General features: G+C 66.8%; 60 protein-coding genes (2 of these 60 only partly in view). 38 read left to right on the top strand and 22 right to left on the bottom strand.

Annotated features, from left to right (window positions below):
• The 5 genes from rpsM to JHL17_RS11025 form a co-directional block, all read left to right on the top strand.
• Position 1: a 1-nt sliver of a 30S ribosomal protein S13 gene (gene rpsM / locus JHL17_RS11005; RefSeq protein WP_200192960.1), read on the top strand. Its footprint begins 368 nt before the window's first position; just 1 of its 369 coding nucleotides falls inside the window; its start codon lies beyond the left edge, outside the window; only part of the stop codon is in view: it crosses the left edge, with 1 base visible at position 1.
• A 15-nt stretch (positions 2-16) separates the two neighbouring features.
• A complete protein-coding gene (gene rpsK / locus JHL17_RS11010) occupies positions 17-415 on the top strand; it encodes a 30S ribosomal protein S11 (protein WP_012974490.1) in 399 nt (132 codons plus the stop codon).
• A gap of 136 nt (positions 416-551) precedes the next feature.
• Complete coding sequence (locus JHL17_RS11015; protein WP_098739536.1) at positions 552-1,568, top strand: DNA-directed RNA polymerase subunit alpha; 1,017 nt, start codon at positions 552-554, stop codon at positions 1,566-1,568.
• A 159-nt stretch (positions 1,569-1,727) separates the two neighbouring features.
• Positions 1,728-2,156 carry a 50S ribosomal protein L17 gene (gene rplQ / locus JHL17_RS11020; protein WP_200192962.1) on the top strand — a complete coding sequence of 143 codons (429 nt, stop codon included), beginning with the start codon at positions 1,728-1,730 and terminating at the stop codon, positions 2,154-2,156.
• Between the two features lie 157 nt (positions 2,157-2,313).
• Positions 2,314-2,892: a YqaA family protein gene (locus JHL17_RS11025; protein ID WP_200192964.1), complete on the top strand. Its 579-nt coding sequence runs from the start codon at positions 2,314-2,316 to the stop codon at positions 2,890-2,892.
• Between the two features lie 29 nt (positions 2,893-2,921).
• Here JHL17_RS11025 and JHL17_RS11030 read toward each other — a convergent pair whose 3' ends face one another.
• Positions 2,922-3,194, bottom strand: coding sequence for a hypothetical protein (locus JHL17_RS11030; RefSeq protein ID WP_200192966.1), 273 nt, complete (start codon positions 3,192-3,194; stop codon positions 2,922-2,924).
• 124 nt (positions 3,195-3,318) lie between these two features.
• Here JHL17_RS11030 and JHL17_RS11035 point away from each other — a divergent pair, with 124 nt between their 5' ends.
• Together JHL17_RS11035 and JHL17_RS11040 are read left to right on the top strand one after the other, a co-directional pair.
• Positions 3,319-3,687 carry a hypothetical protein gene (locus JHL17_RS11035; RefSeq protein WP_200192968.1) on the top strand — a complete coding sequence of 123 codons (369 nt, stop codon included), beginning with the start codon at positions 3,319-3,321 and terminating at the stop codon, positions 3,685-3,687.
• Positions 3,688-3,697: 10 nt separating this feature from the next.
• Entirely contained in the window at positions 3,698-5,017 is a 1,320-nt protein-coding gene (locus tag JHL17_RS11040; protein WP_200192970.1) for a replication-associated recombination protein A, read from the top strand.
• Positions 5,018-5,110: 93 nt separating this feature from the next.
• Here the strand turns inward: JHL17_RS11040 and JHL17_RS11045 are convergent, their stop codons facing one another.
• Positions 5,111-5,338 carry a hypothetical protein gene (locus JHL17_RS11045; protein WP_200192972.1) on the bottom strand — a complete coding sequence of 76 codons (228 nt, stop codon included), beginning with the start codon at positions 5,336-5,338 and terminating at the stop codon, positions 5,111-5,113.
• A 182-nt stretch (positions 5,339-5,520) separates the two neighbouring features.
• A complete protein-coding gene (locus JHL17_RS11050) occupies positions 5,521-6,378 on the bottom strand; it encodes a cell envelope integrity EipB family protein (protein ID WP_211113382.1) in 858 nt (285 codons plus the stop codon).
• A gap of 108 nt (positions 6,379-6,486) precedes the next feature.
• Here JHL17_RS11050 and JHL17_RS11055 point away from each other — a divergent pair, with 108 nt between their 5' ends.
• The 13 genes from JHL17_RS11055 (at position 6,487) to JHL17_RS11115 (ending at position 21,511) form a co-directional block, all read left to right on the top strand.
• Positions 6,487-7,491 (top strand): 2-hydroxyacid dehydrogenase, encoded by a 1,005-nt coding sequence (locus tag JHL17_RS11055; RefSeq protein ID WP_200192976.1) that lies wholly within the window; start codon positions 6,487-6,489, stop codon positions 7,489-7,491.
• 230 nt (positions 7,492-7,721) lie between these two features.
• On the top strand, positions 7,722-8,438 hold the full coding sequence (locus tag JHL17_RS11060) for a GGDEF domain-containing protein (protein ID WP_200192978.1): 717 nt from the start codon (positions 7,722-7,724) through the stop codon (positions 8,436-8,438).
• Positions 8,439-8,767: 329 nt separating this feature from the next.
• Positions 8,768-9,175, top strand: coding sequence for a response regulator (locus tag JHL17_RS11065; protein ID WP_200192980.1), 408 nt, complete (start codon positions 8,768-8,770; stop codon positions 9,173-9,175).
• Positions 9,176-9,216: 41 nt separating this feature from the next.
• Entirely contained in the window at positions 9,217-10,611 is a 1,395-nt protein-coding gene (locus JHL17_RS11070) for a PleD family two-component system response regulator (protein ID WP_200192982.1), read from the top strand.
• Positions 10,612-10,711: 100 nt separating this feature from the next.
• Entirely contained in the window at positions 10,712-11,377 is a 666-nt protein-coding gene (locus JHL17_RS11075) for a phosphatase PAP2 family protein (protein WP_200192984.1), read from the top strand.
• A gap of 207 nt (positions 11,378-11,584) precedes the next feature.
• Positions 11,585-15,079: a DEAD/DEAH box helicase gene (locus tag JHL17_RS11080; protein WP_200192986.1), complete on the top strand. Its 3,495-nt coding sequence runs from the start codon at positions 11,585-11,587 to the stop codon at positions 15,077-15,079.
• A gap of 99 nt (positions 15,080-15,178) precedes the next feature.
• Positions 15,179-16,729 carry a tetratricopeptide repeat protein gene (locus JHL17_RS11085; protein ID WP_200192987.1) on the top strand — a complete coding sequence of 517 codons (1,551 nt, stop codon included), beginning with the start codon at positions 15,179-15,181 and terminating at the stop codon, positions 16,727-16,729.
• Between the two features lie 50 nt (positions 16,730-16,779).
• The gene (locus JHL17_RS11090) at positions 16,780-17,676 is read left to right on the top strand and encodes an AraC family transcriptional regulator (protein WP_200192989.1); all 897 of its coding nucleotides are present in this window, start codon (positions 16,780-16,782) and stop codon (positions 17,674-17,676) included.
• A 25-nt stretch (positions 17,677-17,701) separates the two neighbouring features.
• Positions 17,702-18,427 carry an AzlC family ABC transporter permease gene (locus JHL17_RS11095; RefSeq protein ID WP_247893451.1) on the top strand — a complete coding sequence of 242 codons (726 nt, stop codon included), beginning with the start codon at positions 17,702-17,704 and terminating at the stop codon, positions 18,425-18,427.
• Positions 18,420-18,728 carry an AzlD family protein gene (locus JHL17_RS11100; protein WP_200192993.1) on the top strand — a complete coding sequence of 103 codons (309 nt, stop codon included), beginning with the start codon at positions 18,420-18,422 and terminating at the stop codon, positions 18,726-18,728. Before JHL17_RS11095 ends, JHL17_RS11100 begins: the two co-directional genes overlap by 8 nt.
• A 74-nt stretch (positions 18,729-18,802) precedes the next feature.
• On the top strand, positions 18,803-19,702 hold the full coding sequence (gene rsmA / locus JHL17_RS11105; protein ID WP_200192995.1) for a 16S rRNA (adenine(1518)-N(6)/adenine(1519)-N(6))-dimethyltransferase RsmA: 900 nt from the start codon (positions 18,803-18,805) through the stop codon (positions 19,700-19,702).
• A complete protein-coding gene (gene arfB, locus JHL17_RS11110) occupies positions 19,699-20,124 on the top strand; it encodes an alternative ribosome rescue aminoacyl-tRNA hydrolase ArfB (protein ID WP_200192997.1) in 426 nt (141 codons plus the stop codon). The genes rsmA and arfB overlap by 4 nt, the downstream gene beginning before the upstream one ends.
• A gap of 145 nt (positions 20,125-20,269) precedes the next feature.
• Entirely contained in the window at positions 20,270-21,511 is a 1,242-nt protein-coding gene (locus JHL17_RS11115; protein ID WP_200192999.1) for an MFS transporter, read from the top strand.
• Positions 21,512-21,517: 6 nt separating this feature from the next.
• Here the strand turns inward: JHL17_RS11115 and JHL17_RS11120 are convergent, their stop codons facing one another.
• The 7 genes from JHL17_RS11120 to dprA all read right to left on the bottom strand — a co-directional run bounded on the left by JHL17_RS11120 (position 21,518) and on the right by dprA (position 29,350).
• On the bottom strand, positions 21,518-22,009 hold the full coding sequence (locus JHL17_RS11120; RefSeq protein WP_200193001.1) for a GNAT family N-acetyltransferase: 492 nt from the start codon (positions 22,007-22,009) through the stop codon (positions 21,518-21,520).
• Positions 22,006-22,302: a type II toxin-antitoxin system TacA family antitoxin gene (locus JHL17_RS11125; RefSeq protein WP_200193002.1), complete on the bottom strand. Its 297-nt coding sequence runs from the start codon at positions 22,300-22,302 to the stop codon at positions 22,006-22,008. The genes JHL17_RS11120 and JHL17_RS11125 overlap by 4 nt, the downstream gene beginning before the upstream one ends.
• 116 nt (positions 22,303-22,418) lie before the next feature.
• Positions 22,419-23,714, bottom strand: coding sequence for an O-acetylhomoserine aminocarboxypropyltransferase (locus tag JHL17_RS11130; RefSeq protein ID WP_200193004.1), 1,296 nt, complete (start codon positions 23,712-23,714; stop codon positions 22,419-22,421).
• Between the two features lie 20 nt (positions 23,715-23,734).
• Positions 23,735-24,301, bottom strand: a complete 567-nt coding sequence (locus tag JHL17_RS11135; protein WP_200193006.1) for a CoA-binding protein — start codon at positions 24,299-24,301, stop codon at positions 23,735-23,737.
• Positions 24,298-25,116, bottom strand: a complete 819-nt coding sequence (locus JHL17_RS11140; RefSeq protein ID WP_200193008.1) for an enoyl-CoA hydratase — start codon at positions 25,114-25,116, stop codon at positions 24,298-24,300. Before JHL17_RS11140 ends, JHL17_RS11135 begins: the two co-directional genes overlap by 4 nt.
• 249 nt (positions 25,117-25,365) lie before the next feature.
• On the bottom strand, positions 25,366-28,167 hold the full coding sequence (gene topA / locus JHL17_RS11145) for a type I DNA topoisomerase (RefSeq protein WP_200193010.1): 2,802 nt from the start codon (positions 28,165-28,167) through the stop codon (positions 25,366-25,368).
• 46 nt (positions 28,168-28,213) lie between these two features.
• Positions 28,214-29,350: a DNA-processing protein DprA gene (gene dprA, locus JHL17_RS11150; RefSeq protein WP_200193012.1), complete on the bottom strand. Its 1,137-nt coding sequence runs from the start codon at positions 29,348-29,350 to the stop codon at positions 28,214-28,216.
• 427 nt (positions 29,351-29,777) lie between these two features.
• Between dprA and JHL17_RS11155 the strand changes: the two genes are divergently transcribed.
• A complete protein-coding gene (locus JHL17_RS11155) occupies positions 29,778-31,214 on the top strand; it encodes a methyl-accepting chemotaxis protein (RefSeq protein ID WP_247893452.1) in 1,437 nt (478 codons plus the stop codon).
• A gap of 83 nt (positions 31,215-31,297) precedes the next feature.
• On the opposite strand, the gene JHL17_RS11160 is transcribed toward JHL17_RS11155, so the two are convergent.
• On the bottom strand, positions 31,298-32,095 hold the full coding sequence (locus JHL17_RS11160) for an oxepin-CoA hydrolase, alternative type (RefSeq protein ID WP_200193016.1): 798 nt from the start codon (positions 32,093-32,095) through the stop codon (positions 31,298-31,300).
• Positions 32,096-32,312: 217 nt separating this feature from the next.
• On the opposite strand from JHL17_RS11160, the gene JHL17_RS11165 reads away from it, so the two are divergent.
• From JHL17_RS11165 to JHL17_RS11175, 3 genes are all read left to right on the top strand, one after another.
• Positions 32,313-33,014, top strand: coding sequence for a rhomboid family intramembrane serine protease (locus JHL17_RS11165; RefSeq protein WP_200193018.1), 702 nt, complete (start codon positions 32,313-32,315; stop codon positions 33,012-33,014).
• A gap of 87 nt (positions 33,015-33,101) precedes the next feature.
• Positions 33,102-33,977 carry an S-methyl-5'-thioadenosine phosphorylase gene (locus JHL17_RS11170; protein WP_425599599.1) on the top strand — a complete coding sequence of 292 codons (876 nt, stop codon included), beginning with the start codon at positions 33,102-33,104 and terminating at the stop codon, positions 33,975-33,977.
• Positions 33,978-34,710: 733 nt separating this feature from the next.
• Entirely contained in the window at positions 34,711-35,799 is a 1,089-nt protein-coding gene (locus tag JHL17_RS11175; protein WP_200193022.1) for a TRAP transporter substrate-binding protein, read from the top strand.
• Between the two features lie 75 nt (positions 35,800-35,874).
• Here the strand turns inward: JHL17_RS11175 and JHL17_RS11180 are convergent, their stop codons facing one another.
• Positions 35,875-36,318: a MaoC family dehydratase gene (locus JHL17_RS11180; protein ID WP_200193024.1), complete on the bottom strand. Its 444-nt coding sequence runs from the start codon at positions 36,316-36,318 to the stop codon at positions 35,875-35,877.
• Positions 36,319-36,465: 147 nt separating this feature from the next.
• Here JHL17_RS11180 and JHL17_RS11185 point away from each other — a divergent pair, with 147 nt between their 5' ends.
• A complete protein-coding gene (locus JHL17_RS11185) occupies positions 36,466-37,122 on the top strand; it encodes a TetR/AcrR family transcriptional regulator (protein WP_200193026.1) in 657 nt (218 codons plus the stop codon).
• A gap of 85 nt (positions 37,123-37,207) precedes the next feature.
• Here JHL17_RS11185 and sciP read toward each other — a convergent pair whose 3' ends face one another.
• The 6 genes from sciP to JHL17_RS11215 all read right to left on the bottom strand — a co-directional run bounded on the left by sciP (position 37,208) and on the right by JHL17_RS11215 (position 42,715).
• A complete protein-coding gene (sciP, locus tag JHL17_RS11190) occupies positions 37,208-37,534 on the bottom strand; it encodes a CtrA inhibitor SciP (RefSeq protein ID WP_200193028.1) in 327 nt (108 codons plus the stop codon).
• A 191-nt stretch (positions 37,535-37,725) separates the two neighbouring features.
• The gene (locus JHL17_RS11195; protein WP_200193030.1) at positions 37,726-38,475 is read right to left on the bottom strand and encodes a flagellar hook assembly protein FlgD; all 750 of its coding nucleotides are present in this window, start codon (positions 38,473-38,475) and stop codon (positions 37,726-37,728) included.
• Positions 38,476-38,553: 78 nt separating this feature from the next.
• Positions 38,554-40,392 (bottom strand): flagellar hook-length control protein FliK, encoded by a 1,839-nt coding sequence (locus JHL17_RS11200; RefSeq protein ID WP_200193032.1) that lies wholly within the window; start codon positions 40,390-40,392, stop codon positions 38,554-38,556.
• 277 nt (positions 40,393-40,669) lie between these two features.
• Positions 40,670-41,179, bottom strand: coding sequence for a flagellar basal-body protein (locus tag JHL17_RS11205; protein WP_200193034.1), 510 nt, complete (start codon positions 41,177-41,179; stop codon positions 40,670-40,672).
• Entirely contained in the window at positions 41,172-41,561 is a 390-nt protein-coding gene (locus JHL17_RS11210; protein WP_200193036.1) for a rod-binding protein, read from the bottom strand. The genes JHL17_RS11205 and JHL17_RS11210 overlap by 8 nt, the downstream gene beginning before the upstream one ends.
• Positions 41,561-42,715 (bottom strand): flagellar basal body P-ring protein FlgI, encoded by a 1,155-nt coding sequence (locus JHL17_RS11215; protein ID WP_200193038.1) that lies wholly within the window; start codon positions 42,713-42,715, stop codon positions 41,561-41,563. Before JHL17_RS11215 ends, JHL17_RS11210 begins: the two co-directional genes overlap by 1 nt.
• 230 nt (positions 42,716-42,945) lie before the next feature.
• Here JHL17_RS11215 and JHL17_RS11220 point away from each other — a divergent pair, with 230 nt between their 5' ends.
• The 3 genes from JHL17_RS11220 to JHL17_RS11230 all read left to right on the top strand — a co-directional run bounded on the left by JHL17_RS11220 (position 42,946) and on the right by JHL17_RS11230 (position 44,545).
• Positions 42,946-43,371, top strand: a complete 426-nt coding sequence (locus JHL17_RS11220; RefSeq protein WP_200193040.1) for a flagellar assembly protein FliX — start codon at positions 42,946-42,948, stop codon at positions 43,369-43,371.
• 251 nt (positions 43,372-43,622) lie between these two features.
• On the top strand, positions 43,623-44,042 hold the full coding sequence (gene dksA / locus JHL17_RS11225) for an RNA polymerase-binding protein DksA (RefSeq protein ID WP_012974451.1): 420 nt from the start codon (positions 43,623-43,625) through the stop codon (positions 44,040-44,042).
• Between the two features lie 284 nt (positions 44,043-44,326).
• Positions 44,327-44,545 carry a DUF6494 family protein gene (locus tag JHL17_RS11230; protein ID WP_200193042.1) on the top strand — a complete coding sequence of 73 codons (219 nt, stop codon included), beginning with the start codon at positions 44,327-44,329 and terminating at the stop codon, positions 44,543-44,545.
• A gap of 4 nt (positions 44,546-44,549) precedes the next feature.
• Here the strand turns inward: JHL17_RS11230 and JHL17_RS11235 are convergent, their stop codons facing one another.
• Complete coding sequence (locus tag JHL17_RS11235; RefSeq protein ID WP_200193043.1) at positions 44,550-45,695, bottom strand: ATP-grasp domain-containing protein; 1,146 nt, start codon at positions 45,693-45,695, stop codon at positions 44,550-44,552.
• Positions 45,696-45,870: 175 nt separating this feature from the next.
• Between JHL17_RS11235 and JHL17_RS11240 the strand changes: the two genes are divergently transcribed.
• Entirely contained in the window at positions 45,871-46,011 is a 141-nt protein-coding gene (locus JHL17_RS11240; RefSeq protein WP_200193045.1) for a DUF1289 domain-containing protein, read from the top strand.
• Between the two features lie 89 nt (positions 46,012-46,100).
• Positions 46,101-46,268 (top strand): hypothetical protein, encoded by a 168-nt coding sequence (locus tag JHL17_RS11245; protein WP_200193047.1) that lies wholly within the window; start codon positions 46,101-46,103, stop codon positions 46,266-46,268.
• Between the two features lie 671 nt (positions 46,269-46,939).
• On the opposite strand, the gene JHL17_RS11250 is transcribed toward JHL17_RS11245, so the two are convergent.
• The 3 genes from JHL17_RS11250 to JHL17_RS11260 form a co-directional block, all read right to left on the bottom strand.
• Positions 46,940-47,410 carry a hypothetical protein gene (locus JHL17_RS11250; protein WP_200193050.1) on the bottom strand — a complete coding sequence of 157 codons (471 nt, stop codon included), beginning with the start codon at positions 47,408-47,410 and terminating at the stop codon, positions 46,940-46,942.
• A 244-nt stretch (positions 47,411-47,654) separates the two neighbouring features.
• On the bottom strand, positions 47,655-48,749 hold the full coding sequence (locus JHL17_RS11255; protein WP_247893453.1) for a tyrosine-type recombinase/integrase: 1,095 nt from the start codon (positions 48,747-48,749) through the stop codon (positions 47,655-47,657).
• A gap of 368 nt (positions 48,750-49,117) precedes the next feature.
• Positions 49,118-49,834, bottom strand: a complete 717-nt coding sequence (locus tag JHL17_RS11260; RefSeq protein ID WP_200193054.1) for a helix-turn-helix domain-containing protein — start codon at positions 49,832-49,834, stop codon at positions 49,118-49,120.
• Positions 49,835-49,908: 74 nt separating this feature from the next.
• Between JHL17_RS11260 and JHL17_RS11265 the strand changes: the two genes are divergently transcribed.
• The 8 genes in view from JHL17_RS11265 to JHL17_RS11300 are tightly spaced (at most 50 nt apart) and all read left to right on the top strand, a layout consistent with a single transcriptional unit that may run on beyond the window.
• Positions 49,909-50,178 carry a carph-isopro domain-containing protein gene (locus JHL17_RS11265; protein WP_200193055.1) on the top strand — a complete coding sequence of 90 codons (270 nt, stop codon included), beginning with the start codon at positions 49,909-49,911 and terminating at the stop codon, positions 50,176-50,178.
• Entirely contained in the window at positions 50,175-50,486 is a 312-nt protein-coding gene (locus tag JHL17_RS11270; protein ID WP_200193056.1) for a helix-turn-helix transcriptional regulator, read from the top strand. Before JHL17_RS11265 ends, JHL17_RS11270 begins: the two co-directional genes overlap by 4 nt.
• Positions 50,483-50,692, top strand: coding sequence for a hypothetical protein (locus JHL17_RS11275; protein WP_200193058.1), 210 nt, complete (start codon positions 50,483-50,485; stop codon positions 50,690-50,692). The genes JHL17_RS11270 and JHL17_RS11275 overlap by 4 nt, the downstream gene beginning before the upstream one ends.
• Positions 50,689-52,122, top strand: a complete 1,434-nt coding sequence (locus tag JHL17_RS11280) for a DnaB-like helicase C-terminal domain-containing protein (protein ID WP_200193060.1) — start codon at positions 50,689-50,691, stop codon at positions 52,120-52,122. The genes JHL17_RS11275 and JHL17_RS11280 overlap by 4 nt, the downstream gene beginning before the upstream one ends.
• Positions 52,122-53,243: a DUF1376 domain-containing protein gene (locus JHL17_RS11285; RefSeq protein WP_200193062.1), complete on the top strand. Its 1,122-nt coding sequence runs from the start codon at positions 52,122-52,124 to the stop codon at positions 53,241-53,243. Before JHL17_RS11280 ends, JHL17_RS11285 begins: the two co-directional genes overlap by 1 nt.
• A gap of 26 nt (positions 53,244-53,269) precedes the next feature.
• Positions 53,270-53,737: a hypothetical protein gene (locus JHL17_RS11290; RefSeq protein ID WP_200193064.1), complete on the top strand. Its 468-nt coding sequence runs from the start codon at positions 53,270-53,272 to the stop codon at positions 53,735-53,737.
• A gap of 50 nt (positions 53,738-53,787) precedes the next feature.
• Positions 53,788-54,000 (top strand): hypothetical protein, encoded by a 213-nt coding sequence (locus tag JHL17_RS11295; protein WP_200193066.1) that lies wholly within the window; start codon positions 53,788-53,790, stop codon positions 53,998-54,000.
• A gap of 34 nt (positions 54,001-54,034) precedes the next feature.
• Positions 54,035-54,635 carry the 5' portion of a hypothetical protein gene (locus JHL17_RS11300; protein ID WP_200193068.1) on the top strand. 5 nt of this gene lie beyond the right edge of the window, so 601 of the gene's 606 nt are visible here — the first part of the coding sequence; the start codon lies at positions 54,035-54,037; its stop codon lies off the right edge, out of view.

The raw sequence follows: 54,635 nt of genomic DNA on the forward strand, positions 1-54,635 counted from the left end.
AGAGGACGAACGCAAAATGGCAAAGCCCTCCGCCGCTTCTCAGCGCCTGCGTCGTCGCGAGCGCAAGAACATCACCGCCGGCGTCGCTCACGTGAACGCCTCGTTCAACAACACGATGATCACCATCACCGACGCGCAGGGCAACACCATTGCCTGGTCGTCGTCGGGCACCATGGGCTTCAAGGGTTCGCGCAAGTCGACGCCCTACGCCGCCCAGGTGGCTGCCGAGGATGCCGGCCGCAAGGCGCAGGAACACGGCATGAAGACGCTGGAAGTCGAAGTCAAGGGTCCGGGTTCGGGGCGTGAGTCCGCCCTGCGCGCCCTGCAGTCGATCGGCTTCCAGATCACCTCGATCCGCGACGTCACGCCGATCCCGCACAACGGCGTTCGCCCGCCGAAGAAGCGTCGCGTCTGAGTTCAGTACCGTTTCCGCACCCGCGGGGACCGACCGTTCCGGGACAGGGGGCCGCAGCCATCGCGGCCCCTTCAGCATGGGAACGGCTTCGGCCCCGCGGGTTCGTGTCCACCCGATGGCATCTTGAGGTCTACCCGTGCTTCAGAAGAACTGGCAGGAACTGATTAAGCCGAGCAAGCTGGACATCCAGCCCGGCGACGATGCCGACCGCTTCGCGACCGTGGTCGCCGAACCGCTGGAACGCGGCTTCGGCCTGACGCTCGGCAACGCGCTGCGCCGCATCCTGCTCTCCTCGCTGCAGGGCGCCGCGGTCACGTCGATCCACATCGACGGCGTGCTGCACGAGTTCTCGTCGATTCCCGGCGTCCGCGAGGACGTGACCGACATCGTCCTGAACATCAAGACGATGGGTCTGCGCATGGGCGGCGACGGCCCGAAGCGCATGCGCCTGCGCGCCGAAGGCCCGGGCGAGGTCAAGGCCGGCATGATCGAGACCGGTCCCGACATCCAGGTCATGGACCCGGAACTGATCATCTGCACGCTGGACAACGGCGCGCGGCTGAACATGGAACTGACGGTCGAGACCGGCAAGGGCTATGTCCCGGCCAGCCAGAACCGTCCGGAAGACGCGCCGATCGGCCTGATTCCGATCGACGCCCTGTTCTCGCCGGTCCGCAAGGTGTCCTACAAGGTCGACAACGCCCGCGTCGGGCAGGTCACCGACTATGACCGCCTGTCGATGACGGTGGAGACCAACGGTTCGGTCAAGCCGGACGACGCGGTGGCGCTCGCCGCCCGCATCCTGCAGGACCAGCTGCAGCTGTTCATCAACTTCGAGGAGCCGACGCACGCCGTCTCCGAGGAGAAGCACGAGGAGGTTCCGTTCAACAAGAACCTGCTCCGCAAGGTGGACGAGCTGGAGCTGTCGGTCCGTTCGGCCAACTGCCTCAAGAACGACAACATCGTCTACATCGGCGACCTGGTGCAGAAGACGGAAGCGGAAATGCTCCGCACCCCGAACTTCGGCCGCAAGTCGCTGAACGAGATCAAGGAAGTGCTGTCCCAGATGGGCCTGCACCTCGGTATGGAAATCCCGAACTGGCCGCCGGAGAACATCGAAGAGCTGGCCAAGCGTCTGGAAGAGCCGTACTAAGCATCTCGCGTTATCCGCGCCCTTGCCGTCTCGGAACGGGAAGGGCGCGTTTCCCAGGGCCGCCACGGCCCGACCCCATCGCCGTACCAGCGTTACGACTGGGCGGCGGGGTTCACGATCGGCTCCCCGAGGGGGGCCATGCCATGAAGGAGGACCGCCATGCGTCACGGCGTTTCGGGACGTAAGTTCAGCAAGACCAGCAGCCACCGCAAGGCCATGTTCTCGAACATGGCGAACGCGGTGATCAAGCACGAGCAGATCTCCACCACCCTGCCGAAGGCGAAGGACCTGCGTCCGATCGTCGACAAGCTGATCACGCTCGGCAAGAAGGGTGGCTTGGCCAACCGTCGTCTGGCTTTCGCCCAGCTGCGCGACAACGATACGGTGACCAAGCTGTTCACCGTCCTGGCCGACCGCTACAAGGACCGCCAGGGTGGCTACAGCCGCGTCCTGAAGGCCGGCTTCCGCTATGGCGACGCCGCCGACATGGCGGTGTTCGAGCTGGTCGACCGCGACGTCGCCGCCAAGGGCCTGGATTCCGGCCCGACGCAGGACGCCGTCGAGGCCGAGGGCGAGACTGCCGAGTAACATGACCGCACATCGTGCCAGTCTTCCGCACGGTGCGGCATCGGGCCTCAGGGCCTCTTGTCGGATTGGATGGGACTGCCGATATCGGTGATGCTTTGGACCCTTCCTTCGGGGCTTACCCCCTGAAGGAGGGGTTTTCTCTTATGTGGCCGGTCGAATGTTGCGTTCTCTTTACACGCGAATCCAGCGCCTCGCCGCCCGCGACGATGCGGTCTGGTGGATGTCGGCGATCTCCTTCGCCGAAAGCTCCTTCTTCCCGTTGCCGCCGGACATCATGCTGGTGCCGATGTGTCTGGGGAAGCCGAAGCGACTCTGGTTCTACACCAACATCTGCGCGCTCGCGTCGCTGATCGGCGGCCTGCTGGGCTATGCGCTGGGCTTCTATCTGTTCGAGAGCGTCGGGCGGATGATCATCGACTTCTACAATGCGCAGGAGTCGTTCCATCATTTCCAGGAGATGTTCGCCGAGTTCGGCCCCTGGTTCCTGATCCTGAAGGGGGTGACGCCGATCCCCTACAAGCTGCTGACGATCACCGCAGGATTCGCCCATCTCGATCTGACGGTCTTCATCCTCTGTTCGATCGTCGCGCGCTTTTCCCGCTTCTACATGATCGCCATCCTGCTACACTTCTACGGCCCGCAGGTCCAGCACATCATCGAGAAGCGCCTGATGCTGGTGGCCACCGTCCTTCTGGTCGTGGTGGTCGGCGGCCTGCTCAGCTTCAAGTTCGTCTGACCGGTCTCGCTTTGCCGGTCAGGTGCCGGTCAATCGGGCGTGCCCTGGTCCGGGCGGTTGCGCCGGGACGGCGGCAGGGCGTCGCGGTCGGCCCGGTCGCGGCGCACGATCAGCACGATGGCGACCGCCACGAACAGCCCGCCCAGCAGCGGAAGGATCATCTCGCCCATGCCGATGTTGGGCAGCGCCAGCGCGCGCGAGGCCAGCATGACGAGGCCGAGGACCAGCAGCCCCAGCAGCAGCCGCAGGGACCGGTTGGGCGACGGGCTGCGCGGTGGTCCGCCGTGCGATTTCGGTGTCATTTCAGTCATTCCCTTCTTGCTTCGGTTATCGGCATAGTGGAGACCGAACGGGGGATGGTCCAGAGGGGTGTGGCATTCCGTCATGCCCATGACCGTCCTCACAACAAGAAGAATAGGAGCCGTCGTGGCTATCTTTCGTCCGGTCCGCCTCATCGCTCCGCTCTTGGCCATCGCGCTGGCCGGTCTGTCGGCCTGCGCCGACCGTCCGGCCTCGCGTCCCGCCTCCGGCCCGGCACCCACCGTCACCGTGGTTCCCGGACCGTCGACTCCGCGCGGCGGCGCCGACGACCAGTCGCTGCGGATCGACGGCGGCACCGACGCCGGTGCCTCCTGCCAGGCCCAGTGCGAGCGCAGCCACAATGTCTGCATGGATTCGGTGGCGGCGCGCAACCAGGGCGGCATCGACCGCACCGACTCGACTCCCTTCAGCCCGACCGACAATTGCAGCTTCCAGCTGAAGCAGTGCTATCAGCGCTGCGGCGCGGCGCGCTGAGGCATCGGCCATGGCGAAGCGAGGCGAGTCGGGTGGGGATGCCGGGCTGTTCGAATCGGCGGCTCCCCGTCCGCTCGCCGACCGGCTGCGCCCGCGCACGCTGGACGAGGTGGTCGGGCAGGACCATCTGCTGAAGCCGGACGGCCCGCTGGGCCGCATGGTCGCGGCCCGGCGGCTGGCCTCCATGATCCTGTGGGGGCCGCCCGGCTGCGGTAAGACCACCATCGCCCGCCTGCTGGCCCACAGCACCGACCTGCATTTCGAACCGTTGTCGGCGGTCTTCTCCGGCGTCGCCGACCTGCGCAAGGTCTTCGACGCCGCCCGCGCCCGGCGGGTGGCGGGGCAGGGCACCCTGCTGTTCATCGACGAGATCCATCGCTTCAACCGCTCGCAGCAGGACGGTTTCCTGCCCTTCGTCGAGGACGGCACCGTCACGTTGGTGGGGGCCACCACCGAGAATCCGTCCTTCGAGCTGAACGCCGCCTTGCTGTCGCGGGCGCAGGTGTTCGTGCTGAGCCGGCTGGACGATGCGGCGCTGGAAAAGCTGCTGTCGCGGGCGGAGGCGGAGATGGGCCGGCCCCTGCCGCTGGACGCCGACGCCCGCGCCGCGGTGAAGGCGATGGCCGACGGCGACGGCCGCTTCTGCCTCAACCTGTGCGAGGAGCTGTTCGCGCTGCCCGGCGATGCGGTGCTGGACACCAAGGCGCTGGCCGCCACCATCCAGCGCCGCGCCCCGCTCTACGACAAGGCGCAGGAGGGGCACTACAACCTGATCAGCGCCCTGCACAAGTCGCTGCGCGGCTCGGACACCGACGCGGCGCTCTACTGGTACAGCCGCATGCTGGATGGCGGCGAGGATCCGCGCTACATCGCGCGGCGGCTGACCCGCTTCGCGGTGGAGGATGTCGGGCTCGCCGATCCCAACGCCCTGACCCAGGCCATCGCCGCGTGGGAGGCCTATGAGCGTCTGGGCAGCCCCGAGGGTGAATTGGCCCTGGCGCAGCTGGTGATCTATCTGGGGACGGCGCCCAAGTCGAATGCCGGCTACACGGCCTACAAGGCGTCCGTACGCGCGGCGAAGGAGACCGGGTCGCTGATGCCGCCCAAGCATATCCTGAACGCGCCGACCAAGCTGATGAAGAGCATCGGCTACGGCAAGGGATACGAGTACGACCACGACACGGCGGATGGCTTTTCCGGCCAGAACTATTTCCCGGAGGGAATGGCGCGGCGCGAGTTCTATCAGCCGGTGGAACGGGGGTTCGAGCGCGACCTGCGCAAGCGGCAGGATTACTGGGCCAAGCTGCGCGAGCGCCGGGGCGAGGAGTAGGCCTTTGCCCGCGATCGTCCCCGTCCGTCTCCGACTCGTGGAGGACGGACGGGACCGGGGGGCTTTTCGAAACCGTGATCTTCGGCGAAACCCTTACGCCGCCATCCCGTCCGCCGGCGCCGAAGCGATCAGGCGGTAGTGGCTGGTGTCGGCGAGAACCGAGCAGCTCAAGGTCTTCGACACGCCCTCGTCTTCGGTGCTGACGACTCGGGCGTGGGGAATGCCCAGCAGGTTGACCGTTGCCGTCACCCGCCAACCGCGGCCGGCAGCGGTGCCGACCGGTTGGAAAACCTGCCCGATCTGGACATGCTTCTTGCTCATGACGGAATTTCCTCGGACGGTCGGCCGTCCCACGGGAAACCGGCCTGTTGCGCAAAACTCAACCGACAGTTAAGCGCAGTGGCGAGTCGCGATCAACAGGGAAACATCGCACAGTCCGCGGGCCGACATATTCCCGGTGAAATGTCACGGGCGCCGGGCGACCCCGGCGGCCGGTCTTCCCGTCAGCACCCCGACTTCGGCAGGGCCTCGATCTTGTCCAGCACCGCATTGACGGTGAAATCGCCATAGTCGATCTGCATGGACTCGGCGATGCCGTTTTCCAGCAGGTGCAGGCTCATCTCATATTCCGGCTGGGCCGAATCGCTCTGGACCGGGAAGAAGGCCATGCGGACCGGCCAAGCCCGTCCCACCTTCAGCAGCGGCTCCTTGCCTGCGTCCTTCGGCTTGCCCGGCTTGCCGACGACGGTCGACACTTCGGTCGGTCCTTCCGCGTCGGACCCGTCGAAGATGGTGCGGGTGAAGAACGCTTCCTTCCGCTCCGCATGGTCCAGGATTGCCAGCGTATGGGCGGTCGGGAACATGGTGCCGGCCGGCAGTTCCATCTCCTGCGGTTCGGGCTTGGTGAACTGGGCGCTCCCGGCGCCGTCGCGGCTCAGGTTGGCCTCGCCCCGCACCTCCTCGTCGACCTCGCCGTTGACCAGCTTGCGGACGTTGAAGCGGTAGCGCAGGCCGTCCTTCGACTCCCACGTCGTGTAGTTCGTGTTCATCGCCATGTCGTCGCCCTCGCTGTAGACGAAGCGCAGCTGGAAGCGCTGCTCCGTCGTCCAGCCGTCGCAGGCGTCGGCCCATTCGAACATCATGCGGCCACGGACGTCGCTGACCTTCGATCCGTTGCGCGCCGACGCCAGCGACATGGTGTAGATCGCCCGGTGCGGCTGGATCTTGGCCGCCACCGCCGCCATCGAGGTTGCGGCCGGCTGAGCCAGGACGGGGGAGGCCGCGAGGAGGGCTCCGGTGGAAACGGCGGCTGCGATGACCGCGCCAACGGTTGCCGGAAGGGCGGAGAGACGGTCGAGCAAGACGGGATCCACAGGTGATTGACGGCTCTCGGTGAAGTATGGGTGTTTTTGCCGCGGTCCGAAAGGCCCGACACCCGAATGTCCTATCAATGGAAGGGAACCGCCGGAATGACAAGCCCTGCCGAGATGCCGCTTGACACTGTCGCCGCCCGCCCGGTGCTGTTGCTGACCCGCCGCCTGCCTGACGCGGTGGAGGCGCGGGCGTCGCGCGACTACCGCGCGGTCCTGAATCCCGACGACCGCGCGTTCAGCGGAACGGAGATCGCCGCGCGCGCCGCCGAGGCCGGGGCCGAGGCCGTGCTGTGCTGTGCCGGCGACCGGTTGGACGACGCCGCCATCGCGGCGCTGCCGGATCGGGTGCGGGTGCTGGCGACCTTCTCCGTCGGCACCGACCATATCGATCTGGAAGCGGCCCGCGCCCGCGGCCTGACCGTCACCAACACGCCCGACGTGCTGACCGACGCCACCGCCGACATCGCCCTGCTTCTCCTGTTGGGGGCTGCACGCCGCGCTTCGGAAGGGGAGCGGTTGATCCGCGCCGGCGCCTGGACCGGCTGGACCCCGACCCAGCTGATGGGCACCCATGTCGGCGGCAAGCGGCTGGGGATCGTCGGCATGGGCCGGATCGGCCAGGCGGTGGCGGCCCGCGCCCGCGCCTTCGGCATGGCCATCCATTACAGCAACCGGCGCCGTCTGGCCCCGGACCTCGAACTGGGCGCCACCTATCACGCCGATCCCGAGGCGATGCTGCCGGTGTGCGACGTGTTGTCGCTTCACTTCCCCGCCACGGCGGAAACCCGGCATTGGTTGAACGCCGAACGGATCGGGCGGCTGCCGCCGGGCGCCATCCTGATCAACACCGCGCGCGGCAGCGTGGTGGACGACGCCGCCGTGATCGACGCGCTGAAGGCCGGACGGCTGGCTGCCGCCGGACTCGACGTGTTCGAGAACGAACCGAACCTGCATCCCGGCTACCGCGACCTGCCCAACGCCTTCCTGCTGCCGCATCTGGGCAGCGCCACGGTCGAGACGCGGAACGCGATGGGGTTCAAGGCGCTGGACAACATCGATGCGGTCATGGCCGGCCGTCCGGCTCCCGACCGAGTGGGGTGAAGGCGGCCGAAGCTTCCGGGTCCCGGCAGGGATTTCCTGCCCCGAACGGATGGGGTGGGCAGAAGCTGCCGGTCCGGTGGGAAAGAGGCTCCACCTCCGTCCGGTGATCCGGCGGCACAATCGGCGGGAAATTGATAAAATGCTTGGTATCTCAGGGGCGCGACGACTTGGCATGTCCGTTGCTTAGGTAGAGGGCGAAGTGTTCCGACCTTCATCTGAGGAGCCGACCCATGAACGCCATCGTCGCCGCACTGGACCTGAAGCACCACGTCTCCGACCGTTTCGACGCGCCGGTCGGCTGGTCGCCGGTTGCGCTGGCTTCGCGTGTCGGGCTGGTGCGGGGCACCGAGCGTCAGGCGCTGGACGAGACGATCGCGCTGCTCGCCGAGGCCAATGAGACGATCGCCGAGTTGCAGGAGCGCATCGCCTATCTGGAAAGCCTGACGATGACGGACGAGCTGACCGGCCTGCTGAACCGGCGCGGCTTCTACAGCCACTTCCGCCGCGAACTGGCGTCGGCCCGCCGCCACGGGTCCGCCGGCGGCCTGCTGGTCATGATCGACCTGGACGGCTTCAAGGCCATCAACGACACCCACGGCCATGTCGCCGGCGACGCCTATCTGCGCCAGGTGGCGCGGATGATCGTCGGCAATGTCCGGCAGGAGGACGTGGTCGCCCGGCTGGGCGGCGACGAGTTCGCCGTTCTGCTGACCAACACCGACACCGCCAACGGCCTCGTCCGCGCCCGGCAGCTGGCCGCCATCGCCGACGCCACCCATGTGGAGTGGGGCGGCAAAGCGCTGCCGGTCCGCTTTTCCGTCGGGACCCAGCCCTATGGCGCCGAAGACAGCGAGGATGAGGTGATGCGCCGTGCCGACGCCATGATGTACGGCGCCAAGGGCGCGCGCCGCCGCGATGCCAAGCGCAAGGCCAAGCGGGCGGCCTGAACCGCCGGCGGCTGCGGTTTCCGGGCAGGCCGCCGGCAACGCGCATCCCGTTCCGCGGCCCGATGCCGCCGCTTCGAACCATCCAGGATCGCCCGCGCCCGCCGCGGGCGGTTTTTCGTTTCCGGACAGGGCGGTCGAGGACCGGTAGGGGTCCGGACCGATGGTCCGGTAACGACTATTTAACCGTCGCGACCTAATCAGAAAGGAGGTATACCGGATTTGCGGTTCCGCGATTGCGCCCTTGACCCACCGGTCGAAGGTGGTGGAACCGAGGCGTCCTATGCGGCATCGAACAGCGTGAACGCGGGGGTCAGACCCAGGGAGGATGCATGTCAGCGGAGCCGTGCGGTCCATTGGCGACCGATGGTAAGCCGACCAAGACCGTCCTCATCGTCGAGGACAACGAGCTGAACATGAAGCTCTTTCATGACCTGCTCGAGGCGCATGGCTATGGCACGCTGCAGACCCGCGAAGGCATGGAGGCGATGCGGCTGGCCCGTCAGCACCGTCCCGACCTGATCCTGATGGACATCCAGCTTCCCGAAGTGTCGGGGCTGGAGGTCACCCGCTGGATCAAGGACGACCCGGAGTTGAGAAGCATCCCGGTCGTCGCCGTGACAGCCTTCGCCATGAAGGGCGACGAGGAGAAAATCCGACAGGGTGGCTGCGAGGATTATGTGTCGAAGCCCATCTCGGTCGTCAGGTTCCTCGAAACGGTCAAGAAGTTTCTAGGTTAAGTCGGCTTTCTCTGTAGCAATTCTGCAGGATTTTCCTTCCGATGTCCGCGCGCGTTCTTGTCGTTGACGACGTTCTGCCCAATGTGAAGCTGCTCGCGGCGAAGCTGACGCGCGAGTACTTCAATGTGTTGACGGCCTTCAATGGACCCGACGCGCTGGAGATGGTGCGGAAGGAAGCGCCGGACATCGTGCTGCTGGACGTGATGATGCCGGGCATGGACGGCTTCGAGGTCTGCGAGAAGATCCGCTCCGATCCCGCCACCATGCACATCCCCGTCGTGATGGTCACGGCGCTGTCGGACATCGCCGACCGCGTCCGCGGGCTGGAGGCCGGGGCCGACGATTTCCTGACCAAGCCGGTGAACGACATCGCGCTGTTCGCGCGCGTGCGCTCGCTGGTGCGACTGAAGATGATGATGGACGAATGGCGGCTGCGCGAAAGCACGTCGGGGCAGTTCGGCGTCATCGAGCGCAGCGGCACCATGCTGAGCGAGTCCTTCGAGCGCGCCAGCGTGCTGGTGCTGGAGGACTCCGCTCTCGACCTCGACAAGGTGACGGAGACGCTCCAGCGCGACCACAACACGGTGATGTCGGCCGACACCTGCGCCAAGGCGCTGGAGCGCGCGCTGGGCGGACCGCTCGATCTGGTGGTGGTCAGCCTGACCCTGCTGAACGAGGATGGGCTGCGGCTCTGCTCGCAGCTCCGCTCCCACGAACGCACGCGGCAGGTGCCGATCCTGCTGATGGCGGACGAGGGCGATCTGGGCCAGGTGGCGAAGGGGCTGGAACTCGGCGCCAACGATTACGTCATCAAGCCGGTCGACCGGAACGAACTGCTGGCCCGGGCCCGCACGCAGATCCGGCGCAAGCGCTATCAGGAACGGCTGCGCTCCAACTACGAGCAGAGCCTGTCGATGGCGCTGACCGACAGCCTGACCGGCGTCTTCAACCGCCGCTACGTCAACGCCCATCTGCCCCGGCTGCTGGAACGCGCGATCGACAGCCACAAGCCGGTGTCGGTGCTGATGTTCGACATCGACCATTTCAAGGTGGTCAACGACAGCTACGGCCACGCCATCGGCGACGAGGTCCTGCGCGAGGTTTCCGCCCGCGCCAGCCGCAACCTGCGCACCTTCGACCTCGTCGCCCGCCTGGGCGGCGAGGAGTTCATCGTCATCCTGCCGGACACCGACGGGGAAGCGGCATTGATCGTCGCCGAACGGCTGCGCTCGCGCATTGCCGACACCCCTTTCGCCGTGTCGGCCGGCTGCGGCGAGATCAACGTGACGGTCTCGATCGGCATCTCGATCGGCGGGCGGCTCGGTGATACCGCCGAGGGGCTGATCCGCCGCGCCGACGAGGCGCTGTACGAGGCCAAGCGGTTGGGACGCAACTGCGTCATGGCCGACGCCCGCGCCGACCAGCTGGAAGGATAGGGGCCGGGCGGCCGACTGCCCATCCCTATCCCCTTGCCGTCCGTGCTGCGCCGCACCATCTGCCAAAACCGTTCCTTCCACCGGCATCCATGGGGACCCGATGCTCGCCACAGCCAGCGGCGCCATCACCCATCTGGGCAGCAGCAGCCTTCTCGTTCCGCTTTCCGCCCTCTATGCGACGGCGCTGTGGCGGCATCACTCGGCGCCGCTGGCGTTGCGCTGGCTGCTGGCCCTGTCGCTCTGTCTCGGTGCCATGGTGGTGCTGAAGCTGGTGGGGCATGGCTGCGGCCTGCCGGATTTTCCGCTGTTCCCGTCGCTGTTCGCCGGCGACCGTTTCATCAGCCCCAGCGGCCATGCCGCTTTTTCCGCCGTCTTCTATGGGTCGGTGTCGGCGCTTGCCGCGCGCGGTGCGGACTCCCGCTGGCTCCGGATCGGGCTGCCGCTGGTGGCGGTGGTGCTGGTCCTGGCCATCGGCGCCTCGCGGGTAGCCGTTTCGGCCCATTCCGGGGCGGAGGTGGTGGCGGGGCTGATGATCGGCGGCCTGTCGGCCCTGCTGTTTGTGTGGAGCAGCCGCAAGGACGGCGCACCGCGCCTGCGGCCGTCGCCCTGGTTGGCGGGAGCGATGGCGCTGGGGCTGGTCCTGCTGGTCCATGCCGGCGATCCGTCCTTCGTCGAGGGAACGATCCGCTGGGCGGCTCATCAGCTCGGCAGCGGGGCGGGCTTGTGCGAACTGGCCGGCCGGATGTTTCCGGGCAACCGAGGATAACTCACCAACTGGGGTGAAGCCGGCGGCATCCTGTGTTATGACGGACGGCCGCGCGCGGTTTCGCCGATCGCGGTTCCGCCGCTGCGGCGCCGTTCGCGCCTGTGCTCAAGCCAAGGCTTGCGTCGCGTCACGCAAGCTTCTATACCGACGCCCCGTTTCCGTTCCGTTCCCTTCCGTCCCGTACTGGCCTGGTCCCTCCCGCACCGCATGTCGCTCTTCGATGCCTTGCCGCGTGGCCCGTCCTCGGGTGGCGCCGCCATCCCCTTCGGTCAGGACGACCTGACGCGCGTCTTCGATGCCAAGACGCTGCAGCGCGGTCGCACGCTGATGATGACGGGTGCCGTCACGCTGGGTCCCCCCGGCGGCGACCGGATCGAGGCGGAGGTCAGCGACCTCGGCCGCCGGCTGTCGGTTACGGTGACACCGGTGCAGGGCAAGCGCAGCATCGTGCTCGACCGCACCTGTTCCTGTGGTCGCAATGCCTGCGCCCATATGGCGGCGGCGGCGATGCTGGCGCTGGAAAGCCGGCCGGAGTGGCGCCGGGCCTCGCTGTTCGACGTGGCCGACGTCAAGGCGCCCCTGGCACCGCCGCCCCCTCCGCCGGCACCGGCCGCGCTTCTTCCACCTCCAGCGCCTCAAGCCCCGAAGCCCGCCGCCAAGCCCCCGTTGGCGCTGGTCCATCCGCCCGTGCCGTCACCGGTCCGCGGCGTATCGCCTCCCCCGTCCCAGCCCTCTGCTGCGGTACCGAAGCCCGAGCCGGTGCGCAGCCTGCGTTGGACGCTGGAACCGGGGCAGGGCGACATCGCCTGCTACATCCTGGCGGAATTCGAGACGGACGGGGCCGCCGACGGCAGTCCCGCCACCCCGCGCGACGTTCTGGCGAAGGCGCCGCGCTCGCTGGACGGCGACGCCGACCGCGCCATCGCCCGGCTGCTCGGCGGCGGCGGCACCGAACGCACCCCGATTGCCAAGAGCCGGGGAGAGGCGGTGGACCGTCTGTTGCACCGCCTGCTCTCCACCGGGCGCCTGCGCTGGCGCGACGGGACGCCGCTGGCCGAGGGGCCGGGCCGCACCGTCCGCACCTTCCGCGATCCCGCCACCCGCAAGCTGCGCCCGACCGGCCTGCCCGAACGCAGCGTGCTGGTGAAGGGCCAGTCCTATTGGTGCGTCGACAGCGCCAGCGGCACCGTCTTCCCGGTCGATCTCCAGGTGGTCGAGGTGCCGAAGGCCAAGCCGGTGCCGCCCGCTCCGCCGCCGGTGCCGTCGAAAGCGACCCCGTCGCGTCTGTTCGGCCCCTCGCGCGGTAGCCCCGTGAAACCAGGGCCGGCGTCCATGCCGCGCATTGCCCCGCCGCCGTCCCTCTCGACGCCCGGCTTCCGCGACACCGGCATTCCCGGTGTGCGCAGCGGGGCGGCCGACGCCGCGGCCATCGTCGAGCGGTCGCCCCGCATCATTGCGCGTCTCGGCCGCGTGGTGACGCCGGCCGACGGGCTGGTCGATGTGCTGCGCCTGTCCTTCGACTATGGCGAACCCGGCAACGCGGTGGAGATCGAGCCCGACGACCAGCGCCAGTTCGCCCGCTACGAGGATGATTTCGGCGACGTCACCTTCGTCCGCCGCGACAAGCCCGACGAGCAGGCGGCGCTGGACCGGCTGTCCGGCCTCGGCTTCGCCCAGGCGCGGATCGAGCCGCCGAAGGGCGCGCTGAACGCCCGCGGCTCGCGCGTCCATTGGCTGACCGGCCGCGACGTCGAGGAGCGCTGGCAGCATTTCCTGACCAACGAGGTCCCCGCCCTGACCAAGGCCGGCTGGATCATGGAGGTCGGCGCCGATTTCGGCACCAAGGTGATCGCGCCGGGCGCCGAGGTCGAGGTGGCGGTCCGCGATGCCGGCGACGGCTGGTTCGACCTGGATGTCGGCGTCGAGATCGACGGCGAGCGCCAACCGCTGCTGCCCATCCTCGCCCGTCTGGTCGAGAAGGGCGGCCTGTCGACCACCCGCATCATCGACGGCCGCGCCCACATCGTCCTCGACGACGGCAACGTGCTGGCCCTGCCGGCCGAGCGCATCGAGCGGCTGCTGAGCGTGCTCGAAGCCATGCTGGACAGCGGGCGCAGCAGCGGCGACCGGCTGAAGGTGCCGCTGGCCGAAGCCGACTCGCTGCTGGACATCGACGACCTGATCGCCCGGCGCGGCGACGAGACGGCGCAGATCGACGGCTATCTCCAGCGCCTGCGCGCCGACGAGATGCCGGGCGACATGACCCCGCCGCCGGGCTTCAGGGGCGAGTTGCGCGACTATCAGCGTGCCGGCCTCGCCTGGATGCAGAGCCTGCGCGCCAACAGCGTCGCCGGCATCCTCGCCGACGACATGGGGCTGGGCAAGACCGCGCAGACGCTGGCCCACATCGCCATGGAGGAGCATGAGGGCCGGCTGACCGAGCCCTGCATGGTGGTGGTGCCGACCAGCCTCGTGCCCAACTGGGTGGCGGAATCGGAACGCTTCACCCCGCATCTGCGGGTGGTGGTTCTGCACGGCGTCGACCGCCACGGCAAGCTGTCGGAGATCGACCGCGCCCACATCGTCGTCACCACCTATGGCGTGGTGGCGCGCGACGTCGACCTGCTGAAACGCCTGACCTGGCACATGATCGTGCTGGACGAGGCGCAGGCGATCAAGAATCCCGACGGCAAGGCGACCCGCGCGGTGGCGGCGTTGCCGGCGCGGCACCGGCTTTGCCTGTCCGGCACGCCGGTGGAGAACAATCTGGGCGAGCTGTGGAGCCAGTTCGCCTTCCTGATGCCGGGCCTGCTGGGCGACCGCAAGGATTTCGGCAAGCGCTACCGCGTGCCGATCGAGAAGCGCGGCGACAACACCCGCGCCAACCTGCTGATGCGCCGCATCCGCCCCTTCCTGCTCCGCCGCACCAAGGAGGCGGTGGCGAAGGAGCTGCCGCCGAAGACCGAGGTGGTGGTGCGCATCGACCTGGAGCGCGACCAGCGCGACCTCTACGAGACCATCCGCCTGTCGGTGAACGAGACGGTGCGCGCGGCGCTGGCCGCCAGCGGCAAGGGGCTGGGCCAGAACACCATCGCGGTGATCGACGCGCTGCTGAAGCTGCGCCAGGTCTGCTGCGATCCGCGCCTGCTGAAATCGATCGCCGCGCTCGGCGGCAAGGCGCGGCCGAGCGCCAAGCTGAACGCCCTGACCGAGATGGTGAAGGAGATGGTGCCGGAAGGCCGGCGCATCCTGATCTTCTCGCAGTTCACCACCATGCTCGACCTGATCAAGCTGGAGCTGGAGAAGGCCGCCATCCCCTATGTCGAGCTGACCGGCCGCACGCTGGACCGTGCCGAGCCGGTCAACCGCTTCCAGAACCGCGAGGTTCCGGTCTTCCTCGTCAGCCTGAAGGCCGGCGGCCGCGGACTGAACCTGACCGCCGCCGACACGGTGATCCACTACGATCCCTGGTGGAACCCGGCCGCCGAGGATCAGGCGACCGACCGCGCCTACCGCATCGGCCAGGACAAGCCGGTCTTCGTCTACAAGCTGATCGCCGCCAACACGGTGGAGGAACGCATCCTCGACCTCCAGCGCCGCAAGGGCAGCCTGTCCGACGCCACCATCGAGGGCAAGGGGCTGGTCAGCGCGCTGGATGGCGGCGACATCGACTATCTGCTCGGCGACGGGGAAGAGGAGTAGGCGGCCGTCCCGCATGGCCGTCTCTCATGGCCGCCTCCGCATGGCGGCGTCGACGCGCTCTTCGCCTCTCCTTGCCCGTGATGTGTTTTGGGGGGTGTCATGGCCTCGATTCAGGAAGCCTTGCGGGTTGCCGCCGGCCATCACGGCGCCGGGCGGCTGCGGGAGGCGGAGATCCTCTATGGCCGCATCCTCGACGCCGCTCCCGGAACCCATGCCGCGGCCCATCTGCTGGGCATGCTGCTGGCCCAGGCCGGCCGCTTGGACGAGGCGGTGCCGCGCATCGTCGCGGCGGTGCATGGCCGGCCCGACATGGCCGAGTACCACCGCGACCTCGGCAAGCTGCATCAGGCGCTCGGGCACCCGGCGGAGGCTGCGGCCTGCCAGCGCCGCGCCATCGTCCTGCGGCCGGACGACCCGGCGGTTCCGGCCCTGCTCGCCGTCGCGACGCAGATGCTGGGCGATACCGATGCCGCCATCGAGGCGCTGGGCCGGGCGCTGACGCTGGACCCACGGGATGGGCAGAGCCGGGGGCGTCTGGCCCTGCTGCTGGAACTGCGTGGTCTGCATCACCTGGAGCAGCGGCGGGCGGAGGCGGCGATCACCGACCTGTCGCGCCTGCCGGTGCTGGAGCCGCCGACGGCGGAACGGCTGTTCCAGCTCGGCAACGCCTGGTCCCGTGCCGGCCGGCCGGGTGATGCGCTTGCCCGCTATCGGCAGGCCTTGGCGCTGCAGCCGGATCATGTGGGCGCGCTCTTCAACCTCGGCATCCTGACCCGGCAGGCGGGCGGTCTCGACCTCGCCGCGCTGGAGCAGGCGGCGGCGCTGCTGGGCCGGGCCGTCGCGCTGGCGCCCGACTTTCTCGACGCGCGCGAGAACCTGGCCATCGTCCTGTTCCAGTCCTACCGGGAAGCGGAGTCGTTGGCGCAGATCGACGGGCTTCTCACGCTCAAGGCGCGGATCGCCGCGCAGGAGGGGGCGGCGCTCGCCCTGCCGCCGCTGCGCGCCCGCCCGGCCGCTCCCGAAGGCCGCATCCATGATGTCGTCGCCTTCAGCCTGTGGGGGACGGCCGAAATCTACCGCCGCGGCGCGGTGGAGAACGCCCGGCTGGTGCCGTCGGTCTATCCCGGCTGGACCTGCCGGATTTACCATGACGACAGCCTGCCGCCGGACCTGCTGGCCGAGCTGGATGCGCTGGGGGTGGAACTGGTCGCCATGCCGTCCGGCAGCGGCCCGGTGACCGGGCTCTACTGGCGTTTCCTGGCCTCCGACGATCCCACCGTCCGCCGCTTCGTCTGCCGCGACTGCGATTCGCGGGTCGGTCCGCGCGAACGGGCGGCGGTGGAGGCGTGGATCGCCTCGGGCACGCCCTTCCACGTCATGCGCGACCACCCATTGCACGGCGAGCTGATGCTGGCCGGCATGTGGGGCGGGACCGCCGGCCTGCTGCCGCCGCTGGAGCCGCTGATCGAACGCTTCGCCGCGGCGGAGGCCGATCGCTGGCAGGACCAGCGCTTTCTCCGCTCGCATCTCTGGCCGCTGATCGCCGGAGCCTGTCTGGTCCATGACAGCCACCAGCCCGGTCACGGCCTTCCGTTCCCCGGCCATCCCGGCGATCCGGCGGAGCATGCCGTCGGCCGGCGCGTGGGATAGGCCGCAATCCTGTCCAAGACGTCCGGCGCGCCGCCCTGTTAGACTGCGGCATGGACCAGCAATCCGCCCTCGATCCCTCATTGTCGCAGACGCCGGCCGGTGGCGGCGACTTCGCGCGGCTGTGGCGCGAAATGCGCTTCGACGGCATGGAATGCCTGAACGCCCGCTTCCAGCGCCACAGCTATGCACCCCACACGCACGAGACCTATGTGGTCGGCGTCATCACCGCCGGGACCGAGCTGTACCGCTGCCGCGGCACCGAGCGGGTGGCGCAGGCGGGGCAGGTGGTGGTGCTCGATCCGGAGGTTCTGCATGACGGCCGGCCGGCTGCGGACGGCTATGCCTACCGCATGTTCTACCCCCCGGTGGCTCTGTTCGAACAGGCGATGGTCGATGCGCTGGGGCGGCCCGTCGTGCCGCATTTCTCCGCGATGGAACTGGACGACCCGGAGATGTTCCAAGCCTTGCGCGGCCTTCACCACGGGCTCGAAGGACCGTACCGCGAACCGTTGCGCGTGGACACCGACGCATTACGGGCCTTCACCGCGCTGGCGCTGCGCCACGGCGACCTGACGGCGCGTCTGCGCAAGCCGGGGCAGGAACCGGCGGCGGTCCGTCATGCGCGGGAGTATCTCGACAGCCATCTCGACAGTCCGGTCGAACTGGCCGATCTGGCGGAGGCGGCGGGACTCAGCCGCTTCCATCTGCTGCGCGTCTTCCGTGCGGCGGTGGGAACGACCCCGCACGGCTACCTGACCGACCGGCGCGTCGCCCAGGCCAAGCGGCTGCTTGCCGGGCCTCTGCCATTGGCGGAGGTGGCGCTGGCCTGCGGCTTCTGCGATCAGGCGCATTTCAACCGGGTGTTCAAGGGACGGGTCGGCGTCTCCCCCGGCCAGTACCGGCGCGGCAGCAATCCCGTCCAAGACGTCGCGGCGGCGGTCGCCTAGCGTCTCGGCCATGAGCACAGACAGCATGACCATACCGGCATCCCCTCCCAAATCCCCGGGGCAGGAATTCGCGCTGGGGACCGTCCATGCCCTGCCCATCGTGGCGGGCGCCATCCCCTTCGGCTTCCTTCTCGGCAGCCTTGCCGCCAAGGCCGGGCTGTCGGCGATCGACATGGGGCTGATGAGCGCTCTGGTCTTCGCCGGCAGCTCCCAGTTCGTGGCGGTCGAACTGCTGGGCAAGGGCAGCGCCGGGCTGGCGGTGGTCGGCGCCATCCTGCTGGTCAATCTGCGCCATCTGCTGATGGGGGCGACGCTGGCGCCGCGTTTCCGCGGCGTGCCTGCGGCGCGGGCCGGGCTGGCGCTGTTCTTCATGACCGACGAGCAATGGGCGCTGTCGCTGCGCCGCGGGCCGGGGTTGACGCTGGCCTACTGGTACGGGGTGGGGCTGACGCTCTATCTGGCATGGCTCGCCAGCACCGTGGCCGGGACGCTGGCCGGCGCGCTGATCGCCGACCCCGCCGCCTGGGGGCTGGATTTCACCTTCATCGCCGTCTTCCTCTGCCTGCTGGCCGGCTTCTGGCGTGGAGTCGGCTCGCTGCCGCCCTGGCTGGCGAGCGCCGCCGCGGCGCTCGCCGTCCATGCGCTGTCGCCTGGCGGAACCTGGCACATCCTGGCCGGCGCGCTGGCGGGCGGGGCGGTCGCGGGATGGCAGGGAAGGGGGCAGGGAAAGGAAAGGGCATCCGATGCTTGAAGCGCTGAGGCTGGATTGGGACCTCTTCGCCGTCGTGCTGGGCGGGGCGCTGGTCACCTGGATGACGCGGATCGGCGGGCCGTGGCTGATCGCGCGGGTGCGGCTCGGCCCGGCGGCGAATGCGGCGCTGGAGGCCACGCCGGGGGCCGTGCTGGTGGCGCTGGTCGCGCCGGCCGCCCTGTCGCGCCCGTCCGATGCGCTGGCCGCCGCCTTCGTCTGCCTGATCGCCCGCCGCGTGCCGATGGTGGTCGCCGTCGTGGCCGGTGTCGTCGCCGTCGTGCTGCTGCGCCGCCTGCTGTAGCGGCCGAAGGCAAATTGCCGTCCTGGGTGAACTGCCGTCTGGTGAAGCGGGCGGGGGATGCCTATAAGTCGGGAATGACCGACCCGACCCCCGCCTCCGTCCCGTTCGACCCGCATGCCCTGCCGCCGCTGCGCGACGTGATCGCGCGTTTCGGGCTGGAGGCGCGCAAGTCGCTGGGGCAGAACTTCCTGCTCGACCTGAACCTGACGGGGCGGATCGCGCGCTCGGCCAATTTGCCGGCCGGCACCACCGCCATCGAGGTCGGCCCCGGCCCCGGCGGCCTGACCCGCGCGCTTCTCGCGACCAATGCGGTGAAGGTCGTCGCCATCGAACGCGACCGCCGCTTCATCGAGGCGCTGCAGGACGTCGTCCAGGCCTCCCAGGGCCGCCTGTCCATCGTCGAGGCCGACGCCCTGACGGTCGATCCGGAGGACCTGGCCCCGGCTCCGCGCGCCATCGTCGCCAATCTTCCCTACAACGTGGCGACGCCGCTTCTGCTGGGATGGTTGGCGCGAATCGACGCCTATGTCAGCCTGACGCTGATGTTCCAGAAGGAGGTCGCCGACCGGCTGGTGGCGAAGCCGGGCAGCAAGGCCTATGGCCGGCTGTCGGTCATCACCCAGTGGCGCTCCGACGCCCGCGTCTTGTTCAATCTGCCGCCGCGCGCCTTTACCCCGCCACCGAAGGTCGAATCGACGGTGGTCCACCTGACCGCGCGGGCCGACCCGGAATCGGCGGACTGGCGCGCGCTGGAGCAGGTCACCGCCGCCGCCTTCGGCCAGCGCCGCAAGATGCTGCGCCAGAGCCTGAAATCGCTGGGCAGTGCCGAAGCGCTGCTGGAGGAGACCGGCATCGCCCCGACCGCGCGGGCGGAGGAGATCGACGTCGCCGGCTTCGCCGCGCTGGCCCGCGCCTTCCGCGCCCGCCATCCGCTGGAAGCGCCGTCGGCGGGGCCGGCGGAGACCCCGGCATGATCCGGGTCACCCCCCGCATCAGCCTGGACGAAAACGAGTTGCAGGAGGAGTTCATCCGCGCCTCCGGCCCCGGCGGCCAGCACGTCAACAAGACCGAGACGGCGGTGCAGCTGCGCTTCGACGTGCGCCGCTCTCCCAATTTGCCCGACCCGGTCCGCTATCGGCTGGAACGGCTTGCCGGTTCCCGCCTGACCCTGAACGGCGTGCTGATCCTGGTGGCCGACCGCTACCGTTCGCAGATACGCAACCGCGAAGACGCCCGCGAGCGCCTGATCGACCTGATCCGCGAAGCCGCCGCTCCGCCGCCGCCGCCCCGCCGCCCGACCAAGCCGACCTTCGGTTCCAAGCAGCGGCGGCTGGAGGGCAAGGCCAAGCGGTCGGAGGTGAAGCAGGGACGACGTGCGGGTCCCCGGGACGACTGAGGCAAGATGACCGGGGTGGGGCTCGGGGGCATGCCCGCCATGAGACGGGTGCATTGGACGGCTCAACCCTCCCGTGCCAGCCTTGCATTTCGCTTGCCTGCAAAACAGTCCCCCGCCCGGATGGGTCCGGGGCCGGAGACGTTCGATGAGTCATCCTTCCGCTGGCGCCGCTTTGCCGTCGCCCGTCTCGGCCCGGCTGTCCGTCGGCTTCGCCTGGGTCGGGCATTCGCTGATGCACATCGTCTCGGCGCTGTTCCTGACCATCGTGCTGGCGCTGGAGACGGAATGGAAGCTCTCCTATGACGAGCTGATCCGGCTGTGGACGCTGGGGGCCTTCATGATCGGGCTCGGGGCGCCGCTGGCCGGCTGGCTGGGCGACCGCTGGAGTTCGGCCGGCATGATCGCCGTCTTCTACCTGATGACCGGCGGCGGAGCGGTGCTGGCCGGGCTGTCGGACGGGCCGGAGATGCTGATGTGGTCGCTGGCCCTGCTGGGGCTGGGGGCATCGATCTACCACCCGGTCGGCATGGCCTGGATGATGGCGAACGCCGAGAACCGCGGCAAGGCGATGGGCTGGCTCGGCCTGTTCGGCACCTTCGGCGTCGCCACCGCCGCGGTGGTCGCCGGCAGCCTGACGCAATGGCTGAACTGGCGCATGGCCTTCATCATCCCCGGCGTTCTTTGCCTTGTGCTGGGCATCGCCCTGGCCCTGCTGATGATGACCGGCATCGTCCAGGACCGTCATGCCGACGTGAAGCCGCAGCCCAAGCCGTCCCGCGGCGACGTGGTGCGCGCCTTCTTCGTGCTGTCGCTGACCATGGTCTGCGCCGGGCTGATCTTCAACGCCATGCAGATCGTGCTGCCCAAGCTGTTCGAGGCGCGGCTGGGCGGCTGGCTCGGCAGCGGCACGCTGGGGGTCGGCGGGCTGGTCACCGCGGTCTACCTGATCTCCGCCCTGCCGCAGATGATCGGCGGCGTGCTGGCCGACCGCCATTCGCTGAAGCGGGTCTACATGCTCTGCCTGCTGGCCCAGATCCCGCTGATGGCGGCTGTCGCCGTGCTGGCCGAGCTGCCGCTGGTCGCCGCCGCCGCCTTCGTGGTCATCGCCTCGCAGACGCAGATCCCGGCGGAGAACATGCTGCTGGCCCGCTACACCCCGGACAAGCATCGCGGATTGGCCTTCGGCGCCAAATACATCCTGTCCTTCGGCGCCGGCCCGCTGGCGGTGCAGCTGGTTGCCTGGATCTACGAGCGCACCGGCGAATTCACCATGCTCTACCTGACCCTGTCGGCGCTGGCCGCCCTGGCCTTCGCCGCCGCCCTGCTGCTGCCCGACGACCGCCGCAAGGCTGAAATGGTGGCGGAGCCCCTGCCGGCGGCGGAGTGAGACGTTTTACAGATTGTTCCGCAAATCGGTCAACGTGACCATCAGCATCATCGGGTCCATCGGCGACGGGTCGAGGCCGAGGCGAAGGTAGAAACCCTTTGCCTCTTCCGACAGCGCATGGACGATCAGCCCGCGCACGCCGATCAGGTCGGCTGCCTGCACGACCCGCAGGGCAGCGTCGCGGAACAGTGCCCGGCCAAGGCCGTGACCTTGCCATGTCCGGGCAACGGCAAGCCGCGCCAGCACCACCACCGGGATCGGGTCGGGCATGTTGCGGCGAAAGCGTCCCGGTGCCTCGGCGACCAGCACCGCGCCTGATGCCAGCGCGTAATAGCCGGCAATCTCCCCGCCCGCACAGGCGATGAAGGTCCGCGACGCGCCGCTGGCCTGATTTGCCATGGCTCGGCGCTTCAGCCAGTTGTCCAGCGATGGCGTGCCGGACTCGAACAGGTCGATACGATGGTGAGGTGCGAGCAGCTCCGGCGCGGACAGCGTCATTCGCCGTCCCAGGGGGCGGGTGTCCGCAGGGTCCGGCGCAACCGCTCGTTCGGCTTAGGCGAAGCATCGAGACGTGTGAGGAACTCGGCGTAGGCTTCCGGGCTGGCTGCGATGATCGCGCGATCGAGCAGGGCATCCTCGGCGGCGCGGCGGGCAGCTTCCAGGATGAAGTCGGTGCGGTTCTTGCCTTGCGTCTGGGCGGCCCGGTCGATCAGGCTGCGCTCTTCCGGCCGGATGCGGATGTTCAGCGTCTCGCGCCGGGACTTCTCTTGTGATGGTTTGACAGGCTGCATGGCGGCTACCTCCGGTTAGAGAGATAGCCTGCCACAGCGCAATGACAATGTCATTACGGCGCTGGTTTCCACTTTGGGACCGCACCGGCCATGCCGGTGCGGTCCCGACCGGATTCTTACCCCAGCGTCTTCGTCAGCGCCTGATCGAGGTCGGCGATGATGTCCTCCGGCGTTTCCAGCCCGATCGACAGGCGGATCACGTCGGGACCGGCACCGGCCGATGCCTGGGCTTCCGCCGAGAGCTGGCGGTGGGTCGTCGAGGACGGGTGGATGATCAGCGACCGGGCATCGCCGATGTTGGCGAGGTGGCTGAACAGCTCGACGCTCTCCACCACCTTCACGCCGGCCTCGAAGCCGCCCTTGACGCCGAAGGTCAGCACCGCACCGGCACCGCGCGGCAGGTACTTTTCGGCCAGCGCGCGATACTTGGAAGAGTCGAGCCCGGCATAGCTGACCCAGCTGACCGCCGGATGGCTCTCCAGGAACTGCGCCACCTTCAGGGCGCTGTCGGCATGGCGCTGCATGCGCAACGGCAGCGTCTCGATGCCGTTCAGCGTCAGGAAGGCATTCATCGGCGCCTGGCTCGGCCCCAGGTCGCGCAAGCCCACGGCATGGCCGTGGATGGTGAAGGCGAGATGGCCGAAGGTCTCGTGGAAGCGCAGGCCGTGATAGCCGGGATCGGGCTCGCTCAGCGCAGGGAACTTGCCGGACTTGCTCCAGTCGAACTTGCCGCTGTCCACCACCACGCCGCCGACCGAGGTGCCGTTGCCGGACAGGAACTTGGTGGTGGAATGCACCACCAGCGTGGCGCCCCACTGGATCGGGTTGATCAGGTAGGGGGTGGCCAGCGTGTTGTCGACGATCAGCGGGATGCCGGCCTCGTCGGCGATCTTCGCGATGGCCTCGATGTCGGTCACCACGCCGCCGGGGTTGGCGAGGCTCTCGACGAAGATCGCCTTGGTCTTTTCGGTCAGCGCCGCCTTGACGGTCTCGACGCTGTCGGTGTCGACGAAGCTGGGCTGCCAGCCGAAGGCGCGCGGAAAGCTGATGCCGAGTTGGTTGAGCGAGCCGCCGTAGAGCTTCGTCGATGCGACGATGTGGTCGCCGGGCGCCATCAGCGGGAACAGGGCCAGCAACTGGGCGGCATGCCCGGACGAGGTCGCGGTGGCGCCGGCACCGCCTTCCAGGTTCGCCAGCCGCTCTTCCAGCACCGCCACCGTCGGGTTGGTCAGGCGGGAATAGATGAAGCCGACCTTCTGCAGGTTGAACAGCGAGGCGGCGTCGTCGACATCCTCGAAGACGAAGCTGGTGGTCTGATAGATCGGCGTCTGCCGGGCGCCGGTCGCCGGGTCGGGCGCGGCGCCGGCATGGATGGCGCGGGTCTCGAAGCCGAAGCTTTTCTGCTCAGTCATCTGTGTGAATCCCCCATTTTTCAGATCAGCTTTTTGAACGATTTCGTCGGCGCCCTGCGGCGCGTCATCAGCACATTGGAATTGACCCCGATCCGGCCGATCTCGCCGAACAGGCGCTGGATTTCCATCTTCGGGCAGCGGTCCATCACCACCGTCAGCCCGGCGGTCTGGGCCCGAACCGCCGCCTCGTCGTTGCGGACGCCGAGCTGCATCCACACCACCTTCGCCCCGGCGGCGATCGCCTCGTCCGTCACCCCACCGGCGGCGGCGGAGTTGCGGAAGACGTCGACCATGTCCGGCGGCTCCGGCAAATCCTTCAGGCTGGCATGGACGGTCAACCCCAGGATGGTCTGGCCGGCCATCTTCGGGTTGACCGGGATGACGCGATAGCCCTTGTCGCGCAGGTACTTCATCACGAAGAAGCTGGCCTTCACCGGATCGGCGCTGGCCCCCACCACGGCGATGCTCTTCACGGTCTCCAGGACGCCGTGCAGGAAGGCATCCGTGTAGTCGGCAGGCTCCGTGATCTTCTGCCCGCCCGTCTTGGGATCGTCCGTCTTGGGATCGCTTATCTTGAGATCGCTCATCGCCCGCACCACACCGGCGTGCGCTTGCCGAGGAAAGCGTCGATGCCTTCGGCTGCGTCCTGCGCCATCATGTTCTCGGTCATCACCTTGGCGGCATAGGCATAGGCGCTTTCCGCATCCAGCTCGATCTGGTGGTAGAAGGCCTCCTTGCCGATGGCGAGCGTCAGCGGCGACTTCGAGGCGATCCTGGCGGCGACGCCGTCCACCACCTCGTCCAGCTGCTCGGCGGGCACCGCGCGGTTGACGAGGCCGATGCGCTCCGCCTCCTCCGCATCGATCAGGTCGCCGAGCAGCAGCATTTCCATCGCCGCCTTGCGCCCGACCGCGCGGGTCAACGCCACCATCGGCGTCGAGCAGAACAGGCCGATGTTCACACCCGGCGTGGCGAACCGCGCCCCCTCCTCGCAATAGGCGAGGTCGCAGGTGGCAACCAGCTGGCAGCCGGCGGCCGTCGCGACGCCACGCACCTTGGCGATCACCGGCTGGCGGATGCGGTTGATCGTCAGCATCAGGCGGGAGCACTGGGTGAACAGTGCCTCGTAGAGCGCGCGCGAGGGGGCAGCCCGCATCTCCTTCAGGTCGTGCCCGGCGCAGAAGGCGCCGCCGGCCCCGGCCAGCACCACCGCGCGCACGGACCGGTCCTCATGGATGGCGTCCAGCGCGTCCTGCAGCGCCGCCATCAGCCCGACCGACAGCGCGTTGCGCGCCTTCGGCCGGTTCAGCGTCAGCGTGGCGACCCCGTCGCGGTCTTCGCGCAGGACCAGCGGGGCATCCTGCGGGGCATGGGGGTCATGTGTGGAAACCGCGGCGCTCATGGTCGTTGTCCTCCCGTGCTTCTTCGGTTGTGCACCGCCGGCAGCTTAACGCGCCGGGCCTGCGGGCAACACGGGGAACCTGCTGGCCGAAAGGAATGAGACGACAGCCAGCGGGGGAATTCAACGGGAAATTTTGTTGGAAGGGCATAAAAATCTATTATTTTAGTAGGAAATATTGGCGAAAGTCGTGCGAAATCCTCCTCTCCCCAGGGGGGAGAGGGAGATCCGAAGAAAGGCGTGAAAGAAGATTTATGACGCCTTGGCGGTCTTCTTCTTCGGGGCGGCGGTTTCCGCCGGCGCCTCGGCAGCGGCCTTGGCCTTGGTCGCCTTCTTGGCGGCCGGCTTTTTCGCCGCAGTCTTCGCTGGAGCCTTCGCCTTGGCGGGCTTCTCCGTTTCCGCACCCTCGGCCTTGGCCGGTTCGGCGTCCTTCGGAGCCTTGCCCTTCTTGGCGGCGTCCTTGGCGACCTTGGCGTCGATCAGTTCCAGCGCCTGCTCCAGCGTGACGCTGTCCGGCTCGGTCCCCTTCGGGATCGAGGCATAGACGCTGGCATGCTTCACATAGGGTCCGAAACGGCCGGAGCCCATGGTGATCGGCTTGCCGGTCTTGGGATGGTCACCCAGGGCCTTGGCCGGAGCCGACGCCTTCTTGGCCGCGCCGGCCAGCAGGTCGACCGCGCGGTTGATGCCGATGGTCAGCACGTCGTCGTCGGGCGTCAGCGACTTGTAGACGCTGCCATGCTTCAGGTAGGGCCCGAAGCGGCCGATGCCGGCGCTGATCTCTTCCCCCGTTTCCGGGTGGTTGCCGATGGCCCGCGGCAGCGCCAGCAGCTTCAGTGCGGTATCGAGGTCGACGTCGGCCGCGGCCATGCCCTTGGGCAGCGACACGCGCTTGGGCTTCGGAGCCTCGTCCTTCTTCTTTTTCTTCGCCTTGGGCTTCTTGCCGTCGGTCGCCGGTTCCTCGGCCGCCGGCTCCTCCGGAGGGGCTCCCGCGGCGGCCGGAACCGGGCCGAGCTGGATATAGGCGCCGTAGGGACCGCGGCGCACCGTCACCGGCAGGCCGGTCTCCGGGTCGTTGCCCAGCTCGCGCGGGCCTTCCTGCGCCTCGCCGTTCTCGTCGTTGGCGACGGCCAGCGGCCGGGTGTAGCGGCATTCCGGATAACGCGAGCAGCCGATGAAGGCGCCCATCTTGCCCAGCTTCAGCCCCAGCCGGCCCTCGCGGCAGACCGGGCAGACGCGCGGGTCATGGCCGTCCTCGGTGGCGGCCGGGAAGAAATGGGCACCCAGCTCATTGTCGAGCGTGGTCAGGACCTGGGTGATCGTCAGGTCCTTGGTGCCGGTCACCGCCACGTCGAAGGCGGTCCAGAAATCGCGCAGGACGGTCTTCCAGTCGATCTTGCCGTCGGAGATTTCGTCGAGCTGGTTCTCCAGCTCCGCCGTGAAGTTGTACTCCACGTAGCGGTGGAAGAAATTCTCCAGGAAGGCGGTGACCAGCCGGCCGCGGTCTTCGGGGATGAAGCGCCGCTTGTCCAGCCGCACGTAATTGCGGTCCTGCAGGACCTGCAGGATCGAGGCGTAGGTCGATGGACGGCCGATCCCCAGCTCCTCCAGCTTCTTGACGAGGCTGGCCTCCGAATAGCGCGGCGGCGGCTGGGTGAAATGCTGGTCCGGGACGATGTCGCCACGGGAAAGCTCGTCGCCCTGGTCCATCGCCGGCAGGCGGCGTTCCTGCTGGTCGTCCTCGGCCGCGTCGTCGCGGTCCTCCTGGTAGACCTTCAAGAAGCCGTCGAAGACGACGATGGAGCCGGTGGCGCGCAGGACCACGTCCTTGGACGGGCTGGCGATGTCCACCGCAACCTGGTCCAGCACGGCGCTTTCCATCTGGCTCGCCAGCGTGCGCTTCCAGACCAGCTCATAGAGCCGCAGCTCGTCCTGTCCCAGATAGGACGCCACCGATTCAGGACGGCGATGCAGGTCGGTCGGCCGGATGGCCTCGTGGGCCTCCTGGGCGTTCTTGGCGGCGGTCTTGTAGACGCGCGGCTGGGCCGGGACGTAGCGCTCGCCGTACTGGGTGCCGATCAGGCTGCGGGCGCCGTCGATGGCCTCCTGCGATAGGCTGACGCCGTCGGTTCGCATATAGGTGATGAGACCGACCGTCTCGCCGCCGATGTCGATGCCCTCGTAGAGCTTCTGCGCCGTGCGCATGGTGCGGGTGGCGCCGAAGCCCAGCTTGCGCGAGGCCTCCTGCTGCAGGGTCGAGGTGGTGAAGGGCGGCGACGGGTTGCGGCGACTCTGCTTGCGCTCGACCTGCGACACGGCGAAGGCCTGCGGGCGGATCTTCGCCACCGCGGCCTCGGCGGCCTCGCGGTTGGGCAGGCCGAACTTGTCGAGCCGTTTCCCGTCCAGCTGGGTCAGCGACGCGGTGAAGGAGGAGCCCGCCGGCGTGGTGAAGCCGACCGCGATCGACCAATATTCCTGCGGCTTGAAGACCTCGATCTCCGACTCGCGCTCGCAGATCAGGCGCAGCGCCACCGACTGCACGCGGCCGGCCGACTTGGAGCCCGGCAGCTTGCGCCACAGCACCGGCGACAGGGTGAAGCCGACCAGATAATCCAGGGCGCGGCGCGCTAGATAGGCGTCGACCAGCTCCTGCGACACGGCGCGCGGGTTGGCCATGGCGGTCTGGACGGCCGACTTGGTGATTTCGTTGAAGGTGACGCGTTGGACGTCGCGGTTGTCGGACAGATGCTTTTCGCGCAGCAGCTCCGACAGGTGCCAGGCGATGGCCTCCCCCTCGCGATCCGGATCGGTTGCGAGATAGATGCGGTCGGCCGACTTCACCGCCTTGGCGATCTCGTCGATGTGGCGCTTGGAGCGGTCGCCCAGTTCCCATTCCATCGCGAAGTCTTCATCCGGGCGCACCGACCCGTCGCGCGCCGGAAGGTCGCGGACATGGCCGAAGCTGGCGATGACGGTGTAGTCGTCGCCCAGATACTTGTTGATGGTCTTCGCCTTGGCCGGCGATTCGACGATGACGACGTTGCTGCCCGGCAAGAAACCAGCCCTTCGCGTATGCCCACTCAAACCAAGGCGGTACCGATCAGGCGAGAGAGACCTGATGACCGGGGAGACGCTGGACTCGGCCGGCAAGCTCAAGTTCCAGAACCACGGTCAGCACCACCGGAGCGGACAATTGGCACCCGCGGACGAGTTCGTCAATGGTGACGGGCGAGGGCCCCAGGTTTTCCAGCACCAGGACGCGCGCCCTGGCAAGGTCGGATTCGTCCGGTTCGGCAGCGATTCCGGACCCTCCCGCCGGGGCGCCGAACAGGTCGCGCTGCGGTTCGGCCAAGGTCGGCGGGCGCAGGTTTTCGATGGCGCGCAGCACGTCGTCGGCCCGCTCCACCAGCGTGGCGCCCTGGCGCAGCAGGTTGTTGGTGCCGTGGCAGCGCGGGTCGAGCGGAGAGCCCGGAACCGCCATCACCTCCCGTCCCTGCTCCAGAGCCATGCGCGCGGTGATTAGCGAGCCGGACCGCAGTGCCGCCTCCACCACGAGCACGCCGAGCGACAGTCCGGAGATCAGGCGGTTGCGCCGGGGGAAATGGCGGGCCTGCGGCTGGATGCCGATGGCGCTTTCCGCCACCACCACGCCTTGCGCCACGATGTCGCGGTAAAGCTGCTCGTTCTCCGGCGGGTAGACGACGTCGACGCCGCCGGCCAGCACCGCGGCGGTCCCGCCTCCGAGTGAACCGGCGTGGGCGGCGGTGTCGATGCCGCGGGCGAGGCCGGAGACGACCAGCAGCCCGGCCGCCCCAAGCTCGCGCGCCAGCGATTCGGCGAATTTCTTGCCGTTCAGCGAGGCGTTGCGGGCACCGACGATGGCGACGGCGCGGCGGCGCAGCAGATGGGCATGCCCGGCGACCGAGATCACCGGCGGCGCGTCGTCGACGGCGGCCAGCGGCTCCGGGTAATCGGGTTCGCAGGTGCACAGCAGCCGGGCCCCGAAATGGCGGTTGGCCTGCATCTCCCGTTCCGCCTCGGCCTTGGAGGCGATGCGCAGCGGCTTGGTCCGCCCGCCCCGCCGCGCCAGTTCCGGCAGCCTGTCCAACGCCTTGCCGGCGTTGCCGTATTGCTCGATCAAGCGATGAAAGGTGATCGGACCGACATTCTCGGTGCGAATGAGACGGATCCAATCGAGCCGTTCGGCGTCGGTCAAAGGATGGCGTGGTTGCATCATGATCGAATCTGATACAACTTATCGATATATCCTTCAACACGCATTCGCATGAAAGAAGTCTCTATAATCAAGATTTGCTCGGGTTTGGCGCAATATGACCGTGTCCGGCGGCCCCGCGTTCGACGCGCTTTGGCGAGATGCGGGGTGAAGCGGAGAGGAAGCGTTTCGCAACATTGTTTCCCGGGATAAGACAGTAAATCGAAAATTCCAGCTTCACTTCAATCCCGGAAACAATGGCGCAATCTCTGGTTAGGAAGTTTGGTCGGGATGGATATTTCAAAACATTAAGAGAATTGTCACAAGACGTCGGAGTTTCCCTTATGGAAGCTTCGTTGGTAATAGGTATGATCCTACCCATACGGGCGTACTCATGTGGGGATAGGCGATGTTTGGACGGGGAAAGAACAACCGGGCGCTTGCGCGTAAGATGGCCGCGCTCGATGCGTTGAGGGCCAAGGTGATGGTGGCCGACGTCGATCTCAACATCGTTCACGTCAATCCCGCGGTGGCCGCGCTTCTGCGCGAGGTCGAGGGCGATCTGCGCAAGGAGCTGCCCCGCCTGGACGTGAACCGCCTCGTCGGCAGCAACATCGACGTCTTCCACAAGAACCCGAGCCACCAGCGCACGATGCTCGCGGCCTTGACCAAGCCTTATGGTGCGACCATCAAGGTCGGCGGGCACCAGTTCGACCTGCTGGTCACGCCGCTGACCGAAGGCGCAGAGCGCATCGGCTTCGTCGTCGAATGGGCCGATGCCGGAGAGCGGCTGCAGAACCTCGACTATGCCTCGCAGATGGCGGCGATCAGCCGGTCGCAGGCGGTGATCGAATTTACCACGGACGGCGTCATCACCAAAGCGAACGACAACTTCCTCAAGGTGATGGGGTATCGTCTGGACGAGGTCGTCGGCAAACATCACAGCATGTTCGTCGAATCCGCCTACCGCGACAGCAGCGAATACGCCCGATTTTGGGATACCCTGCGCCGCGGCGAATTCCAGGCGGCGCAATACAAGCGCATCGCCAAGTCCGGAAAACCGGTCTGGATCGAAGGCGCCTACAACCCGATCCTCGACGAGAAGGGGCGGGTGATCAAGGTGGTGAAGTTCGCCGTCGACGTGACCGCCCAGGTCGCGCTGCTGAACAACCTCAAGATCATGATCGACAAGAATTTCGGCGAGATCGACCAGGCGCTTCACCTGTCGATGGGGGAGGCCCACTCCGCCAACGACGCCGCCGGTTCGACCTCCGCCAGCGTCCAGGCGGTGGCGGCGAGTGCCGAGGAGCTGGTCGCATCGATCGGCGAGATTTCCCAGAGCATGACGCGCGCCCGCTCGGCCACCGACGGCGCCTTCGACCGCACGGTCGCGGTCGCCGAGAGCACCGACCGGCTGGCCGCCGCCGCCCAGGCGATGAACGGCATCGTCGGGCTGATCAACAGCATCGCCGGCCAGATCAACCTGCTGGCGCTGAACGCCACCATCGAGGCGGCCCGCGCCGGCGAGGCGGGGAAGGGCTTCGCCGTCGTCGCCTCGGAGGTGAAGAACCTCGCCAACCAGGCGGGCAAGGCGACCGAACAGATCTCGGCCGAGATCGAGGGCATCCAGTCCACCTCGACCGAGGTGGCCAACGCATTGAATGCCATCCGCGAGGCCGTCTCGGTGGTGCGTGAACATGTCACCGGCACCGCGTCGGCGGTGGAGGAGCAGAGCGCCGTCACCCAGAACATGTCGGTCAACATGCAGAGCGCGTCGGCCGCCGTGGCGACGGTGACGTCCAACATCTCCGCCATCTCCACCGCGGTCAACCAGGTGGCTGGGGCCGTCGGACGGACGAAGGAGGCGGCGCATGTCCTGGTCCGGTGAAGACCTGCTCCGGTGAAGACCCAATCACCTGATCGATGGAGAAGCGGGCGCCGCGATCCGTGGCGCCCGCCTCCCCGGACCGGTCAGCGCTTGTGGAACGCCGGCGGGCGCTTTTCGAAGAAGGCGGTGATGCCCTCCTTCGCCTCGCCATGGTGCAGCGCTTCGACGAACAGGTCGCTTTCGCGGGCAAGCTGGGTGGCGAAGCTGCCATAGGCCAGCTCCATCAGCTTCTTGGCCCTGCCCATCGCGCCGGCCGGTCCGTCGGCGATGGTCTGGGCCCAGGTGATCGCTTCGGTCAGCGCCCGGCCGGGGGCGGTGACGCGGTTGACCACGCCGGCCGCATGCAGGCGCGCGGCGTCGACCGGACCGCCGGTCAGCATCAGCTCCGCATAAAGCTGCGGCGGCAGCGCGCGGGCGAGCGAAGCGGAGGCGCCGCCGTCGGCCGTCAGGCCGACCTTGACATAGGCGGTCAGGAACTGCGCGTCCTCCGCCGCGACGATCAGGTCGCAGGCCAGCGCCAGCGAAAAGCCGGCACCGGCTGCCGGGCCCTCCACCGCGGCGATGATCGGCTTGGGGCATTCCCGCATGGCACGGACCCAGCCGTGGAAGCGTTCGATGCCGTCCCGGTTCTCCGACCGCGAGCGGCTGCCATGGTGATAGAGGTTGTTCAGATGGCCGCCGGAACTGAAGGCGCCGTCGGCCCCGGCCAACACGATGGCGCCGATGCCGGGATCATGCGTCGCCTCGTCCAGCGCGTCGCGGCCGGCGGCCATCATCTTCAAGCCCAGCGCGTTGCGGGTGCCGGCATCGCTCATGGTCAGCACCATGACGCGGCCTTGGCGTTCCACCGTCATGCTGCCGGTATCCTGACGTTCGTTCATGGTCGTTTCTTCCCCGGTTGCCATCGTCCGGCCGAGGGGACCTCGCCGGGTGGTGGACCCACTGTGCCAGTCGGGGTCCGGCGCTCCAATCCGTCCGACCGGTATAGGAGGAGGCCGGATCCCCTGGGAAACGGCTGTTTTTCCACAGCTTCCCTTTCTACATTGGGGTGAGGCCTATCGCCGCGCGGGCGGCGGCATGGGATGGGAGGGCAGGGGGATGGCGCTGGCGCTGGATCGGCAAGGCCGGAACGGGAGTCGCGGACCGGCTTGCGGCCCGACCCGTAAGCCGACCGCCGCCGGTCCGCCCTATGCCAACCGCACCGTCATCCTCGTCTGCGTGCTGGCCTTCGTCCTGCGGCTGCCGCCGGAATCCTTCGCCTTCGTGCCTGCCTATTTCTTCGGAACGGTCGAACTGGCGGGGCCGTTGCCCACCGCCGCGCTGTGGCGGGGATTGTTCGGGCATGTGCTGATCCATGGCGACCTGACGCACCTGCTGTCCAACATGGCGGTCCTGTGGCTGCTGGGCGACGTGGTGGAGCGGGCGCTCGGCCATGTCCGCTACCTGCTGCTGTTCCTGTTCGGGACGGTTGCGGCGGCGCTGACGGAGGGGCTGCTGGCGGTCGACCGGATGGCGCCGCTGATCGGGGCGAGCGGGGCGATCTGCGCGTTGATGGGGGCCTTCCTGTGGGTGCGTCCGCGTTCCGGGCTGCTGTCGCGGTGCCTTCCCAGGCGGCTGGTGCAAGGGGCCGTCCTGGTCTTCGCGTTGTTGAACGCGGCAATGATGCTGGTGCCGCTCGAGGCGGACTCGCCGCTGGCCGAGGTCGGCTGGGGCGCCCATGCCGGCGGGCTGGCCGCCGGACTGCTGCCGGGCGCCTTGCTGCTCCTGCCCGGGCGCCGGCGGCCGGACGGGAGCGCCTGAACGGTTGCAATTGCCGGCAGCGGCCGAAATACTCGCGCGACCTGCAGCGGGAGACGGCGGTTCATGAGCGACGGCGCGATTGGCGGAATGGCTGGCGAAACGGTCCTGGGTGTGATCGGCGGCAGCGGCCTGTACGACATCGACGGGCTGGAGAACACCCGCTGGGTCAAGGTGACGACCCCCTTCGGCGATCCGTCGGACGAACTGCTGACCGGCGAACTGGCCGGGCAGACGCTCGTCTTCCTGCCGCGCCACGGCCGCGGCCACCGCATCCCGCCGTCGGAACTGAATTTCCGCGCCAACATCCATGCGCTGAAGCAACTGGGCGTGACCGAGATCCTGTCGGTGTCGGCGGTCGGCTCGCTGAAGGAGCATCTGCCGCCGGGAACCTTCGTGGTGATCGACCAGTTCATCGACCGCACCTTCGCCCGCGACAAGACCTTCTTCGGCAGCGGGCTGGTCGCCCATGTCGCGCTCGGCCATCCGGTCTGCGGCCGGCTGGGCGACCTGATCGAGGAGGCGCTGGCCGAGCTGGACATTCCGCACCAGCGGCGCGGCACCTACATGGTGATGGAGGGCCCGCAATTCTCCACCGTCGCCGAATCGAACCTCTATCGCGGCTGGGGCTGCGACGTCATCGGCATGACCAACATGCCGGAGGCCAAGCTCGCCCGCGAGGCGGAGATGTGCTACGCGACCGTCGCCATGGTCACCGACTACGATTGCTGGCACGAGGAGCACGACCATGTCTCGGTCGATGCGGTGATCCGTGTGGTGGTCGCCAACGCCGGCAAGGCCCGCTCACTGGTGGCGGCGCTGGCGCCGAAGGTGGAGCGGCGCGAGGGGCTGTGCGCCCAGGGCTGCCACACCGCGCTCGACAACGCCATCATGACCGCACCCGGCCACCGCGACCCCGCGATGCTGGAAAAGCTGTCGCTGATCGTGAAGCGCACGCTGGGGTGAAACGTTGCTGCAGGCGTGAAAAAGCACTATTTTCGGGGTGGGCGTACCGGGGATCGCAGCCCCGGTACGCCCACCCGATCAGCGGTTCAGGTAATCAAGCACCAGCTTGACCGCCTGCAACAGCAGGATCAGGAGAGTGAGGATTTTGTCCATCCTCTTGCCCTCCGTCAGTGCGGCGCGGGCGGTGGCCATTCCGCCGCCCCGACCGCGCGGCAAACATGCCAAGCATTCCAACTATTTTGAATATGTAAGTTGTATGTAATTTAGCGCACTCGCTTTTATGCGAGCAAAATGTGCTTGCCCATGACATGGAATGCTGTCTGTCCTCCTCGTATCCTGCCCATGAACGAAAGTAGGGGTGGGTGCCATTTCGCCCGTCGCATATATCATCTGTACATGTAACCATTCAGGCGACGGCAAGACGGTTCTGCGGTTGATCGATGCGGCTGATGGCTGTTCGCCAGAGCGAATGCAGGATTCCCGTGTCATTCCGCGATGCATTGCTTTGAGAAATCCCGGATAGAGCGATGGCCACTTGGCATCGCGTCAGTCGCGCGTGCGCACTGTATTTTTTGCGCGACGAAATAAAACCGGAATGGAAGCTATGCAATTTAGCGAATTGTCGGACAGCCATTGCGATTTCTAGAATTGTTCGGACACCATAGTGTCTTCTGTTCGGCAAAAGGTGCCACCGTTCAACCGGCGCCATCGCCATAACGATGAGGAAACGTTCATGAAGCGTCGTTCCTTCCTGACCTCCGCCGGTGTCGGCGTCGCCGCCAGCACCCTGGCGGCCCCGGCCATCGCGCAGAGCCAGCCGGAAATCCATTGGCGTCTGGCATCCAGCTTCCCCAAGAGCCTGGACACCATCTACGGCGCCGCCGACACCATCGCCGCCCGCGTCGCCGCCGCCACCGACGGCAAGTTCACCATCCGCGCCTTCGCCGCCGGCGAGATCGTCCCCGGCCTGCAGGTGCTGGATGCGGTGCAGAACGGCACGGTCGAGTGCGGCCATACCGCCAGCTATTATTACGTCGGCAAGGACCCGACCTTCACCTTCGACGCGACGGTGCCCTTCGGCCTGAACGCCCGCCAGCAGAATGCCTGGATCTACAATGGCGGCGGCATGCCCCTGCTGCGCGAGTTCTTCGACGGCTACGGCGTCGTGAACTTCCCGGCCGGCAACACCGGCGTGCAGATGGGCGGCTGGTTCCGCAAGGAGATCAAGACCGTCGAGGATCTGAAGGGCCTGAAGTTCCGCATCGGCGGCTTCGCCGGGCAGGTTCTGGCCAAGCTCGGCACGGTGCCGCAGCAGATCGCCGGCGGCGACATCTATCCGTCGCTGGAAAAGGGCACCATCGACGCCGCCGAGTGGATCGGTCCCTACGACGACGAGAAGCTCGGCTTCAACAAGGTCGCCAAGTACTATTACTATCCGGGCTGGTGGGAAGGCGGGCTGAACGTCTCGCTGCTGGTCAACAAGCAGCAGTGGGAACAGCTCCCCAAGCAGTACAAGGCCGTCCTGGAGGCCGCCTGCTTCGAGGCCAACCTGACCATGAACGCGAAGTATGACGCCGAGAACCCGGCGGCCCTGCGCCGTCTGGTCGCCGGCGGCGCCCTGCTCCGCCCCTTCCCGCGCGAGGTGATGGAGGCCTGCTACAAGGCCGCCACCGAACTTTATGACGAGACGGCGAAGACCAACCCGAAATTCGCCAAGATCTACGAGCCGTGGAAGAAGTTCCGCGACGACGAGTATCTGTGGTTCCGGGTGGCCGAGAACTCCTTCGACAACTTCGCCTTCACCGCCGGCCTGAAGCGCTGACGGCAGGAAGTCGAGATCGCAAACCCCCGCGTCCCGCTCCGGATGCGGGGGTTTTCTTTTCCAGGCCTATTCTTTTCAGTCCGGACGGCCGGGCGCCAGCAGGTTGGCGATCATGGTCTGAACCACCTCGTCCTTCTGGTTGAAGGTGGTGGTCTTCACCCGCAGGATGCCCTGGTCGGGCCGTTTGGCCGAACGCCGGGCCTCAAGTATCTCCATCTCGATGCGCAGCAGGTCGCCGGGGCGGGTCGGGCGCGGCCAGCTGATCTGATCGACCCCCATGCCGATATAGCCGCCGGCCAGTTCGGCGTCGCTGCCGACGATCATGCGCATGGTCAGTCCGGCCGTGTGCCAGCCGCTGGCCGCCAATCCGCGGAACAGCGTGTTCTTCGCAGCATCCGGATCAAGATGGAAGGGTTGCGGGTCGAACTTCTCGGCATAGGCGACGATCTCCACCGCCTCGACCGTCAGCGATCCGCCGGTGAAGCGGTCGCCCACCGCAACGTCCTCGAAATAGCGCATCCCCCGGAACTCCGTTCATCATGGTGGTCAGGTCGGGACCGGCCTGTAATGATACAGACCTGTCTCTTCGTTGCGATGGTAGAGACGGGTCTGTATCATTGTCAATGCCGGGCTTGGACCCGGCCGTTCGGAGCGGATGGAATCGGCATGGCGGAGATTGGGGCGGAGATTGGGGCGGAGCTTGGGGCGGAGCTTGGGGCGGAGCTTGGAAATTCCGGGGCGGCGCGCGCAAGGAAGCCGGCGCGCGACCGGATTCTCGACACCGCGGCGGAGCTGTTCTACCGCGAGGGCATCCGCGCGGTGGGCATCGACACCATCATCGCCCAGTCCGGCGTCGCGAAGATGAGCCTGTATCGGAACTTCACGTCGAAGGACGACCTGGTCTGCGCTTACCTGGAACGCAGCATGGCCCAGCATGCCGCCTGGTGGGACCGGGTGATCGCCCGCTGTCCCGGCGATCCGCGCGCCCAGATGAAGGCGCTGTTCACGGCGCTCGGCCACTGGATCGACCACCCGAAATTCCAGGGCTGCCCCTTCACCACCGCCGCGGCCGAACTGCGCGATCCTGCCAATCCCGCCCGGGCGCTGGCATTGGACCATAAGCGCATGGTCCGGGACCGCCTGCACGGGCTGGCCGAGGCGGCCCGTGCCGACGATCCGGACCGGCTATGCGCGCAGTTGCAGTTGCTGATGGAGGGCGCCTACGCCGCCGGACGCGCGCTGGATCTGGGACCGGGAAACGAGGCGGTGGCCAGCGCGGCGGCGGCGTTGATCGATGCGGCTTGCGGAGGCATGCGGGATTAGGGGGAGACCGCTTCCTGCAACCACGTCGAACGTAATAAATGCCGCAGGTCGACCCTGCGGCATTTGATCCATGGCATGCGGTGGATTAGTCGGCGCCGACCCTGTCGCGGACGGGTTGTCCGGGCCGATAGTCCTGCAGGCGGGTGGCGCGCAGACCGCGCATGCCGTGGCTGTCGATCAGCCGCTGCCAGGACAGGAATTCCTCGACCGACAGCGTATAGCGGCGGCACGCCTCTTCCAGGCTTATCAGGCCCGAACGGACGCCGGCGACCACTTCCGCCTTGCGGCGCATCACCCAACGCTTCGTGTCGGGCGGAGGGAGATCGTCTTCGGTCATGGGACGTCCCTCGGGACCAATGACCGATGCACCGGCTGCAGAGTCGTCGCCGATGTCGAGTTCTATGAGTGCCATGCGCGGACGCTCCAACCCAAAACTGCGGATTCCACGATTTCGGGGTACTTTAGGCGCCGGCACTTAACAAATGCCTAAACGAAAGGATTAACTTTTTATCGGGTGGTAATCGCTTCCCCGAACGGACGGGATGGTTGCGGCACCCCGCCCGGCACGCGGGCCGACAGCTCGTCCGTCCGACGAACCCCCGATCAATACACGGTGGTCAGCTTTGACAGAGGGACTTCGCTGGCGCCGATGTTCAGCACCGTCTCGCCGTCCTTGTTGTTGCCGATACCGGCCACGGTGCCGAAGGTGTAGGTGGTGGTCTTGATGGTGTCGTTCTTGTTCTCCGCCACCGGGGCGACGTTCATGCGATAGGTGCCGGGCTGGACCGCGCGGCCGTCGTTGTCCTTGAAGTCCCAGTTGACCGTATGCTTGGTGCCGGCGGTGGTCTCGCCGGGCATCGAGCGGATGATGTTGCCCTTGTCGTCGAGGATGTCGACGCGCACCGACTTGGCCGACGTCGCCAGCTCGTAGCCCAGCGGGGCCTGGGTCATCCCCTGCGTGTATTGGAAATTGTCGCCCTCGAAGGCGACCATGCGGCCGAGATAGGCGAGGTTGGTGGAGGCGGTGCCGGCGGACTGCAACTGCACCAGCTTGTCCAGGCGGCTGTTGGTGCCGATGTTCTGCTCGACGTTGGCAAAGTCGACCAGCTGCTTGGTCATGTCGTTGGTGTCGAGCGGCTTCAGCGGGTCCTGGTTCTTCATCTGCGTGGTCAGCATGGTGAGGAACGTCTGGAAGTTGTCGCCCAGTCCCTTGGTCGCCGATGCCGTCTTGTCGGCGTCGGTCTGGGGGGTCTTGCTGGTTTCGGACGTCGTCTTCGACCCGGTGGACTTGCCGCCCGAATAGGTGCCGTACTGGTTCAGGGTCAGGCCGGTTGTGGTGTCCGTGGTGGTCATGGCGGTCGTCCTTCTTGGCCTTTCCGGCCGGTATTCCGAATGCGGCGAGTGGGCCGCGGGCGTGTCAGGGATGGGTCGTCAGGCGCGGATGTCGACGCGCCCGTTGCCGAGCGTCGCGGTGTAGACGGCACCGTCGGCCGCGTCATCGTCGCCGTCACCGCCGAAGCCGCGACCGCGCCGACCCGATCCGTTTCCCTTGCCGTCGCCCCGGCCGTCGCCTGCGAAGGGGTTGCCTTCGCCGCGCAGGCTGAAGTTCAGGCTGTTGGCGTCCGTCTGCAACCCGGCGTCTTGCAAGGCTCGTTCCAAGCTGCGGCTGTCGCGCTGCAGAAGTTCGAGCGTCTGCGCCTTTTCCACCGCGACCATCGCGTTGACCCGGCCATCGGCAGCGATGTCCAGCTTGATGTCGATTCGGCCCAGCTCGGCCGGATGCAGGTTGATGGTGAACTGGTCGACCTCGTCGCCGACATTCTTCTTGATGTGGACGGCGATCTGGTCATGCACGCCCATCGGCATGCCGGCGCCGCGCGACGGACGGAGCGTTGCGGCGGCTTGGGGCTGATCGATGCCGGGAAGGCTGGAATGGATATTTTCCATCGCCGCAAGCGCCGGGTGGAGGTGCGGGCTGGCGGCGGAAGTGCCGGACGCACCGGCACCGCCGGCCCCTTCGACGCTCTCCAGCGTCTTCGCCGCTCCACCGGCCGCGGCGGTCGCGATGGCTTCCGCCGCCTTCGCCACGGGTGCAGCGACCGGGATCGGCGGCTGCGGCAATGCCGGGGCCTGAGGCTGGGCATCGTTCCGGTTGCCGCCCTCGGTCTCGGCATGCTTGCTGTTCGCCTTGGCCTCGCCCGTCTTCGCCTTGGCGGCGGCCAGCAGATCGGCGAAGCGGTCGGGCAGGGCGGCGTCTTCGTCGGTCGGCAGGGCTTCGGCGCCGGCATCGGCCTGGGCCGTATCCGCCGCCTGGGTGGCATCGCCGGACTTGCCCGCAGGCTTCGCGGCTTCGCCGGCCGCGGCGGCGGCCCCGGCCGGTCCGCCTGCCACTGGGCCGGCCGCGGCGGCCTGTGCCTGCGCAAGCTGGGCCGCGGGATCGAGGGCGCCGGCCACGCCGTTCCCGGCGGCTCCGGAGGACGCGGCGGCATCGCCGCCGCCGCCCGTCGTGTCGGCGGCATCCTTGGCCGCCTGTGCGACCGGCATCAGGCCGGCGAGGATCAGGTCGCTGGACTGCGGCAGCGGCTGCGGGGGAAGCGGCTGGGCAACGGGCAGGGGCTGGTCGGCGGGCTGGGCCGTGGCTTGGTCTTGGGCACCGGCATCCTCGACGGTCCGGTCGCCGTCGCTGGCGGCCTCGGTGGATGCGGTACCGGCATCTTCGGACGATGCGGCGGCCGTATCGGCATCCGCGGTCCCGGATCCGTCCGTCTTCGCCGCAGCAGTCTTGGCGGCGCCTGCCTTGGCGCCATCTGTCCTGGCTCCTTCGGCTTTGGCTCCGTCGGTCTTGGACGGCTCCTTCGGGTTTTCGGTTTTGGCCGGCCGGCGGTCGTCATGCTCCGCCCGGACGGTGCGGTCGCTGCCGTCGGTCGCGGCGGCCTTCGGTTCCGGTGGTCGGGCGGCGTCGGCCGGCCGGCTTGGCAGGGGAGGCCTGTCGCGGTTCAGGTCGGGCTTCGGCTCGGCGCGCACCGGCTGCCTGCGCCGAGCCTCCGCCGCCTGGGCGTCGCGGGCCTCCCTGGCGTCCTTGGCGGCATCCTTGGCTGAGTCGCGGGCCGCATCGGCGGCCTGCTCGCGCTTGCGCGCGGCGGCATCGGCCAGCATACGGTCCATCATCTTGGAGAACAGGTCGTTGTTCGTCGTCGTGCCCTGGGTCTGCTGGGACTGGGCGAGGCCGTCGAACAAGGATGCGGCGCTGTTGTTCGATTGGACTTCCATGGACGGCCTCTCAGGGACGGTGGAACGCACCGACGATGATGCGGGGCGAGCAATGCAACCGGCGGGCCAACCTCAGCTCCTTCTCACCGGCGCCTTGATGCGGACCAAGGCGGCAGATCGCGCCCGTCGACTTCGAACAGGCCGGCAAATTCCGCCGGGTGCAGGGCCGTTCTTGCCGCAGCGGCCGGTTCCGGAACGGAAAAAGCCGCCCCGATGACGAGGCGGCATTGCATGGCTCTCGGATCCCGGCCCAGAGGGCCGTTCTCGAAGCGTCGGTTCAAAGCCGGGTGTTCAGGGCCGCCGAGGTCCGCGGCCCGCTGGGCGGCGGGGAATAGCCGCGTCCACCGCCCATATGCGCGGCATAGGCGGTGGACGGCGCCTTCTGCTGCCGGGTGATGACGCCGACGACGGTATCGACCATCACCTTCTGCGCCTCGCTGCCGACCCGCAGGGCCTCGGCATTGTCGGCGGTCGCGGCGTAGAGCTTGGCCGTCGCCTCCTTCAACGCCGACTTCATCTCTGCGGGCAGGCCGATCAGGCCCTCGCGGTCGACGCGCAGCAGGCGGGAAATCTCCTCATAGACCAGCGTCATCGGCTGCTTGTCCCTGACGATCTGCGCCAGTTCCTTGGCCGGGCGGCGGGCGCGGACGGCGGCGGCCTCGCGTTCCAGCAGCCCGGTCAGTCGGCCCATCAGTTCGATCAGCGCTCCGGCGCGCTCCTGGGCGTTCTTCGGCAGGTTGGCAGCCGGTTTGGCGGCTTGGGGGAAGCGGACGTCGACCTTATCCATGGCTGGCCTCCTGGGCACGAAGAAGCTCGTCGTAAACCTGCTTGGCGATGCCGAAGCCACCGCGCTGGGTGATCTGCTTGCCGAACTGCTCGACCAGCATCGGCCGGAACATTTCCTCGCCGCGCCCGCCGCCGAAGGTCTCGTCGGTCTCGATCCCTTCGAACATCGGGCCCAGCATCTGCGACACGAACTGGCTTTCGAATTCCCCGGCCGATTTGCGCAGCTGGGAAAGCTTTGCCGGGTCGGCCTTTGCCTCCAGGTCGGAAATCCTTGCCAGGGTGCGCACGCCGTATCCGGCGGCCTGGGCGCGCTCGACCAGCGAGGAGACCGGCGAGGGGGGGCGCTGGGCCGAAGCGGTCGAAAGGGCGGGGCTCATGGTCATCAGATCACCTCGATCTCGGCTTGCAGGGCGCCGGCGGCCTTGACCGACTGGAGAATGGCGATCATGTCCCGCGGTCCCACCCCGAGCGCATTCAAGGATTGTACCAACTCCTGCAAGGTGACCCCGGAATTCATCACGGCGAGACGGTTGTTGGACTGGTCGTCGACCTGGATGTCGGTGCGCGGCACCACCGCGGTCTGGCCCTGGCTGAAGGGGCCGGGCTGGCTGACCTGCGGGGTTTCGGTGATGCGGATGGTCAGGTTGCCCTGGGCGATCGCGACGGTGGAGATGCGGACGTTCTCGCCCATCACGATGACGCCGGACTTCTCGTCCACCACCACGCGGGCGACCTGATCGGGGGTGATGCGGAGCTGTTCGATCTCCGTCACCAGACCCACCACGTCGCCGCGGCGCGATTCCGGCACGTTGATCAGGACGGAGGCCGGGTCGGTCGCCTGGGCGCGGTTGCCGCGCAGCTGGATGTTGATGGCGGTCGCCACCCGCTGGGCGGTGGTGAAGTCGGGATTGCGCAAGGACAGGCGCAGCACCGGCAGCTCGGCCAGCGAGAACTGGATTTCCCGCTCGACGATGGCGCCGGAGGAGATGCGCCCGGAGGTCGGGACGCCGCGGGTCACGCTGGCGCCCTGGCCCTGGGCGGTGAAGCCCGACACCGCGATTGGCCCCTGCGCCACCGCATAGACCTCGCCGTCGGCGCCCATCATCGGGGTGACCAGCAGGGTGCCGCCCAGCAGGCTCTTGCTGTCGCCCATCGCCGACACGGTGACGTCGATGCGGGTGCCCTGCGCGGCATAGGCGCCGAGCGTCGCCGTCACCATCACCGCCGCCACGTTCTTGGTGCGCAGGTTGGTGCCGCGGGTGTTGACGCCCATCCGTTCCAGCATGCCGGTCAGGCTCTGTTCGGTGAAGGGCGAGTTGTTCAGGCTGTCGCCGGTGCCGTTCAGGCCCACCACGAGCCCGTAGCCGATCAGCATGTTGTCGCGCACGCCCTCGACATCGACGATGTCCTTGATGCGGGCGGACGCGGCCAGCGCCGGTGCGGCCGGAACGCCGAACGCCAGCAGGGCGGTCAGCACGGCGGTCAGCACCGCCAGGGCGGCACGGCGGCGCGGAAGGCGAAAGGCGGTGGGGATCATGACGCGGACACTCCTGAACTCGTGCCCGTCCCTATACAAACAGCGTGCCAGACGTCATGGATGGCGGGTTTCCTTGCTCGCCCTGAAAAACGCCCGCGATATGGCGCGTTTCGGTCACAGCCGGGCGGCAATTTTTGCCCGATTGCGGCAAGGCTTGACCGGATGTTAAGGTTGATCCATCTAAGGTGTGCGCGTTTACGCATCCTTTACTGCAAACGGTTGCACGGATCATGAAAGTCGAAGGCTCCGGAAACATACGCGGCGGCGGGTCGGTCCGCCGCACCGGCAAGGCCGAAGGCTCGTCCGGCGCCGCGTTCTCCAAGCAGTTGGTGGGAGAGGCCGGCTCCGCACACGGCGTCAGCGGGACCGCCGCCACCGCCGGGGTGTCTGGCGTGCTGGCCTTGCAGGAGGTCGACGCGACCGACGACGCCACCGCGCGTGCGTCGCGCGGCAAGATGCGGGCGGAGGAGATGCTGGACCGGCTGGAGGAACTTCAGCACGGTCTGCTGTCCGGTACCTTGTCGATGCAGAAGCTCGTCGATCTGGCGAAGGTGGTGCAGACGCGCCGCGCCCAGGTCGACGATCCCGGACTGGCCGAAATCCTGGATGAAATCGATCTGCGGGCGCAGGTCGAACTGGCGAAGCTGACCTCCTGACTTGACGGGCCGACCCGGCGGGCTGAGCCGGTGGCTCCGGCCGGCGGCCATGCCGACCATGCAAGGGGCGGCCCTGCGTCTGGCCGCATCTCTTCGCGCATGGCGCGGCGAATGTGCCACGCTCACAAATCTTTTTTATTCCAAGGGCTTGTTTGGTCGTTTCGGGGGCGAACCATAGGGTTGCGGTCCAGACGTGGCGTGCCTATACTCCGCGCCGCCCGGATCACCCCTTTTTCGCTGGATGCTTTCGGATGACGTCGCCGCTTCTGCCCCAGAACTATTCCCCGTCGGAAGACGAGGAGTTCATGAACCCGATCATGCGGGAGTATTTCCGCCAGAAGCTGCTGCGCTGGCGCGCGGAACTGCTGGCGGAATCCACCGGCACGCTGAACAGTCTCCAGGAAGGCGGTATCCAGGAACCGGATATCGCTGACCGCGCCTCGGCGGAGACCGACCGCGCGCTGGAACTGCGCACCCGCGATCGTGAACGCAAGCTGATCTCCAAGATCGATGCCGCGCTCGAGCGCCTCGTCGACGGCAGCTACGGCTATTGCGAGGAGACGGGCGACCCCATCTCCGTCCGCCGGCTGGACGCCCGGCCGATCGCGACGCTGAGCCTGGAGGCCCAGGAGCGTCACGAGCGGATGGAGCGGACCCAGCGCGACGACTGACGCCGCGCCGGTTCCCGGCAGCGCAAGCTTCCTGGCGCCCGCCGCCGGGGATCGGGATTCGCGTCGTTCCGGTATGATGCCGACAAGCCGGTATCCTATCGACAGGATTGAAAGCGCCGGCCCGGGACCGGCGCTTTCGTCATTTCGGGAGCCGGCGAGGCCGCCCCGGACCACGCTTCCGGTCGGCAGGGTCTCTGCGCTCCCGTGCGGGGCATGGAACCATTGCCGCGTCGAAAGGGTTCGGAACGGAACACGAAGCAGCGGTTCCAAACCCGGGGGTGATCATGGACAACGAGACCTTCAACCTCGACCTGCGCAAATTCCTGAAGCAGGTCGGCGTCACGTCGCAGCGCGAGATCGAACTGGCGGTCGGCCGCGCGCTGGCCGAGGGGCGGTTGGATGGGGCGAAATCCCTGTCGGCCCGAATGGTGCTGACGGTCGACGGCATCGACCTGACGCATGAGGTCACCGGCGACCTGTCCTTGGAGCCGCGGTCGGAATGACCGGTCAGGCCGGGTGGAGATGCGGGGTTATGGTCAGGATGGCCGTGGTCATCCTGCGTTCGTTCCATGGCACGTCATGGTGGGCCGTGGTCAAATAGTGGCTGTTGGGGTCGCGGACCAATTCGGCGGGAAAAAGGGCAATGGTCTTGCCGGCGGTCCGGCCGAATAGTCCCACATGAGGGCGGCCGGTCAGGGCGCAGGCCATCGCCCGGCACAGGTCGCTGCCCGCCAGATCGCCGAGATGGGTGGTCTGGGTGGGACGGGCATTGAACTCCAGGAAAACGGGCGGGCTGCCATCCTCCGGCAGGATGGCATCGATGCCGCCGAAGCCGGAATAGGCCGTCAGTTCCACCATCCGCCGGGCCATATCCATCAACTGCGGATGGTCCGCCAGTTCGATCACCGAGGCCGGGCCGAAGGGAGCCGGCTGGTGATTCAGGACGGAATAGGCGAAGCCCTCCAGCATCCGTCCGGCAAGCGCGCAGAAGGACACCGACGCCGCCCGTCCGCGCAGGAATTGCTGCGCGACGATCCGTCCGGCGGCTGGTGAATTGGGAACCCCGTCGGCCCCCGTCCTTTCCAGGCTGGCCGCCAGTTCGACCGCCTGCCGGGCGTCGGAGGCGAGAAACACTCCGCGGCCGGCGGAGCTGCCGTCGCGTTTCAGCAAAAGCGGTGCGCCGAGCCCCGACAGATCGGCCGCCTCGGTACTCTCCGGATCGACGATGACCTGACGCGGCGTACGGATGCCGGCCGCAGCCGCCCGTTCCACGCAGTGCGAGCGGTCTTCCTCCCAGGATACTCCGCCGTACCATCCCTGGAGGATCCGCAGACAGTGGGCGTCGGCGCTTTTCTCCGCCACCCGGTCAAGCAGTCGGCCGGCCGAGCCCAGGACGGCGACTGCGCTTTCTTCGCAGCCGACGACGATGTCGGCCCGAAGCTGCACCGCTGCCCGTGCGACGGTGAGCGTCAGGTCGTCTGCAGCCATCCCGGGGGAAAATGCATGCCTGCCGTCGATGTGATCGCTGAGTTCGAGCAGGGAGTTCCGGGGGCAGATGGCGAAGATGCGAAACCCCGCCGCCTTCAATGCCGCCGGCATCCTTGCGGTGCCATGACGATACATCGCGCAGGACACCAGCAATGCGGTGGGCATGCACACCTTCATCCGAGATCGATCAGGCAAGAATATCTATAGGCTCAGCATCCGCGCGGCTACCGATTCCGCCATTCCTCGGCGGTCCGGTTTCCTAAGCCGGACCCTTGAGAGGGGGCCGACTTTCCGGTAGGCATGGCTGCGGACATCCAACCATGAGAGAAGCCCTGCCTCCATGAGCGACGATCCCGATTGTCTGGGCATGTGTGCGATCGATGGCGACATCTGCACCGGCTGCGGCCGCACGCTGGACCAGATCAACGCGGCCTTGGAGCGTGCCGACGGCGACGGCGAGCCTGACCCCTCGGCCGGTTGAGACCTCCGGGCCGCCTGCTGGCGCGACGATTGCCCGCCGCCGCTGTTTGCTGCTCATCGCCAGTCAAGACGCGACCGAGGAGCACACCCATGACCGACCAGCCCAAGCCGCAGCCGGCCGACGCCCGGCGCGACGAAGATCTCCAGAAGCCTGCCGGCGATACCGGCACCAGCGGCGGCGGCAAGATCGATAGCCGCACCGCGAAGGCTCAGGAGGAGGCTGCCAAGGACCGCGCCCGCGAAGGCGGCTACCAGTAAGCAGCGGTGGACGGACGATGAGGCGGTCCGGTTTCCGATGGGGAGACCGGGCCGTCTCAGTTTCCGGGCCGTCTCTTCTCGCGTTGCCCGGTGCTGATCCGGATGCCGGATGGCGCGGCTTGGGATTTGTCGGCGCAAGCCGGATCCCGTTCCGATTTCGGCAGCTTCTGCCAGTGAACCGGCAACGGTTGCCATGTTGCACGGAAGAATCTGCAGCGCTTGAAGATGGCATGAAACAGGGGGTTCGCTCTTGCGACACGCTGCACTGCGAAGAAGACCGAAGTCTCCCTCGCGGTGTTTGGCCAGGATTATCCCCGATTTTTCGCAGATCCTCCTCAGAACGGCATCCCGATTTTTAGGCCAAAAACACGGCCAAGAATCAGTGCTTTAGCTTTTTCGTGTTGCACCCGTGTTGCATAGAGCTTGAGTGACGCTATGTCGAAAACTTTAAGGTAAGCAGCGTGTTGCGTGCGACGGGCGACCTTCAAGACGGACTTAGACTAAGGCGATCACCTTCGAAATAAGCCCTCGGGTGAAGCCAACTGGCCAGTAACCAGCGTGCGCAGCGCAATGAATGGCGGCGAAGGATAATTTCTATACTTAACAAGTAAACTCCGGTTCTCAGAGAAAAAATACAGAAGTTCCTCTGGACTGTAAGGGCTCTCTATTTTTCACCACCAAGATGAAACTCTCTCTTTAAATTGATTCAGCGCCTCAATTCTCCGGTCCATGGATTTTTCATCTTCATCAAGTCTAACTTGAGCTTGAGTAATCAATGGCTTGTATATTGCGTCAGCTTTGCCCCAATCTACGTGCGTCTGTTCAGCATATTTGTCTTGTCTGTCCTTTACAAGTTTCCTGCTTTCAGAAAGTTGAATCTGAAAATTTAGAATGCTGGTATCAATCGACGCTCTTACCTTTTGTATCTCTGCCTTTATCGCTGGATCTTCTGGTATCTTTAGCCCATCGCTCCACGAGATCGAGACAGAACGTCCTTTTGTTATTGCTATTGATGCAGGAAGAACAAACATCGTTACGACGACTGATATAAATATCATCGTGAAAAGGACGACAAATACTCTCCAAAACACGGGAAGAGATATGATGATGTCTGTAAGTGCACTGCGCTTGGCGTCCGCCATCTCGTTCCTCACTATCCAAATACTGCCACATGCTTCCCGACGGAATATGAAGCAATTTTAGGTACTTATTGCAAACGGTTGATTTTCCTAGTTATTATCGCCATTGGGGCTGCGATCCGTTCATTGGCCAATATTTGGAATTTACGGATCGGGCCACTGTTGGGAAAAACCGTCAGTTACATATCGTATTGCCGGGGTGCAATTCAGTGTTTTGCGGCACCGGTTGGATGTTCCTGAGGTTGAACTAGCCAAACAACCGCTTTTCCATGTCGGCGACAGCTTTGTGGTGATCTTCGGAAGGGAACAATTTCCCATACCGTTCCATGGTCATCCGGTAGTCCTTGTGGCCGGCGAATGTCATTACCGCCTTCACGCTGAAGCCCTGGTCGATCCAGGCGGACACCGCGAAGTGCCGCAGGTCATGCCACCGCATCGCGATCCCGGGCTTCTCGCACAGCGGCCGGAACCAGAGCCGGTGGATATCGGTCTGGGCCCGCACGCCGCCCTTCCGATTCGGGAACACCAGACCCATCTCCGACGGCGGGCAGCGCAGCTTCCAGGCCTTAAGCGTGTTGACCACCATCGGGCCGATCGGGATATCGCGGGTCCCGGCGCTGCTCTTCGGATCGCCCATCTCGTTGTAGATGTCGGCGCGCTCGCGGACGTGGATGAAGCCGGCATCCAGGTCAACATGCGCCCAGCGCAGGCCGCGCTGTTCCGACGCCCGCAAGCCGGCGAGGGCGGCGACGATCAGGTAAGGGCGGAAGTCGTCGTCCGCGGCGTCCAGTAGCTTCTTGACGTTGGTCCGCAGCTGCCGCGCAGCCTCGTGCGAGATCGCGGCGCTCGACCGGCCCGGCCGGCGCACGGTGACGCCCTCGGTCGGATCGGTGAAGATCAGGTCGTTCGCCCGGGCGAAGGCCAGCATGAACCCCAGCGTCGCAATGATCCGCTTCGTCATGGCGATCGAGCGGCCGGCCTCCAGCAGCCGGTCCCGGAACTCGGCGACCGTGATAGTCCGCAGGGAAGCCAGCTTCAGCGTACCGATCCCGACCTCTGGATCCGTGATGTGACAGCGGATGCAACTCTCGTAGGTGGCGAGGGTCGCTCGCTCCATGGCTTGGCCGGTGTCGCGCCGAACCGTCAGATGCTTGACGTAGCGCTTCGCCAGCTCGGCGACGGTGATCGAGTCGGAGGCGGGCAGGTGGGTGCCGGCGGCGACCTCGGCCCGCGCCTTCGTCTCGAACTCCACGGCCTCCCGCTTGGTCGCGAACTGGCGGGACCGACGCTTGCCGGCCTGATCGCGGTAGTCGACCTGCCACCTAATTTCGCCGCTGGGCAAGGTGCGCTTTCGGACCGACGCCATGGTGGTTCCTTTCTCACGCGATGAAGGTATGGCGCGCTAGCGCCTGTGTGGGGTGCTGGCGTTGGTCGGATAACCGAATTCCCGCCTTTAGCCGGCAGGGCACAGGCTCGCAGCGACTCCGACATTTTAAGACAGCGAGGTTGGAAGTAGGGGCGGCGGTTCACCTCCACCCGTGTCGCAGCGTAGATCGAAGCCGCAGACGCGCACCCACAAAGATGGTTGCGGGTGCAGAGTGGTCGACTTGGAAACTCGGCGATTACACATGAACTGCCTCCAGGTGACCCTGATGGCGATGCTACAACGTAGTCCGTGTCACCGGCAACGCGAAATGCGTTAAAATGTTCCTACGGCTTGACGCTCTTGGGTTTAATAGGATCCTTCACAGGCCCACCATACGCCTCATCAAACAGACCCAAGTTCATAATAACTAGCATGTGAGCAATTTTTATGAATGAAGATCTAGCCAAGTCGATGAGCGCGGGTTTTTCGGTGATGTTCGATGTGGCGATTACGTCGTGCGTAGCAATACATGCGGTCATGACGACATCTAATGGAAGCTTATCCATGTCTATGGACTTAGCGTCCATGTTTTTCACTACATCAAAAACAAGCTGAAGAGTATCTCTCTTTATGATGTTGCTTGTCTTTAAGGCTTCAATCTCTTTTGCCCGTTCCGGAGTCGCGATCTCATCAGCAAAGGGACGCCAATCCGCCTCGATAAACAGTTCAGCTTCGTCGCTTTCCGTCTCTTGATCACTGTCTTTCACATATGATGAAAGATGGCGCTGCTTCTCGCTAGGCGTGGTCGGGCGAACTCCAGCTAATTGCAAAACTTCTGCTTGTTGGATGGGGGGGGTGCCTTTGCCTTCCAATGCGTGCGCAATGAGCTCCGCCAGCATTACAGGAATGTATTTCTTCCTGTAGTCCGCAGATTCATATCGTTGGTAGCTCGACGCGCCTTTAAGGCCGATTGCTTTGGCGAGCGCATCGCGTGACAGGCCGGCCCTTTCGCGCAGCGCGCGGAGTTGTTCCGGCAGAAGGGGGGCTAGGTCCTTATCCATGGCTCTTGATATGCGAATTGCGTTAACGTATTCTACGTTAATGACGAACGTAAAAAGCGTCAAGGAGTGGAGCGGTGTTGAAGGATTCCCCGTCTAGAAGGGTGATTGGAAAGTTTGGTGGCGTCAGCGAGCTTTCGCGTGCGCTGGGCCACAAGAATCCCACCACGGTCAGGGGCTGGTACGAACGCGGATTCATCCCAGCGCGCCAGCAACAAACTGTGCTGATAATCGGAAAAGAAATGGGCGTTGATATCTCGCCTGCAGACTTCTTCGATCTTCCACGAAGTGAAAGTAGCCAGAAAATCAAGAATGCCCGACCGGTGCAGCGGTCGGGCATTTCATGATGCGTCACGTCCCTAGTCGCGACACATCGATTTTCATGGAAAGGCGAAAAACCATGAATGCCAGACAAGATACCATAGCGCCTCCGGACCACAACCCTGCCGTCCGGCCAGCGCTCGCCGACGACCTCCTCCAGGGCGCCGATGACATCGCCAAATTCATGGGGCTGTCGCGCCGCCAGGCCTATCATCTCGCCGCGGCTGGACGGATCCCGGTATTCAAGATGGGGGCGATCGTCTGCGCACGCCGCTCGACGATCCTGAGCTGGATCGCCGAACAGGAGGCAAAGTGCGGGGGAGGCGTCGATTGACCGAGCCGCCCAGCAATATCACCCGCCTGCCGGTACAGCCCTCCCGACGTATCGTCTTGCGTCGTCCGCTGGTGGAGCGTGTGCGCGGGATTGCCTCTGACCTGCGCGAGGTGATCACCGATCACGCCATCAATCGGGACGAGCTGCGCGCCATTGTTCAGCGGCTGGATATGCTCGCCCGTGAGCTGGAGGGCGATGCAACATGAGCCACGCCATCAGCCTTCCGCAGGTTCAAGTTCCGAGCAACGAGGACGCTGAGCAGGCGCTGCTGGGCGCGATCTTGGTCAACAATCGTGCCTTCGAGCGGGTTGCCGATTTCCTGCGGCCGGAGCATTTCCACGATCCTCTCCACCAGCGCATCTTCGCTGCCATCGCGGCGATGATTGACCGCGGCCAGACCGCCAATCCGGTGACGCTGCAGTCCGTTTTCCAGCGGCAGGGCGATGGCGGCCGGGACGAGGTCACCTATCTCGCTGAGTTGGCCGGCAACGTCGTGACGGTGGTGAATGCCGCCGACTATGGCCGGACCATCCGCGACACCTTCCTTTGCCGCCAGCTGATCGAGATCGGTTTCGACATGATCGAGACCGCCGGCCGTCCGGGTCTGGACAAGGACGCTGCGGTGCTGATCGAGGAAGCCGAATCGCAACTCTTCGAGTTGGGCGATCGCGGTAGCGCCCTGCGCCCGGTGCTGTCATCGGCCGAAGGGGTGGAGGCTGCCCTGGCAGCCACCGAACGAGCTTGGCGGAACCGCGGTCAGCCGCTTGGCATCACCACGGGGCTGGCGGATCTCGACGCGAAACTGGGCGGCTTGCTGCCCGGCCTCTATGTGCTGGGCGCCCGCCCTTCGATGGGCAAGTCGGCGCTGGCCTTCAACACCATCATGCTGGCGGCCGCGCGGACCGGTGCCCACGTCCTGGGCTTCTCCACCGAGATGGCGGCTGACAAGGTGTCCCGCCGGCACCTCGCCGCGAAAACCGGGATTCCGGCGGACCGTCAGGCGCAGGGCGACCTGACCGATGATGATTGGTGCCGTCTAATCGACGCCAAGGCGGAGCTGGGGGCGCTGCCCATCCACATCGACGACACGCCGGGCGTCACCGTCTCCCACATCCGCCGCACCTGCCGCCGGCACAAACGACGCCATGGCCTGAACCTGATCATCGTCGATCACCTCCACCGCATGCGCGCTTCGCCGCAGGCGGAGAAGCAAGGCGAGACGGCGAAGATCACCGAGATCACCGCGGCGCTGTGCTCGATCTGGAAGGAGTTCCAGGTGCCGGTTCTGCTGCTGGCGCAGTTGAACCGCGGCCTGGAGGCGCGGGAGGACAAACGCCCCAGCATGGCCGACCTTCGGCAATCCGGTTCCATCGAGCAGGACGCTGACGTCATCGCCTTCCTTTTCCGCGAGGAATACTACCTCGCCCGCACCGAGCCCAGCCGGCGGCCGGACGAGTCGGACGACAAGTTCAACGAACGCTACGAGCGCTGGAGCCGGCGCTCCGATGAAGCGCGAGGTCTCGCCGAGATCGTCGTCGAAAAGAACCGCGACGGTCCGATCGGCACTGTCCGCGCCCACTTCGATGGGCCGCGCACGCTCTTCAGCAACCTCCAACGTGGAACCTGGGATTCCTGATGGACACCACGACACCCGTCGACCAGCTTCCCGATCCGCTTGTGCCTGCCGAGGTCGACCTACGGGGTTACGGATGGATGCCGCTCTACGGCGACCGCCTGAAGAACAGCGAGACCTGGATCCTTGCCAGCGCCGAAGGGAAGGTTGCTGCCCTGCATCTCTGGTGGCAGGCCTTCGCCCATGAGGTTCCGGCCGGCAGCCTTCCTTCCGACGACCGCCTCCTTGCGAGAGCCGCTGACTATGGCACCGCGATCACGGCTTGGAGAGCCATCAAGGAGGAAGCGCTACGAGGATGGGTGCTGTGCTCGGACGGGCGCTATTACCACCCCTTCCTCTGCGAGCTGGCGCTGCAGGCCTGGGAGACGCGTCGGGCCGACGTCGCCAAGAAGGAGGCGGAGCGGGCGCGGAAAAAGGCGCAGCGGGATGCGGAAAAAGACCGCACGTCCGCCGGACGGACGACGAATGTCCGGCGGACAGACGACGAATGTCCCGCGGACAATCCGCCTGCGTCCGCCGGATTTCCGCCGGAAAACGCTCTGAAAGGAGAGGAGAGGAAAGGATCTAAGAATCCACCACCCCTTACCCCTCCTCCGGCATCCCGACGCACATCGTCAGGAGCGGTGGCGGTGGTCAATGCCTTCGTCGCGGCCAAGGATGCCCGATGGCCGGAATACGCCGAGCAGATCGCCCCACGAATGACCATGCTGGCGTTGGCGGAGCAGCACCTCGAAGCCGGTGGGACAGTCGAGTTGCTGACCGAGGTCATCCAGCGTGGCGTGCGGGACTGGAAGAACCCGACCCCACCCACCAGCCTCGCCGCGCTGAAGAACTCCCTCGCCGACCGTATCGCACAGCATCGCCGGGCGCTGGAGGGCAATGGGACCCGGAAGGCCTCCGGCCCATCTGGGGAGCAGCACGAGGTCGATCCGCACGACCAATCCCGCCAGCGGTTGCGGCACTGGTGCCGTACCGGCCGGTGGGAGCCGCGGTGGGGCGAAATGCCAGGACACCGGAGTTGTCTGATCCCGGAGCGGGTGATCCTGGAGGTCATTCCGGACTTCGCGCCAGATTGGTGTCCACCCGCAGCTGAAAGCGAACGAACGGGAGAGGGGGCACGGTGACGGAGCGCCCGGACGCCCTGTCAGCAATGACCGATCTTCGTGAGGTTGCCGCCGTGCTGGAGCGCATCCCCAACCCTCCGCCGGCCGTCCGGCGCGTGCTGGAGCGCCTGCGCTGCTACGAGCGCGGGGCCTCCAACGGGCTGACCCTGGAACAGGCTTTAGGCCTCGCCCCCGGCCGCGGCGGCGAAGCGTGGTGGACGTTGGAGGAGCGCCAGCGACGTGACGCCGAGCTGGTCGCCATGGCACGAGAGTTCTTCCCGGACATCGGCATCGAGGAGCAGGCCCGGCGCATCGCCGCCGAGGCGCGCCGGTACCAGACCACAGGCTGGCGCTTCGAGCGGGAGAAGCCGTCCGAGGCGCTGCCCGATCCGAAGCGTCGCCGCCTCCATCGCGCGCTGTCCGCCGCGGGCGAGCGGGGCATTCCAGGCCAACGCCAGCTTCAAAACATCCTGGAGAAAAGCGGCATTCAGCCGGAAATGAAATCGCCGTTTTGATTTCACGCCACCGGGCTGAACCTGCGGGAGCCACACGAAGAGGCTCCGCAATGCTGAACCGAATCATTCCGACCATCTCCGACGACCTGACGCTCCGCATCGGTAACCGAAAGGCGCAGCTGACGGCGAAGGACGGCATTCGTCTCGCCGAGGATCTGACCCGCCTGTCGTTCCGCCGCCTGCTGGTCGAAGAGGCGGAGAGCCTGCGCGGGCGCACGGCTGACCAGCCGAAGAGCACCCGGCGTGGCAAGCGGCTGCCGTAGGAAGGCAATGAGCAGAACAAAAGGAAATCAGTGCATGTCCGCGAAGGATCTGGAAAAGGCTCTCGCGCACGCCCGGGCCGCGCTCGTGGAAGCGACGGCGGCCGTCGAGACGCTGCGCCTGAAGTACCGGGTTGCCGAGTCCGGCTTCGCCGCCGCCGAAGAGCGTCGCCGCGACGTCTCGGTGAAGGCGGCATTGGGCGACCAGGGGGCGAGCGAGGAACTGCGAACTGCGACCACCGCCCGTGACGACGCCCGCACGCTGATGGAGGATCTGCAGCTTGCCCTCCAGCAGGCGGAGGCGGCGATCCCGCTGCGGCAGAAGGACGTGACGGCCGCAGTGGCGGCGGTGAACGAGATGCACCTGAAGGAGCTGGCGGCCGTCCGGGTGGAGGCCGCCGAGCGCGTCGAGAAGGCCATGGCGGAAGCGGAGGCCGCGTACTTCGCTTACTACGAGGCTGGAGCCGCGATCATTCGCTCCGGTCTGCCGCTCAACTCCCGCCAAGTCGCGATGGCCGAGGCTGGCGCCTTTCTCGCGATCCCCTTCCGGCTGCGGCAAGACGTGCTCGATAACCGCGGGTTCGCGGGGGAGAAGACGGCGCCGCTGGCCGAGCCACACCGTCAGTTCTGGGGCCTCA

It is taken from the genome of Azospirillum endophyticum (genome assembly GCF_016595245.1).
In the GTDB taxonomy this organism is placed as follows: domain Bacteria; phylum Pseudomonadota; class Alphaproteobacteria; order Azospirillales; family Azospirillaceae; genus Azospirillum; species Azospirillum endophyticum.

Bases quoted from the DNA above. Each gene is read 5' to 3' on its own strand.
- rpsK (WP_012974490.1), top strand. From the start codon at position 17: ATGGCAAAGCCCTCCGCCGCTTCTCAGCGCCTGCGTCGTCGCGAGCGC.
- rplQ (WP_200192962.1), top strand. From the start codon at position 1,728: ATGCGTCACGGCGTTTCGGGACGTAAGTTCAGCAAGACCAGCAGCCAC.
- JHL17_RS11025 (WP_200192964.1), top strand. From the start codon at position 2,314: ATGTTGCGTTCTCTTTACACGCGAATCCAGCGCCTCGCCGCCCGCGAC.
- JHL17_RS11030 (WP_200192966.1), bottom strand. From the start codon at position 3,194: ATGACACCGAAATCGCACGGCGGACCACCGCGCAGCCCGTCGCCCAAC.
- JHL17_RS11040 (WP_200192970.1), top strand. From the start codon at position 3,698: ATGGCGAAGCGAGGCGAGTCGGGTGGGGATGCCGGGCTGTTCGAATCG.
- JHL17_RS11045 (WP_200192972.1), bottom strand. From the start codon at position 5,338: ATGAGCAAGAAGCATGTCCAGATCGGGCAGGTTTTCCAACCGGTCGGC.
- JHL17_RS11055 (WP_200192976.1), top strand. From the start codon at position 6,487: ATGACAAGCCCTGCCGAGATGCCGCTTGACACTGTCGCCGCCCGCCCG.
- JHL17_RS11060 (WP_200192978.1), top strand. From the start codon at position 7,722: ATGAACGCCATCGTCGCCGCACTGGACCTGAAGCACCACGTCTCCGAC.
- JHL17_RS11065 (WP_200192980.1), top strand. From the start codon at position 8,768: ATGTCAGCGGAGCCGTGCGGTCCATTGGCGACCGATGGTAAGCCGACC.
- JHL17_RS11070 (WP_200192982.1), top strand. From the start codon at position 9,217: ATGTCCGCGCGCGTTCTTGTCGTTGACGACGTTCTGCCCAATGTGAAG.
- JHL17_RS11075 (WP_200192984.1), top strand. From the start codon at position 10,712: ATGCTCGCCACAGCCAGCGGCGCCATCACCCATCTGGGCAGCAGCAGC.
- JHL17_RS11080 (WP_200192986.1), top strand. From the start codon at position 11,585: ATGTCGCTCTTCGATGCCTTGCCGCGTGGCCCGTCCTCGGGTGGCGCC.
- JHL17_RS11085 (WP_200192987.1), top strand. From the start codon at position 15,179: ATGGCCTCGATTCAGGAAGCCTTGCGGGTTGCCGCCGGCCATCACGGC.
- JHL17_RS11090 (WP_200192989.1), top strand. From the start codon at position 16,780: ATGGACCAGCAATCCGCCCTCGATCCCTCATTGTCGCAGACGCCGGCC.
- JHL17_RS11095 (WP_247893451.1), top strand. From the start codon at position 17,702: ATGACCATACCGGCATCCCCTCCCAAATCCCCGGGGCAGGAATTCGCG.
- JHL17_RS11100 (WP_200192993.1), top strand. From the start codon at position 18,420: ATGCTTGAAGCGCTGAGGCTGGATTGGGACCTCTTCGCCGTCGTGCTG.
- rsmA (WP_200192995.1), top strand. From the start codon at position 18,803: ATGACCGACCCGACCCCCGCCTCCGTCCCGTTCGACCCGCATGCCCTG.
- arfB (WP_200192997.1), top strand. From the start codon at position 19,699: ATGATCCGGGTCACCCCCCGCATCAGCCTGGACGAAAACGAGTTGCAG.
- JHL17_RS11115 (WP_200192999.1), top strand. From the start codon at position 20,270: ATGAGTCATCCTTCCGCTGGCGCCGCTTTGCCGTCGCCCGTCTCGGCC.
- JHL17_RS11120 (WP_200193001.1), bottom strand. From the start codon at position 22,009: ATGACGCTGTCCGCGCCGGAGCTGCTCGCACCTCACCATCGTATCGAC.
- JHL17_RS11125 (WP_200193002.1), bottom strand. From the start codon at position 22,302: ATGCAGCCTGTCAAACCATCACAAGAGAAGTCCCGGCGCGAGACGCTG.
- JHL17_RS11130 (WP_200193004.1), bottom strand. From the start codon at position 23,714: ATGACTGAGCAGAAAAGCTTCGGCTTCGAGACCCGCGCCATCCATGCC.
- JHL17_RS11135 (WP_200193006.1), bottom strand. From the start codon at position 24,301: ATGAGCGATCTCAAGATAAGCGATCCCAAGACGGACGATCCCAAGACG.
- JHL17_RS11140 (WP_200193008.1), bottom strand. From the start codon at position 25,116: ATGAGCGCCGCGGTTTCCACACATGACCCCCATGCCCCGCAGGATGCC.
- dprA (WP_200193012.1), bottom strand. From the start codon at position 29,350: ATGATGCAACCACGCCATCCTTTGACCGACGCCGAACGGCTCGATTGG.
- JHL17_RS11155 (WP_247893452.1), top strand. From the start codon at position 29,778: ATGGCCGCGCTCGATGCGTTGAGGGCCAAGGTGATGGTGGCCGACGTC.
- JHL17_RS11160 (WP_200193016.1), bottom strand. From the start codon at position 32,095: ATGAACGAACGTCAGGATACCGGCAGCATGACGGTGGAACGCCAAGGC.
- JHL17_RS11165 (WP_200193018.1), top strand. From the start codon at position 32,313: ATGGCGCTGGCGCTGGATCGGCAAGGCCGGAACGGGAGTCGCGGACCG.
- JHL17_RS11170 (WP_425599599.1), top strand. From the start codon at position 33,102: ATGGCTGGCGAAACGGTCCTGGGTGTGATCGGCGGCAGCGGCCTGTAC.
- JHL17_RS11175 (WP_200193022.1), top strand. From the start codon at position 34,711: ATGAAGCGTCGTTCCTTCCTGACCTCCGCCGGTGTCGGCGTCGCCGCC.
- JHL17_RS11180 (WP_200193024.1), bottom strand. From the start codon at position 36,318: ATGCGCTATTTCGAGGACGTTGCGGTGGGCGACCGCTTCACCGGCGGA.
- JHL17_RS11185 (WP_200193026.1), top strand. From the start codon at position 36,466: ATGGCGGAGATTGGGGCGGAGATTGGGGCGGAGCTTGGGGCGGAGCTT.
- sciP (WP_200193028.1), bottom strand. From the start codon at position 37,534: ATGGCACTCATAGAACTCGACATCGGCGACGACTCTGCAGCCGGTGCA.
- JHL17_RS11195 (WP_200193030.1), bottom strand. From the start codon at position 38,475: ATGACCACCACGGACACCACAACCGGCCTGACCCTGAACCAGTACGGC.
- JHL17_RS11200 (WP_200193032.1), bottom strand. From the start codon at position 40,392: ATGGAAGTCCAATCGAACAACAGCGCCGCATCCTTGTTCGACGGCCTC.
- JHL17_RS11205 (WP_200193034.1), bottom strand. From the start codon at position 41,179: ATGGATAAGGTCGACGTCCGCTTCCCCCAAGCCGCCAAACCGGCTGCC.
- JHL17_RS11210 (WP_200193036.1), bottom strand. From the start codon at position 41,561: ATGACCATGAGCCCCGCCCTTTCGACCGCTTCGGCCCAGCGCCCCCCC.
- JHL17_RS11215 (WP_200193038.1), bottom strand. From the start codon at position 42,715: ATGATCCCCACCGCCTTTCGCCTTCCGCGCCGCCGTGCCGCCCTGGCG.
- JHL17_RS11220 (WP_200193040.1), top strand. From the start codon at position 42,946: ATGAAAGTCGAAGGCTCCGGAAACATACGCGGCGGCGGGTCGGTCCGC.
- dksA (WP_012974451.1), top strand. From the start codon at position 43,623: ATGACGTCGCCGCTTCTGCCCCAGAACTATTCCCCGTCGGAAGACGAG.
- JHL17_RS11230 (WP_200193042.1), top strand. From the start codon at position 44,327: ATGGACAACGAGACCTTCAACCTCGACCTGCGCAAATTCCTGAAGCAG.
- JHL17_RS11235 (WP_200193043.1), bottom strand. From the start codon at position 45,695: ATGCCCACCGCATTGCTGGTGTCCTGCGCGATGTATCGTCATGGCACC.
- JHL17_RS11240 (WP_200193045.1), top strand. From the start codon at position 45,871: ATGAGCGACGATCCCGATTGTCTGGGCATGTGTGCGATCGATGGCGAC.
- JHL17_RS11245 (WP_200193047.1), top strand. From the start codon at position 46,101: ATGACCGACCAGCCCAAGCCGCAGCCGGCCGACGCCCGGCGCGACGAA.
- JHL17_RS11250 (WP_200193050.1), bottom strand. From the start codon at position 47,410: ATGGCGGACGCCAAGCGCAGTGCACTTACAGACATCATCATATCTCTT.
- JHL17_RS11260 (WP_200193054.1), bottom strand. From the start codon at position 49,834: ATGGATAAGGACCTAGCCCCCCTTCTGCCGGAACAACTCCGCGCGCTG.
- JHL17_RS11270 (WP_200193056.1), top strand. From the start codon at position 50,175: ATGATGCGTCACGTCCCTAGTCGCGACACATCGATTTTCATGGAAAGG.
- JHL17_RS11280 (WP_200193060.1), top strand. From the start codon at position 50,689: ATGAGCCACGCCATCAGCCTTCCGCAGGTTCAAGTTCCGAGCAACGAG.
- JHL17_RS11285 (WP_200193062.1), top strand. From the start codon at position 52,122: ATGGACACCACGACACCCGTCGACCAGCTTCCCGATCCGCTTGTGCCT.
- JHL17_RS11290 (WP_200193064.1), top strand. From the start codon at position 53,270: ATGACCGATCTTCGTGAGGTTGCCGCCGTGCTGGAGCGCATCCCCAAC.
- JHL17_RS11295 (WP_200193066.1), top strand. From the start codon at position 53,788: ATGCTGAACCGAATCATTCCGACCATCTCCGACGACCTGACGCTCCGC.